The sequence below is a fragment of the Rossellomorea aquimaris genome (assembly GCF_020172085.1).
Taxonomy (GTDB): Bacteria; Bacillota; Bacilli; order Bacillales; family Bacillaceae_B; genus Rossellomorea; species Rossellomorea aquimaris_E.
The window spans coordinates 288357-339862 of record NZ_JAIVAT010000005.1 but is presented as its reverse complement, the minus strand read 5'-3'; the positions used below and the strand labels follow the sequence as shown (position 1 = coordinate 339862).

The following is a 51506-nucleotide window of genomic DNA, read 5'->3' as shown; positions in this document are numbered from 1 at the left end:
GCGAAACCTCAAAATTAACGGCGAAATCCAGATTATATCGGCGAAACCTCAAAATTAACGGCGAAATCCAGATTATATCGGCGAAACCTCAAAATTAACGGCGAAATCCAGATTATATCGGCGAAACCTCAAAATTAACGGCGAAATCCAGATTATATCGGTGAAATCCGTAATTTAACGGCGAAATCCAGATTATATCGGCGAAATCCGTAATTTAACGGCGAAATCCAGATTGTATCGGCGAAACCACAAATTTAACGGCGAAATTCAGATTATATCGGCGAAAACTCAAATTTAACGGCGAAAACGCTGCTCTCACTCGTGTCCTAAAGGATCGCAGTTACTATCCGACTCAAGGCGGAGGAAAAAACCACCAGTAGACCCTCATACTGTTCATCCGTCCCCTATATGATAAAGGTAGTTAATCATTAATGGGGGACGGAATGTATGAAAAAAATGATTGAAATCTTTAAGAATCCGATTTTTTTGAAGTTGTTTTTCGCTAATTTCACTTCGCATATTGGAAGTGTCATTGGATTGACAGCATTTATGTTTTATCTTCTGGATCGTTTTTCTGATCAACCGATGTATGCTTCTGTTACGGAAATGATGTATTCAATCCCGACTCTTGTTGTGTTCTTCCTTGTAGGGGTGTTCGCTGACAGGATGGACCGGCAAAAAATTGCGTTTCACTGTGATACGATCAGTGCGATTCTTACTCTATTATTATTCGGGGCTGTATTTATCGGCTGGCTCCCTCTTATCTTTGCTGTTCTATTCTTGAGAAGTGGTGTCCAGAAATTTTTCTTCCCGGCGGAACAGGGAATCCTGCAGGGAATACTTTCAAAAGATGATTATTCCACAGCAGCTGGACTCAATCAGATGGTGATGAGCTTGTTTATGCTTCTTGGAAATGCCGTAGCGATATTTGTTTATTGGACCACTGGGATCTACGGTGCCATCGCGGTGGATTTTGCTACATTTGTGGTATCGGCCATCTTGATTAAGAAATGTGTTATTCCTGAAGAAGTCAGGTTGCCGAATGGGAAGCATTCTCTGAAAGATTTAAATTTTGAATCAGTCACGAAAGACTTTACAGCCGGCATGAAGTATATTGTGAATCATAAGCTGCTCTTATCACTGATCGGAGGGTTTGTGGTCTTCGGGGTCGTAAACGGTGGCTTCGCGGTCATCCCTATCTTTATATTAAAATATAAGCTGGCTCCCGATTCTTATGAAGAATATTCAATCCTATTAGGTATCGCATTCGGGGCAGGAGTGCTGATTGGCAGTATTTTCTCCTCCATGTTGACACAGAAATTCAAGTTCCATGTATTAATTGTGGCAGGCCTTGTCATCTCAGGGACCTTTATCATCGCTGCATCCTTCGCACCGACCACCTGGATGTTCCTGATGATCATTTTTATCTCAGCCCTGGGGTTGCCGCTTGTTAACATTGCCATAGGAGGATGGATGCCGAGTATCATCGATCCTAAAATGATGGGACGGGTACAGGGGTGGATCAATCCCCTGATGATGCTGTCACAATCAATCACCCTGGGAGTCATCGCTTTGGCATTCCCTTCTGTTATAACAGTGGAAATGCTCTACTGGTTAGTTGGTGGATGCCTGATCATAGTAGCGGTATTCTACACCATCATCCTGCCTAAATACGTGAAAGAAGAAGAAACACAGTCTGCTGTCTTAAACGGATAATGAACCCTCCCTCTACTGGATGTGCAAGGTGATTCAGTAGAGGGATTTTTTCGTTCAAGCATGAATGTAAAATATTTTAATAAAGTATAATCAAATTATGAACGATTTTTCCTGTTGTACGTCTTATCAATGAACTCACCTGTTGGGGTGGATAGAAAGGACATTAGGGGATGGAAGAGAGAAAATGGATTAAGCAAGCAAAAAAAGGGGATCATGAAGCTTTTGCTAGACTTTTTAGAGAACATTATCCTTTTCTGGTGAAATACTTGATCAAAGTGACCATGAACCGGGATCAGGCTGAAGAACTTGCTCAGGAAACAATGGCTAAATGTGTGGAGAAGATCCATCAATACAATGGAAAATCCAAGTTCTCATCCTGGCTGATCTCGATTGCCACCAATCGGTATATTGATCTTCAGCGCAAAAAGAATAGAGAAAAAGACTGGCAAAAGGAAGAAATGAATGCGAGAAAGCTGAAGTGGGAATTAGAATCAAGAAATGAGGAGTGGAATGATGTGTTGTCCGCATTGTCAACATTATCTGAAGATATCAGGCTCCCTATCATCCTGAAACATTACTACGGGTATTCTTATGAGGAAATTGGCCATATGACGGATATACCGCCGGGAACGGTTAAATCGAGGGTTCATCACGGAATCAACAGGCTGAGAAAGGAGTTGAAAATAGATGAAAAATGATCATGAACAAGATGAACTAATGAAGTTATTGGATGAAGGCTTTCGGTCCATAGATGACGGGATAGACCAAAGTACCCCTTCCGAGCAGTGGTTTGAGAGATTTGCAAAGGACCAGCAAGAGCAGCTTAAGAAAAGGTTCAGAAGAGATCTTTCCGTCTTTATTCTTCTTGCCTGCTTCATCCTGGCAATGTTCTTTCTTACATTATTCCAAATGCCTGTTCTATTTCTTCTCCTTCAAGGCGCCGCATTTGTTGGAGCATCCATTTATACAGGGATCACCTATGTGAAAAAGGTGAAAGAGATATGATAAAAGAAGATCTCTTACTATTGTTTCTTGTCATTCCGATTCTTCTGATACAAAGCATATATTTGTTTATTGATGCCAGGAAAAATGGGCATCAGTACTGGTTCTGGGGAATCTGGGGATTGATTCAGTGCCCATTCCCCATCATCTTTTATTTATTATTTGCCAAGAAAATTTGGAGAAAATTGAAAGCAGGGGAGAGAGAATCATGATTATCGTAACAACAGATTTTGTACCAGGGAAGGAAATCAAAGAGCTAAAGGGGTTCGTCAGGGGAAGCACTGTACAGTCGAAGCATATCGGAAAGGATCTCATTGCAGGGCTCAAGACCATCATTGGCGGAGAAATCAGTGAATACAGTGAAATGATGGAGGAAGCCAGAAAGCAGGCGATCGATCGTATGATAACTGAAGCCTCCCAAAAGGGAGCGAACGCTGTGATAGCCGTTCGACTCGAGACATCCTCAGTCATGCAGAATGCATCTGAAATCATTGCTTACGGAACAGCGGTCACTGTAGAATGAAAATGCTCGTTCACTAAAAGAGTAAACGCTCATATAGTATATAGAAAATTATCAATAAAAATAATATTGACACAATTCAAGGCCTATAGTATGGTTATTAATGGAATAAAAAACGAAATGAATGGAGGGTTTGTGATGATGAAAATGTATAGAATTCAAGGAGCCTCAGCGGCTTTTCATATCAATTTCATATCATCACATGACCAGTAACTCCTTATCGATTTTTATCATAATCAATGAGCACAGGTTATGTATGTAATCTGTGCTTTTATATGTCCTAAGATAAAGACGGACGTTCATAAGGCGCAAGAGATCCGATTGGTCAAACCAATGACCATGATGAATCTGACCGCCTTTTGACGTCCGTCTTTTCTGTGTTGCCGGCAAACGGTGTATCCAAGGGAAATCCTTGATCACATAAATGATGAATTTTTTAAGGAGGAAATGATGATGGTATTGATTCAAATGAAGAAGATGATGTCTGCTGTGGAGACAGAAGGCGGATAGTAAAGGAAGTCAACATGAGGAGGTAGAGTGGAATGTTCAGTATTTTTAAGAAGTTGTCATGGTTTTTTATCGAAAATTGGAAGAGGTATACAGTGGCGATCGTTTTATTGACGATTGTCGGTATTCTTGATGTGATGCCCCCTAAGCTTGTGGGGAATGCCATCGATGACATACACCTGGGGGATATGACCTGGGATGTGGTGGGCAAGTATCTCTGGTTGATTGCAGGGATTGCCATCGTTTCGTACGGAATGACATATGTTTGGATGTATCAATTATTTGGCGGGGCTTTTCTCGTTGAACGAAAGCTTCGCAGCAGATTTATGGGTCATTTGTTAAAAATGACGCCCACGTTCTTCGAGAAGAATCGTACAGGAGATTTAATGGCCAGGGCGACGAATGATTTGAAAGCCATTTCGGTTACAGCAGGATTCGGGGTCCTGACGTTAATTGATTCCAGCGTATTCATGTTAACGATCCTGTTTACCATGGGATTTCTCATTAGCTGGAAACTGACAATCGCAGCCATCCTGCCGCTGCCGGTCATGGCGTTGTTAATGAAGGTATATGGGGCAAGGATTCATAAACGATTCACTGAAGCGCAGGATTCATTCGGGGACTTGAATGATAAAGTGCTCGAATCAATTGCAGGGGTACGTGTCATTCGGGCGTATGTGCAGGAAAGAGCAGATGAGAAGCGGTTCTCGGACATGACGGAAGATGTATACAACAAAAATATCGCTGTGGCCAGGATCGATTCACTCTTTGAACCGACAATCAAAGTCCTGGTCGGATTGAGTTATTTGATCGGTCTGGGTTATGGTGCTTACCTTGTGTTCCATCAGGCCATTACATTGGGAGAGCTGGTATCATTTAATGTGTACTTAGGAATGCTCATCTGGCCAATGTTTGCAATCGGTGAACTCATCAATGTGATGCAACGGGGGAATGCCTCACTTGACCGGGTACAAGAGACGCTTGATTATGAGCAGGATGTACGGGATCCTCAGCTTCCTAAATGGATCGATTCCCCTGAACAGATCGGATTCAAGGACGTGAATTTCAAGTACCCTTCCTCACAGGTACTAAATCTATCCGACATCAATGTAAATATCCATAAAGGCGGTACGCTTGGTATCGTCGGGAAGACAGGGAGCGGGAAGACGACTTTCGTAAAGCAGCTTCTCAGGGAATACCCAGCCGGGAAAGGAACGCTTTCCATCGGGGGAATACCGATCACTGAGTTGAGCATTCAACAAGTAAGGGATTGGATCGGCTACGTGCCACAGGATCATGTCCTATTCTCCAGGACTGTAAGAGAAAATATTCTATTCGGAAGACATGATGCAACGGAGGGTGATCTCGAAAGAGCCATTGAATTGGCGGATTTCAAGAAGGATCTTGAGATGCTTCCAGATGGATTGACCACTCTTGTCGGAGAGAAAGGTGTAGCCCTTTCAGGTGGACAAAAGCAGCGGATTTCCATTGCGAGGGCGCTGATCAAGAATCCGGAAATCCTGATCCTTGATGACTCATTATCAGCCGTTGATGCCAAAACCGAAGCAAAGATCATAGATAATATACGAACAGAACGTGTAGGAAAAACAACGATTATTACGACTCATCGCCTTTCTGCGGTCCAGCATGCTGATTGGATCATCGTATTCGAAGATGGGAAAGTAGTAGAAGAAGGAGTCCATGAACGGCTTCTTGAGAATGGTGGCTGGTATAAAGAACAATTCGACCGCCAACAAGTTGAAGATTCCTCACTTGAGGAGGTGGGCGCATGAAAGTCGGAAGAAAATTAACAGACTATGCCCTGAATTATAAAAATATTATCATCGCGGCCCTTTTGATGCTCAGTGTATCAGTGGCCGCAGAGCTTGCAGGTCCGTTCATTGCCAAAAAAATGATTGATGACCATATTCTTGGAATTGAATCCACCTGGTATGAGACAGTGGAAGGGAAAGAAGCTGTTCCTTATGAAGGGAAATGGTATAAGCGTGAACAGTATTTCATGGAAGGAGAGACCAAAGGGAAAGATATCCGCATCCTTCAGGTAGGCAGGGCGTTTTATTTCGTTCCAGCCCCTGTGTCCTTTGATGGTGAACGAACTGTTACATCAGGAAACATGACGATTACAAAAGGGAATGAGACAGCGACGTATCCCGCGGAAAAGTTATCGGGAGATGAGCTTCTGAAATTTTATAATCCTGAAATCCCGAAGATTATTAAATTGATCTCCTTTTATTTCGGGCTGCTTGTCATCTCTTCTTTCTTCCAATACGGTCAGCGGTTCTATTTACAGAAGGCCGCTAATCGGGTCATTCAGAAGATGCGTAATGACGTGTTTCAGCATATACAGAAACTTCCGATCCGCTATTTCGATAACCTGCCGGCAGGGAAGGTCGTCGCCAGGATCACGAATGACACAGAAGCAATCAGGGATCTGTATGTGACGGTCCTGTCGACTTTCTTCTCGAGTACGATCTATATTATCGGGATCTACATTGCGCTCTTTATCCTTGATGTGAAATTGGCAGCCATCTGCCTGATCCTGATCCCGATTCTGGTTGTGTGGACGTACCTGTACCGCATCTATGCTTCTAAATACAACCATATCATCAGGTCGAAAGTCAGTGATATCAATGCCATGATCAATGAATCAATTCAAGGCATGAACATCATTCAGGCTTTCAGCAGGGAAAAGAAAACAAATGAAGAATTTGAAGACTTGAATGAAACACACTTCAAATATCAAAATAAACTTCTCAGCCTGAATTCGATGACCTCGCATAACCTTGTAGGGGTTTTAAGGAATGTTACCTTTGTTGCATTCATATGGTACTTCGGAGGAGCATCGATCGGGGTCGGTTCTGTTGTCACCCTCGGCGTACTTTACGCCTTTGTCGATTACATCAACCGATTGTTCCAGCCGGTGACAGGGATCGTGAATCAGCTTGCCAACCTTGAACAGGCACTTGTGGCCGGTGAGAGGGTGTTCAAGCTTCTAGACGAGGGCGGGACGCCTGTAGAAGATGAGAAGATGGACAGATATGATGGAAATGTCCGCTTTGAGCATGTCTATTTTGGATATAAAGAAAATGAATATGTGTTGAAGGATATCACGTTTACGGCTAACAAAGGAGAAACGGTTGCTCTGGTCGGACATACAGGTTCAGGAAAAAGCTCAATCATGAATCTCTTGTTCCGTTTTTACGATAGCAATGAAGGAAAGATTCTCATTGACGGAAAGAACATTGTTGATATTCCATATCAGACAATACGTGAACATATGGGGATCGTGCTTCAGGATCCGTACTTGTTTACAGGAACGATTGCTTCCAATGTGAGTCTGGATGATCCACGCATTTCAAGGGAACAGGTAGAGGCGGCACTGAAAGCAGTTGGCGCAGAAAAAGTATTCAAGAACCTGGAGAATGGCTATGATGAACCGGTGATCGAGAAGGGGAGTACCCTGTCATCGGGTCAGCGTCAACTGATTTCCTTCGCACGGGCGCTTGCCTTTAATCCGGCAATCCTAATTCTGGACGAAGCGACTTCAAGCATCGATACAGAGACTGAAGCCGTCATTCAGGAAGCGATGGAAGTGTTGAAAAAAGGTAGAACGACCTTTATCATCGCTCACAGGTTATCGACCATCAAGGATGCCGATCAAATCCTGGTTCTGGATCGGGGAGAAATCGTTGAGCGCGGTAATCATGAAGAATTGATGAAAAGGTTAGGCCGTTATTATCAAATGTATCAGCTTCAACAAGGAACGAAAGATAATATGGCAGGATAGTAGGGAAGGGCATCTGGTTAATATAGCCAGATGCCCTTTCTTATTTTGGGTTTTGAAAATAAAATCTTGATATTGAAAATAAACTTCCCCGTATTGAAAATAAATCGGGATTATTGAAAATAAACCTCTCACTTTTGAAAATATCCTTTCGATTTGAGAGTGTTATCAACAAATACTCCCTTTCAATCAAGCAAAAATACAAAATCATGTTAAGAAAACAGGACTTTTGTGGGATTTTGTCGTTTTAAATCGAATTTCTTCCTTTATCAATGTATAATTTAATTGATAAAAAAGTTTCATAAAGGGAGGATCCTAAGATGGGATGGACAATCGCCATTTTATTTGGGACAGCAGTAGTGCTGCTCATTTTATCGTTTGTTAAAACGACACAATCCAACTCAAAGCTTGAGCAACAGATAGAGCATGTATCCATTTCTGTATTGAATGAGGTACACGGACTGGAGATGCAATTACGTAATATCCAATTGGATGCAGAAATCACTGCACAGCAGGCAGGTGCTGCACCGGCAGATTCCGAAGAGCGGGATTTGCTGCGTGAGATGCTTGATTTGTATAAAAGAGGCTATTCGATTGACAGCATTGCGGGTAAAACCAAGCTCAAGCCCAATGAAGTAGAGTCTTTACTCTCACCGTACATGACCCAGAAGACTGAAAGGGGCTTAGTGGCACAATGAAAGTGACATCGAATTCATTGCGGAGCTTTGCAGCAGGGATCTTGATCGCGACCTCCTTGATTGGGGCGGTGTATCTTTTCGGTCCTTCAGAAGCAAAGAGTACCGGGAAAGAAGAACCAGCGAAAGTAGAGAAGCTGTCTGAAGATGAAATGGTGAAGAAGCTGACATCGAAAGGTTATGTCATACATACAGAAGATCAGTGGGAGAAGCAGCTTCAAGCCATGAACGAAAATCAGCAAGATAAAGAAACAGAGAAAAAAGATGATAACGCTGATGGTGAAGTGATTTACAAAACGATGCTTACCGTTTCTACAGGCATGACGAGCATCGATGTCGGTAATGCACTGGAGAAAGCGAACATCATCGAAAGCGGGTTGGACTTCTATAAGGAAGTGGAAAACCGGGGTGTTGAAAACGACTTGCGTCCAGGTACATTCGAAGTCGAAAGTGGGATGACCACAGACGAAATCATAAGAACCATCTTTAAATGATGACGTTGAGGATGGGACATAACTAAATGAATCCAATTTAGATGTCAACGATCTGTAATCATGCCCTTTTGGGGATCACGTGTTACACCGCTGTTGATTTCCGTGCAAGACTTCGCTTTCCTCGGGCGGAAGGCGAGCCTCCTCACAGCTCACGCTCCTGTGGGGTCTCACCTATTCCGCTTTTCCCGTAGGAGTCTTCGTCTTACACTCCAATCAACAGCTAGAACAAGCTAAATACACAGTGTTTGCTTTATTTATAAACAAGAAAAAATCCGACCGAATTAGATTCTCATCCAATCACTCGTTCGGATTTTTCTTTGGTTGAAAGGCTTTTGTCCCAGCTCCTCATTTAATAACAAATACCAACCCGGCTCCTGAGATAGGTGTCGTCTTCAAGTTGTTTGAAAATAAAATCCCCGGTGTCATACATGGAAATGCTTTTTCCTCCTTCAGGGAGAACATCTCTTTCCGTCCTGTAATTCCCCACTCTCTCTCCGTCTGGTAAATAGGTAGGGCATACAACGGTCCAGTCCATTTCAGATGCCTGTAGCATGAAAAAGGCCCTTAAGTGGTCTTCTGCAGCTATTGTACTTCTTCTTTTCGTTTCACTAGACTGAAAGCGGTATAGACTTGCATCCTTCCGTGCCTGTAAGATCCCTGCCGTACCACATGTGATGATTCGTTTCACTCTATGTTCTCTCATGGCTTGCAATATGATGGGCATACTTCTTGAGAGGACATCATTTTTATCTGTATTCAGGCAGCTGATCACTGCCTTAGTTCCCTCAATGGTCTTCATCACGTCTTCTTCGTTCAGGACATCACCAATCATCTCCTTGCCGGAAGAAACACTTTCACTACTTCTCCGAACTAAACAATTGACTTCATACTCTGGCATGGCCTGTTGTAAGACGACTGAACCAACCCTGCCCGTACTTCCAAATAAGGCAACCTTCATTTTGACTTCCCCCTTCTTTATATAAAATAGTGTATCTCATACCAATCGTTTTTTACATGATTGTGTATTCAGGGATGCATACTAGAATGTATACAAGAAAAATTCTCGAATTAAAACATTTATGTTGACTTATTTCCTGTATCGTTTTATGATGACAATCGTAACAAATTAAATCCGATAAGAATAGTGGGGGTTTTACGATGAAAAAGTGGAAATTATCCATCATTATGCTAATCACCTTATCTATGGTATTAGCTGCATGTGGTCAATCTAAAGATAAAGAAGAATCTAATGGAGATTCGAAAGATGAAAAAACATCTCTTTACGATAAAGTGAAAGAAGATGGCGAATTACTAGTAGGGACGGAAGGTACATATCCTCCATTCACGTTCCATGATGAAGCTGGGAAACTAACAGGATTTGATGTGGAAATCGCCCGTGAAGTAGCAAAACGTTTAGGTGTTGAAGCGAAATTCCAGGAAACTCAGTGGGATGCAATGTTTGAAGGATTGAACTCCAAGCGTTTTGATATGATCGCCAACCAAGTGGGGATCCGCGAAGATCGCGAGAAGAAATATGATTTCTCTAAACCATATATTGAATCAAGTGCTGTAGTCGTTGTGTCCAAGGATAACAAGGATGTTACTTCGTTCGAAGACATCAAGGGATTAACTTCTGCACAGTCCCTGACAAGTAACTACCGTGACATCGCTGAGAAGAACGGAGCGAAAATCCAAGGCGTGGAAGGTCTAGCTCAGTCCATACAACTTCTGGAACAAGGCAGAGTGGATGTGACAGTCAACGATAAGATTTCGATTCTTGATTATTTAAAGAAACAGCCAAACGCAAACATCAAGATTGCGGCTGAAGCTGAAGATGCAGGTCAGAGTGGCCTGATGTTCCGTAAGGGGAACGACAAATTGGTGGAAGAAGTAAATAAAGCGTTAGAGGAAATGATGGAAGACGGTACGTACAAAGAAATCTCTGATAAGTGGTTCGGAGAAGATGTATCTCCTAAGTAGCATTTACCAGGATCCTCAAGCAATGATTGATATTTTACAAAGCTCCCTGCTTCCTATGTTAGAGGGGGCTTTGTATTATTCTATACCTCTAACGCTCATTTCATTTGCTTTAGGGATGATCCTGGCTGTTCTGACTGCTCTTGCCCGTCTGTCAAATATATCAATCTTACGGGGGATTGCCCGATTTTATGTGTCTGCGATAAGAGGGACCCCTTTACTTGTCCAGTTATTTATCATTTTCTACGGGTTGCCTACTCTGGGGATCAAGTTCGATCCGTTCCCTTCTGCCATCATCGCTTTCACATTGAATAAAGGTGCGTATTCTTCAGAAATCGTTCGTGCCGCGATTCAGTCGATCCCGAAAGGACAATGGGAAGCTGGATATTCGATCGGCATGACGTATTCTCAGGCATTAAAGAGAATCATCCTGCCTCAAGCGACACGGGTATCCATTCCGCCATTATCTAACTCCTTTATCAGCCTTGTAAAGGATACATCACTTGCTTCCTTGATTCTTGTGACGGAAATGTTCAGAAAAGCCCAGGAAATCGCTGCAACGAACTATGAGTTCCTTCTCATGTACATGGAAGCAGCGCTGCTTTACTGGATCATCTGCTTTATTTTATCCATCATACAAGGTCGCATCGAGAACCGTCTGGATCGGTATATTGCCAAGTAATAGTAAAGGAGATTGAATATGATTTCCATCAAAGGATTAACCAAACGTTTTGATCAGTTAGAAGTATTGAAGGGAATGAATATAGAGGTCGATAAAGGACAGGTCATTGTTCTGATTGGCCCATCTGGTTCAGGGAAGACGACGTTGCTCCGTTGCTTGAATGCTCTTGAGATCCCTAATGACGGTACTGTTTCCATAGAGGGGACAACCGTGGATTTCAATAAGAAAGTGTCAAAGCAGGAGCTGATTAAACTAAGAAGAAAAACGGGAATGGTATTCCAGAATTATAACTTGTTTCCCCACATGACAGCTCTGGAAAATGTTATGGAAGGACCTACAGTCGTCCAAAAACGAAATAAGGCAGAAACAAGGGAAAAAGCCATCAGGTTACTTAAAAAAGTGGGACTTGGTGACAAAGTGGACTACTATCCTTTCCAACTCTCAGGAGGACAGCAGCAAAGGGTGGGAATCGCAAGGGCACTTGCGATCGAGCCGGAAGTGATGCTCTTTGATGAACCGACTTCTGCCCTGGATCCTGAATTGGTAGGGGAGGTCCTCAAGGTGATGAAAGACCTTGCCGAAGAAGGAATGACCATGGTCGTGGTGACTCACGAAATGAGATTCGCGAAAGAAGCTGCCGATAAGGTCTTCTTCATGGATGGCGGCTATATTGTCGAAGAAGGTTCTCCAGTCGAAGTATTCGAGAACCCGAAGAATGAACGTACAAAACAATTCCTGAACTTAATACAATAGAATGAAAAAAGATGGATAAGTAGGATGCTTATCCATCTTTTTTTGCATTTGAAGGGAAGGCTAGAATAGTTTGGCACGAGTTAGTGTGGAAGTGGCACAAGTTTTGTCCAAAGTGGCACAAGTTCCCCCTCAAGTGGCACAAGTTTGACCCCAACTGGCATCAAACCATCATAACATACCTTCATTCCCTCCGAAATTTTTTGAATAAATCAAGAAGTCCCTAATAAACTTTTCAGAATAAGGTTAGATGGAACGATTTAGTGGAAATATGGAAGTAGATGAATGTTAAACAGGGAGGAATGAGAATGGAATATCGTATAGAACGCGATACAATAGGAGAAATGAAGGTGCCGAAAGAGAAATACTGGGGTGCCCAGACGCAGCGGAGTAAAGAAAATTTCCAGATTGGTACGGAGAAAATGCCCATTGAGGTTACATATGCCTTTGCTCAGCTTAAAAAAGCGGCGGCGGTAGTCAATCATTCACTTGGGAAGCTGTCGGAAGAGAAGATGAAGGCTATAGGTCAAGCTTGCGATGAAGTCCTTGAAGGAACTTGGGATGCCCATTTCCCCCTGGTCGTTTGGCAAACGGGGAGCGGTACTCAATCCAATATGAACGTCAATGAAGTGGTGGCTTATCGTGCCAATGAAATCCTTGCTGAGGGGGGTTCGGAGGAAAAGGTCCACCCCAATGATGATGTGAATATGTCCCAAAGTTCCAATGATACGTTTCCGACGGCCATGCATATTGCCGCTTTTCAACAAATTGAAGCAAAGCTGTTTCCTGTTGTCCAGGAGTTTATCGGAACCCTGACAGAAAAAGAAAAACAGTTCCAGGATATCATTAAAATAGGCCGTACTCATTTACAGGATGCTACTCCGTTAACGCTTGGACAGGAAATCAGCGGGTGGCGGTCCATGATGGAAAAGTCCTATAGTATGATGAGAGAAAGCCTACAGAGACTTGTCAATCTCGCCATTGGAGGAACAGCCGTGGGGACAGGTATCAATGCAGATCCGACATTCGGTGATAAGGTGGCACAACAACTCGAAGCGCAGACAGGGATCAAGTTTGTTTCATCCGATAATAAGTTTCACGCCCTGACATCCCATGATGAAATCGTGTATGTACATGGTGCTGTGAAAGCATTGGCTGCAGATTTAATGAAAATCGCCAACGATGTCAGATGGCTTTCGAGCGGTCCCCGAAGTGGCATTGGGGAATTGACGATTCCTGCTAATGAACCGGGAAGCTCCATCATGCCGGGGAAAGTGAATCCGACACAAAGTGAGGCGGTGACGATGGTCGCAACCCAGATCTTCGGAAATGATGCTGCCATCGGATTTGCCGCCAGTCAAGGAAATTTCGAATTGAATGTGTTTAAGCCGGTCATCATTTATAACTTCCTGCAATCCGTACGCCTTCTGACGGATGGTGTGAAATCCTTCAACGATAAATGTGTGAAAGGATTAGAAGCCAATACAGAAGTCATTGAGGACTTTGTGCAAAGGTCCCTCATGCTCGTGACGGCATTAAACCCGCATATCGGATATGAAAAGGCAGCCGAAATTGCCAAGAAGGCCCATCAAACGGGTTCCACATTAAAAGAAGCTGCAATCGAGTCTGGATACCTGACAGAGGAACAGTATGATAAATGGATCGATCCAGCGAGCATGGTCAATCCTAAATGACAGATCGATTCAACACTATTAAAGCCCCCGGTCATTTGACCGAGGGCTTGATCCAGTCATATGAAATTGCTAATTATTTTTGGTACCCGCCGCCGATTTGTTGTTCAGCCATTTGAACAAGGCGTTTCGTGATTTCTCCACCTACAGAACCGTTAGCACGAGCTGTTGCATCTGGTCCTAATTGTACGCCAAATTCAGAAGCGATTTCGTACTTCATTTGGTCGATTGCTTGTTGAGCTCCTGGAGCTACTAGTTGGTTAGATGAATTGCTGCGAGATTGTTGCTGTTGCATAATCTGTCATCTCCTTAAAATGTATAAGATTTTTTTGGTTGGGTCAGCTGGAATTGCACCAGCCCGCTATTCCATGAGCGGCCATCTATTTATGGCGTAACCCAGCGAGTAGGATGGGAGAAGGCTTGTGGCTGCCTTGTTACTAGGTATTATGGATTTTCTGGAGAATAATATTCAACACGATGACAGGGAATTTATTCCTGTAAAATCCCTGCAAGATTTCTACATAATTCATCAGAAATGTAATAAGGATAACACTATACAATGAATAAGATTGAAAGTATGGTGACACAGCATGAAAGCTTGCGCATTATGTAACGGGATCGTTGAATATAGGGGACTCTGTAAGAAATGCGGGGACTCCACAACCGATCAAGGAAGATATTATGATTTTTACGATGAGTACAGTGCGTATATGGATATACAACATGTACAATTAGCCGACGGTATTCCGAATAGCAGCTGCTCTGATACTTGCCTACATCTTTTTACATGTATCCGATGTGGAGATGAAGAGGGAAAGAGTATAGATTTGACGGAATTTTAACATAAAATGGCGCAGCCCTTTTTTAAGGCTGCGCCATTTTCTTATCTTTAACGAATTCTAGACTCAGATTCTGAATCAAAGAAATGTGCTTTATTCATATCGAATGCCAGTTCAATCGTCTGACCGGCAGAAATGTCTGTGCGGGAATCGACGCGGGCTACAAACTCCTGTCCTTCAAATTGCGAGTATAGCATCGTTTCAGCACCCGTCAATTCAGAAACTTCAATTTTTGCTGTGATTTTCGCACCTTCAGCAGTATCTAAGAAGAGTGGCTCATCATGGATATCTTCAGGACGCACACCGAGAATGATACTCTTGCCCACATGTCCTTGTTCGCGAAGGACCTTCATTTTTCCTTCAGGTACAGAAACTTCCGTCTTTCCGATAACGAACTTTCCATCCTCAAGTGATCCGTGGAAGAAGTTCATGGCAGGTGATCCAATGAATCCTCCTACGAAGACATTCTCAGGCTTATCGTAAACTTCTTTAGGGGAACCGACTTGCTGGATGACTCCATCTTTCATGACAACAATCCGTGTAGCCATTGTCATCGCTTCTGTCTGGTCATGTGTTACGTAAATGGTTGTTGTTTGTAGACGTTGGTGCAACTTGGCAATTTCTGCACGCATCTGTACACGAAGCTTTGCATCAAGGTTAGACAATGGCTCATCCATCAAGAATACTTTCGCATCACGTACGATCGCACGGCCAAGGGCCACACGCTGACGTTGACCACCAGATAATGCTTTAGGTTTACGGTCAAGTAACGCTTCTAGACCAAGAATCTTAGCCGCTTCCTGCACCCGGCGGTCGATTTCCTGTTTGTCGAACTTGCGTAATTTAAGGCCGAAAGCCATATTATCATATACGCTCATATGTGGGTATAGGGCATAGTTCTGGAACACCATGGCGATGTCACGATCTTTAGGTGCTACATCGTTCACACGTTTTCCATCAATGGAGAAATCGCCTTTTGAAATTTCTTCAAGTCCCGCAATCATGCGAAGGGTAGTGGATTTCCCGCAGCCTGAAGGTCCAACGAATACGATAAATTCTTTATCTTGAATGTGGAGGTTAAAGTCATTAACCGCCGTTACTTTACTATCATAAATTTTGTGGATATGTTCGAGTTTTAATTCTGCCATTATAGTTTCTCCTCCTTGATTTGCAATCGTTTTCATCTATGTATTCATTGTAGAGAAAGCGGATTCAAATCGATATGGTCAACCTGCACAAAGATACTTAATTCATTTTGGGCAGGTTGTCAGATTGGAAGCTTAAACAGGCAAAATAGGCAAGAATGCCACCTTGAAAACGTTTAATATCGATATTTGTTTTTTCAATAAATTTATCAATGCGGTACTGTACGCTGTTTCGATGCAGGAATAACTTCTTGGCCGTCTGACTGATATTGGATTGGTTTTCAAGGAAGACCTTGATGGTTTGAATCATTTCCGGATCTTCAGTAAAGACGTCTATCACCTTTTTGAACATATGCTCCTCCCATTTTTGAGGAAAGTGGTGAAGGATGAATTCTGGCAGAATCGTCACAGCCGTTTGGATAAACTCCTGCTTCTGAATGGTTTTGGAAAAAGAAAATAGCTCCCGCTCATGAGTAAAGAAAGCAGGATATTGAGCATTCAATTCGTGAAATTGCCCAATATAAAAAGAAGGGCTGACGAAAAAATCCGATTCAATAACATGGGAAATGGATTGTAATTGCTCTTCGTCCATTGTCCATTCGTTATTCTCTTCGATGAGCAGGCCCATGCGATCAGCTAGAAAAATAAGGATTGTCCCATGTGGCAATAAATGCTGAAATGCTTCTTTCAGTTGAAACTGATTCTGACCTTCCTTCAAACTGAACTGAATGACGCGGAATTCTTCTCCACTGGTGACGGGGGGAGCTCCATTTGCTAACAAATAATTGTACCACTCGACAGAAGCTGGAGAATCATTCACGTTTACAGGAGAGGGTTCAACTTGTTTAAATAAGCATGTTAATAATTCCAGTTCTCCCTGGGATAGTTCCGATTGGTCAATTCCGATATATTCATCTTCATGTTTAGTTGTAAACCATACCATCGTGGATTCAAGGTTTGTCGGGTAATGGTGCTGGATTACGGCATCGGGGTATTTTTTACGTAAATGTGTAAACATCTGATCCCTCTTTGTTCAATATTATAGTAAATAAGGTTATAATGACTATTGTACTGAAATCGTTCGAGTATTCAAAGAGCGCATGATTGCAAAAATACGCTTATTTTAATACTATTATAGAATGAATAAATTCTTATGGGGTGTCCAGAATGGAATATACTAAAGAAGTTACGAATCGAATGAAACGTCTTGAAGGTCAGGTTCGCGGAGTATTGAAAATGATGGAGGATGAGAAGCACTGTAAGGATGTTGTGACTCAATTATCAGCCGTTCGAACTGCCGTTGACCGTACAATCGGACTCATTGTAGCGAAAAACCTGGAAGCGTGCATACGCGAATCAGAAGAAGAGGGCTTGAAAGCGGAAGATGCGATTCAAGAAGCCGTCAATATGCTTGTCAGAAGCCGATAAATGGTAAAAAGCTGCCTTTGGGGAAGAAATCCCCAATGTGCAGCTTTTTTGTTTTATTGTGGCGGTTCTTCGTAATCTGTGATTTCAATGGCTTCTTCGATGTTTGTCGTGTTTTCCCTCATATGGACAGAACCTCCGGACATACCTTCGTTGATGAAACGGTCCACATCGAGGAATGCTTTTTCTCTTCCTTCATAATTCGTGTCTGGAAGGAATTGATCGTTTTTATTTTCTCTTTTCATGGTATACCAGCCTCCTTTCTATAGTGTTAGAAAGGAGGCTGAAGTTATGCACGTGTTATGCTGAAATTTTCGTGAGAGAAGAACTATGTAAGCTTTATCACTCATATACATGGAAGAGCATTAGTTCATGGAGCTGTTTCTTAAGAGTTTCTTCCACATCATCTGCAGGAATGTGACCGGTCCATTCGATTCTGCCGTCTTTGTGGTAAATCCCTGTGAATTTCGTCCCCCCGAAGTAAAAGGAGAATGTCCAGCCGGGCAGCTGTTTATTGTCAAACATGTTCTTATATTGAAAATGTTGGATCATCGTGCATCACCTCCAATCATATTGTAAACGTTTTAACCCCACCTGTGTAGGACCAGCTGTGAAATGTATCATAAATGCGTGTCTCCTCTAATAGAATTTACTGAAGAGATAGGGGAGGGACGGAGAATGAATTCGTTTATTCGTGATTTGCAAAAGGCAATAAGTGATGAATGGACAGGTTATTATTTCTATAAAGAGTTAAAAGCGAGGACCAATAATCCATTATACGTGGAGTTTATCGAACATGCCCAAAAGGATGAAAAAGAACACTATGAAATGTTTCAATATCTTCATTATTTATTAACAGGTGAGTATTATGAGCATAAGAAAGAAAAAGTGGGTTTCACCACCTTTAAAGAGGGGGTGCTTCGGGCCTTGAAGGATGAACTGGAAGCGGCAGACTTTTACAGGGATATGCTCCTCGAGATTCCGAATCAACAAGCGTATAAGCCTCTTTTTATTGCCATGACGGATGAACAGGAACATGCAACCAGATTCTCAACCATCTATAATTCATTACGATAAACGATTGAGAAAAGGTTGAACCTTCTCGAAGATTCAACCTTCCATGTTTTGGGAACTGAGTGTGAGGAACGTACGGACAAGCTGTATTCTCCGCTTAGTTTCAATTTCAACCTCATCAAAGCTCATAGGTTTAGAATTGATTTCAAATAAAACCAGACCACCTTGTTCCCTCGGTGCAAGGTCGATGGAAAACTCCCCGACATAGCCAAAGGATTTAGCCAGCTCCACCCCGCAAGCTTGAACAATCTTTGAAATTTCCTTTTTTATTTCCGCGTCAGCTGCCTCTTTCAAGGAAATGACCTTCCCCCCTGCAGGTACATGGGTGGTGACCTCCTGACGTTGAGACATGCGGACACCAATCCCAATCAATCGAAAATCTTCTCCTGTATGGAGAACTAAAATGCGAAAATCAAAGCGGTGATCATGGAGCGACTTACATGGAACGGCTTCCTGCATGATCCATTGACCGCCAGAGAACCATTCCTGATAGGTTTGTTGAAGGCGTGAGAGTGATGCGAATCTCTCTATTTTTTTTACACTTCTACACACTATCCCGCCATTCGGGTCCTTATCAATCAGCCTGATCCCTTTCCCTTGGGAAGAAAGGGAGGGCTTTACATATATTTTTTTATGAGTTGACAGAAAGCGTGTTAAGGAATCTTCATCCGTCACAAGTTCAGTCCGGGGCAAATATGATTTGAGCTCTGCGTTCTTCGATAGAAGTTCATAAATTTCCCATTTATTAAAAAAATGGGGGTTGAAAAAAGAAATGTTATGCTTCTTGATAAAGGCGAGAAGTTTTTCATACGATTGGTTTTGTTCCGCGTTCCGTGATGGAACCCGATTATAAATAACATTCGGAACCGGAAACAGGCACCTTACCCATTTGTGTAAAGTTTGGTTATAAACGATGCCCCAAATGGTATCTGCAAACACATCCTGCGGAGAAAAAACGAAACAGATTCCACCGGACTTTTCCACGTCCTGTTGAATCGAACGGAATAACTCAAAGTTCCCCTTGTATTTACTTCTGCCTTCTTTACTAGAGACAATACCGATTAGGGGGATGGCTTTAGAATTCTTTCCTGTTGACACATCGAATAGATAGCTTTGATTGGTGTCTTTAGTGGATAAAAGAAAGGAATTCTTTGCAAATCCGAAAGTCGTGATGGTCTCTTCAGAGTGAAAAAAGGTCCTCTTGGTTCGATCATAAAGGATATTCATGGAATCATTTCCTCAGGATGATGTAAGCTTTGCTGAGTAAGGAAGATTCCGAAAGATAAGGCGAGCTTTCTTGTTAATAAATCATAATCCTTTAATTCAGGATGCGAGAATATTGATCTGCCAGGCTTTGAATTGGCTTCAAACATCCATACTTGATGGTTGTCGTCCACACCGAAATCGAATCCGATTTCGCCAATATATCCTTCAAGATTCTCCTCGATCGCATATGAAAGCAACAAGGCAGCATCCTTTAAACGCTCTTCGATGTTTTGTCTTTCCGTATCATCAGGAAATAGTTCTGATAGCACTTTTACGATTCCACCGTTATTCGCATGAGTCGTCACACTTCCTGAACCGGCGACCTTCCCGGCCATTGCGCTGACCTGCCAGTTTCCTTCTTCGTCTTTATTCGTATGAACCCTGAAGTCGATGGGCCGGTTATTTTCTTTCAGTAAGGAAATCCCCTGCTGAACGATAAAAGTGTCCAGATTCCGGTTTTTGAAAACAGTATTTGTCAGTCTTTCCAAGCTATTAAATTTAAGTAACCGATTCTTCTGATCATGATCTCTGAAACGGCAATAATATTCATCAGAAGACCGGTTATACGTGATTTTGTGGATTCCGTTACCAAGACTTCCGTTTTTCGGTTTGAGATAAATATGGTGATAGGATGATAGCATCCGCTCCATGTCATCGAAAGATTGGAATGGTCGGGTTTCCGGCAGGAATCGCTGAACGGTCCCGTCGTTTTCCAACCTCTCAAAAAGGTCGAGCTTATTGAAAAATCCTGGATTATACCAAGGGATTCCGTATTCTCTCTGCAACCTCTCCTTCAGATTCTGATACGTTTTCCTCTTTTCGCTTCGCCGGTTTGGAAGTCTGTCATATATCACATTTGGAAAAGGGATCTTTTCCACTTCCCACCCTTCCCCAAAATGGAAAAAACCATTAATCAACCCATTTTCCCAATCGATATGTCGCTCCCCAAACACAAAGGGAATAACCCCAAGAGAAGATTGGACCGATAATAGTTTTTTAAAGAAATGAGAGCGTTGACCGATGGGGCTTAACCGGAAGCTAGTAAACCCCGCAGTGAATATGCCAATCAGTACTCCTGCATATAAACAATCATCCTTACAAAAAAGTGAGAGGGATTCGACCTTGCTAGGAAGATTCAGTTTTCTGGCCAAGCCAGTGCTGATCCCCAATACATTGCGACCATTCGGATGGCGTCTGCAAGAGGCAGTTTGTCGTTTGGTCCCAAGTATCACTGTCTGTGGGAGGCTGCTTTCCTCGAGCCTGAATCCGGAGGGGAGATAGAGTAAGCACTCTTCTTCTTGAAATGGTTCGACTTTATACGTGTGAAGCATTAAAAATCACCTCGCCTTAAGGATAGAAGAGATTGAGAGGATAGAAATTCACAATAATCCAAAGGTGCTTTGTATAATGGTGTAAGCTTACCAGGCTGTAATGAATGTACGACTTTGTGACCCGGTTTAGAGTTCATATCCAGAACCCAAAGGGAATTATCCTGTGCGATGATTAAATCGACACCTATTTCAAATAAGGGAGAAAATTGTTCCTCAAGAAGTAGGGGGATCTCCTCTAAAATGGTACGTAGTTCATGTTCGATAAAGTCCCACGAATCTGAATTATGGGTACTCTTCCAATCGGTGTAGGAAATATAGGATGCTCCACGGCTGATATTCGTCAAAATGCCATTCCTTTCACCTACACGGATTGCCCGTTGGAATTCTCTCCATTCTCCGCTCGCATCTTTATTCAGGAGGATGCGAATATCGAAAGGTGCTTCTTCTTTTGTCTGGTTCAATAACCGTTTTTGACAAATGAACGTGTGCTGCTTAAGGATGTGTTCGGCCCATTTTAGAAAAAATTCATCGCTTGGGAAAGATTGTTCAATGATCCCTTGTTTCTTAGTTGTACGTACCCTGATCTCCTGTTGGGTTGTTATGAGATGATAAACGGCAAATCCGTGAGCCCCATCCACTGGTTTGATGATGATATCTTTATGTTGGTTAAGGAGATGTAATAAATGATTTCTCTCCGTTACTAAATAGGTTTCAGGAATGTAGGGGGCAAGGGAGGTTTGGGTGAGCTTCTCATACAAATGCCATTTATTTGGTAATCCGTAACCAAGGAAACGGATATGCTTCTGGTTCTTTAACCACTGAACGACGGCCCTTGCCTGCCGGGACGTTAAATCATTCTGATAATACGTCCTGTCATAGATATACTCCGGTATTTCGAAGACGTCTTTTTCCCATTCTCCCTTGACCTTGTCGTAGTGAAGCCCCTCCACTGTTTCATTTAAAGGAGATATCCCTTGAGGAGAGAACAGGTAAAGGTCAATCGGATAAGAATTGGAGTGTCTGGCGATTTCAAGAAAGTAATCGTTCGTTGACTGTGGTGTGAGGGTCATGATGCCCAAAGAATGATTCATCGTAATAATCCTCCTTATTCAATCCATTTTGAGAAACTGTATTCATAAAGAGCTTTAACCGACGGGCGAATTCGATCGTTTTCTAAGTACGTTCGTTTAGAAGGCTTGGAGTTGATCTCGATCAGCCAAGGTTTTCCACTTTCATCTATACCCACATCAATGCCAAACTCTGCGAAATGCCCTTCAAGGCTATCGGCCAGTAACTTTGCGGAAACGATACATAATTCCTTCATCTCCTTCAGGATGGTTCTGCTTTGCTGAGGAGAAAAGAAAGACTGTAAGACGAGGAGGGGTTTTTCGATCCTGCCACCCTGATCGACATTTGCCACGAATTGATCACGTGCGGCAATGCGTGCTACGGAAGAAACCAACTCCCAATCCCCCTTCCGATTCTGGTGACAGAGGAAGCGAAAGTCTAATGGCTGATCTTCTATTGATAGGAAGGGAATTGTCTCCTGTACTATATATGAAGTGCTCTTACACCAGGACCGAATTTGTTTGTAGAGAGCGGAGTAAGACGGGAAGGTCAGCGGGTTTTCAGGCGAAAATGTGTTTTGACGCATGTGAAATCCAGAGTCTCTTTTCTGGATGCGCATGATGTAACGACCTTTGCTTCCGTTGATCCCTTTAATGAATACATCTTGGAAATCGGTCAGCATTTCTTCCAAGGAATCGAATCCCTGTACGGTTTCAGGCAGATGCTGTGAGATGACAGGGCTGTCTTTTAATGCATGGTAGACCTCATCTTTGGCCAGGAAGCCGGAATTGAATAGGCTAATGTCCTTTTCCCGTAAGCGGATAAGGGCCTTTTGAAAGGATGGGGATCTCTCCATCTTTCGAGAATGACATCGATTGTAAATCAGATGGGGAAGCGGGAGATCTTTGGTTTCCCAATCGCTTCCGTTGTGAACGACTCCTCCTGTTTCATTTCCGATAAAGGAGGAAAGTGGAAGCAGGTAGAAAAATCCACCTTTTCGTTGAAACCAGTCCTGACACTCTGTAAAATATTCTTTTAAAGAGTGTGTTTGTATGGACTGATTGATTAATAGCGCGACAACAGGTCCCAGATGGATGATGCCTTTTCTTTCATCGGTGGAAACCCATATACTCTCCAAATTTGGTAAAGACGCGAATAATGAATCCGTCGTATCCAACATAATCTGTAAGGAATCGGCTTTTGTTTCCATGCATATGACATCGAGAAGAGAATTCCCGCATTTCAACGTCATGTGCCGTTTAAATGTAAGGTTCTTCATTATTCTTGTTGGAACATACAAATGGTGATGATCATTTGTATTTAAATGCGAACGAAATGAACATTTTATCTTCATCAGGCATTCCCCGTTTGCATAACCCGTAATAATGACTCTATAATGATTTATTGGGCTAATGTTGATATAGCATTCTATGTAAACATGGGCAAAATGTTCAAACGAGAGAAGTAGAAAAGGAAGGTGCACTCATGCTGGATGCTTTCATCCTCATATTGTTTATGGTAATTGTAGGGGCCCTCATCGGAGGAGTCACCAATTCGTTAGCGATAAAAATGTTATTCAGACCTTATCGGGCATATTATATTGGAAAATTTAAAGTTCCATTCACGCCGGGTTTGATCCCGAAGCGCCGGGGGGAATTGGCGGAGCAACTCGGGAAGATGGTGGTGGATCATCTTATCACACCTGAAAGCCTTCAGAAAAAAGTCATGAACGAAGAATTTCAAAAAGATGTGACCGGTTGGCTCACAGAAGAATTAAAGCCGGTGTTCACATCCGATAAGTCAGTGAACGAATGGCTCAATATCCTGCAAGTCCCCGTGTCTTCGGAAAGACTGAATGAATGGCTGGAGGAGTGGGTTGCAGATAAGTTGAAGGATGCCAAAGCTTCGTATACATCTAGGACCTTGGAAGAGTCACTTCCTGAAAAATGGCAGGAAAAAGTGTCAGAAAGTATTCCGAAGCTTGTTGACTTCATCGCTGATCGGGCGGAAACCTATTTCACCAGCCCGGAAGGAAAGATGAAAGTGAAAGTCATGATCGATGATTTTCTGAAAGAACGCGGTATGCTGGGCAATATGCTTGGCATGTTCCTCGGTAACACATCGGTTGCGGATAAGGTACAGCCTGAAATCGTGAAGTTCATCAAGCATGAAGGAACACAGGAAATCCTCTTTAATCTGCTCACCAAAGAGTGGGCGAAACTGAAGCAAATGAAGCTGGAAGAATTCATCGATAGATTGCCGGAAGAAGACTTGATCAGGTCAGCTCAGACCTCCCTCGTCAAACTCGTCAACATTGAAGGACATCTATCCAAACCGCTCAGACAATGGCTCGAGCCGCATCAAGAAACCTTCTTTAACACAGAACTTCCTAAATGGGTGGATAAAGGGACGGACCTCTTATCCCAAAAAATTCCGAACCTGATGGAAAAGATGCATCTGCAGCATATTGTGCAGGAGCAGGTCGAATCTTTTTCCGTTGGCAGATTGGAAGAACTCGTACTTGGCATTTCACGAAGGGAGTTCAAAATGATCACATATCTCGGGGCATTGCTCGGGGGAGTGATCGGGATCGTACAAGGGATTATCGCCCTTTTGATCTCCTGATTTACGCTGTTTAAGGGTCCTTCCTAGAAATCCCCACTATTGTTTGTTATAGTGGGGGAGAGTGAAATTATAGGAGGTACGTATTTTGGCTATTAACTTATACGATCAAGCGAACGAATTAGAAAGTGCATTGCGTCAGAGCGATGAATTTTTACAACTGAAGAAAATGTATGATGAAGTAAACAATGATGAATCTGCAAGCAAGATGTTTGAAAACTTCAGAAACATTCAAATGACGCTTCAACAAAAACAAATGAGCGGTGAAGAAATCACCCAAGAAGAAGTAGAACAAGCGCAAAAAACGGCTCAACTTGTTCAACAACACGAAAAAATCGCTAAGCTAATGGAAGCTGAGCAACGCATGAGCATGGTCATCAATGACTTAAACAAAGTCATCATGAAGCCGCTTGAAGAACTATACGGTTCAATGCAGAAATAATAGTGGTGAATAGGGACCGACTTCCTGATGGGGAGTCGGTTTTTTTTGTTGTGCTAGTGGTGAGATAGTTAGTTGTGTGTATCTGTGTTTTTTTCATTTATTGTTAAATGAAGCGATTAGGGTCGGAAATGACGCAATAATTGAAAAAACGACGCAATTAAGTTCGGGAATGACGCAATAAATCCAAAAATGACGCATTCAAGCCCGAAAACGACGCAATCATTGTTTTATACCCTTCCCAGAAAGACTCATCCATACTCCAGACCTCCCATTTAAACGGATATCGTAAGGATCTTTTCACGTAACTCCACTATTAACACCCATTTCTAAGGTGTATAGCACTCAAATCCTTCCACACTTCATTCATGAGTCAACATTTCCTATCCCGCCCCTTGTCATATTTGTCTACCCTCCTTCATAAAAGTAAAGAAAGGGAGTAGACAACATATAGGGGGGACACCAACGATGATCTATAGAATGCTTGCTTTAAATATTGATGGCACCATCGTAAATGATAACGGAAAAATTGCGAAGGAAACGAGGGAAGCAATTGAGTACGTTCAAGATAAAGGGGTTCCGGTCACATTGGTTACAAGCAGGAGCTTTGCTTCAGCAAAGAAAGTGGCCAAAGCCCTGAAGCTTGATAGCCCGATTGTAACCCATAGCGGTGCATATATTGCTGCTGAACTTGAAAAACCGATGTATGTGAAAAAGATTGCTGAAGACATTACGTATGAAATTGTTCAATTTCTGGAAGGTTTCTCAAGCCAAGTACACCTCTCCCATGAAAGGAAGTCCATCGTGGGCAAAGCAAACACAGGGGCAAGGGAGATGGCGAAGGTTTCCTGGCAGCGTGAATCGAAATTAATTTATAGCAAACAGTTCGTGGATCGTGTAAGCGACCATCTTCTGGAGAATCCAATGTCTGTTCCGAAAATATCTGTGGTCATGGAGCACAGGGAGGATGTATGGGATGTCGTCGCCTCACTGAAAGGGATGTATGAAGAAGTGGACGCCGTTCCGACATCTGATTATAAACTGGATATCGTACCGAGGGGAGTTTCAAAGCTCCGTGGCCTAATGTATCTGTCTGAACGCCTGGGAGTGAAAAAGGAACAAATCGTGATGGTCGGATCGGGGATCGATGACATTGATTCCATGGAGTGCTGCGGCCTCGGGGTCGCAATGGGGGATGCACCAAAGCAGGTAAGGCAGGCGGCGAACTGGATCACCCGCAGCCAGGTTGAAAAAGGCATTCCATACTTTGTAACCGAATTGTTCCGAAAACAGCATCCCATCCCATTTTTGAAAAAGATGAATATCATTAAATCGTAAAAAATGAACGTCCCGCTTTCCATGTGAAGGCGGGGTTTTCTTTTATATAAGAGAAAATTCGGACCATTGACCATTCCCACCCCTTTTTTGTACACTTATAAAAGCTTAATTGTTTTTGTGAAAGGTGATTAAAACGTGAATGTTTTGATAAAAGGAATTGAGGATGAGCGTTTTGAACGCCCTCTAAGATTGATTGCAAATTTATTCTTTGAAGAGTCGGCTATTCACTTTGGTACGTATGACAGCCCAGACCTTCAAGTCCAATTAGAACTTTCTTCAGGAGAAAGAATCGAAGCGAAGGCCGTGTTATCCTCATTGTCTTCAAATCAGTTGTACGCTGCCCATTATGTACATGACTGGGCTCCGTATGAAAATGAGAAAGAACGTTTCAAACAGTTGAAAACGGCCATTTCCCATGTGTACCTAAATGTTCTCCAAGATTTGACCGGCATCAGGCAAAAATGGGGGATCTTAACGGGGATCCGCCCAACGAAGCTCTTACATAAAGAGACGCAGCTTGGAACACCAAAAGAAGAGATTCATGCGAAATTAAAGGAAGAATACCTGATTACTGATGAAAAGATTCAGTTGATGCAAAACATCGTGGATCGTCAGTTATCTGTTGTACCTGACCTCTATGATCTTCAGCATGAAGTGAGTATTTACATCGGTATCCCGTTCTGTCCAACGAAATGTGCCTATTGCACATTCCCTGCATATGCCATTCTCGGTAAGCAGGGAAGAGTGGATTCATTCCTGGCAGGCCTTCATTATGAAATTCAGGAAATGGGACGGTGGATGAAGGAAAATAACATCAAGATTACAACGATTTATTATGGTGGCGGTACACCGACGTCCATTACAGCAGAAGAGATGGATGCCCTGTATGAAGAGATGTACCGCTCTTTCCCTGATGTCGACAAGGTAAGGGAAGTGACAGTGGAGGCGGGGAGACCGGATACGATCTCACCGGATAAACTGTCTGTACTTAATAAATGGAATATCGACCGGATTTCCATCAATCCGCAATCGTATACACAGGAAACGCTGAAAGCGATCGGACGTCATCATACAGTGGAGGAAACGATTGAGAAGTTTCATTTATCCCGAGAGATGGGAATGAACAATATCAATATGGACTTGATCATCGGACTTCCAGGAGAAGAGCTTCCTGAACTTCAGCACTCTTTGGACGAGACGGAGAAGCTTATGCCTGAATCGTTGACGGTCCACACCCTGTCCTTTAAAAGGGCGTCTGAAATGACGAAGAACAAGGACAAGTACAAAGTGGCGGACCGGCTGGAGATCGAGAAGATGATGAATCTTGCAGAAGAGTGGACAAAGGGGCATGGCTATGAACCTTACTACTTATACCGTCAGAAGAACATTCTCGGTAATCTGGAGAATGTCGGGTATGCTCTTCCTGGACAGGATAGCATCTATAACATCATGATCATGGAAGAAGTCCAAACCATCATCGGAATCGGCTGCGGTGCGGCAAGCAAGTTCATCAATCCCAAGACCGGAAAGATTACGCATTTCGCCAACCCGAAGGAACCGAATGCCTATAATCTTGGATTCAAGGAATATACCGAAAAGAAAATCAAGATTCTAAATGATTTACTTTCATAATAGGAAACACGTCGCATTCCCTTTGCGACGTGTTTTTTTGTCTATCTTCCTCTCAATACCGGAATTTTTCATTCATGCTTAAAGGATAAACCACCTGTAAAGTAGAATTAGTGAATGAGACAGAGAAAATCAAACACCAATTGAAAACGCTTACTATTTTGAGGGGAGAGATCGAATATGATGCAAACACCTCTGCTTTTGACACAAATGATTGAACGGGCTGAAAAGTATTTTCCTAAGAAAGAAATCGTTTCACGGACCGAATCCGGAATCAACCGCTTCACATACAAGCAGTGGGGGGAACGGACGCGGAGGCTTGCCAGTGCCCTTCAGACACTGGGGGTTGAAGAAGGGGATAAAGTCGGTACACTCGCGTGGAACCACCATCGTCATTTGGAAGCATACTTTGCGATTCCATGCAGTGGGGCTGTATTACATACAATCAATATCCGATTATCCCCACAGCACATTGTTTATATAATCAATCATGCAAAAGATCAAGTATTGCTCATCGACCCTGATATTGTCCCACTCATTGAAAAGATCAAAGACCAGATCCCGACGGTCAAGGCATTTATCGTGATGACCGATGGAGAGCTGCCTGAGACGGTGTTAGAGCCCGTGTATCATTATGAACGCTTATTGGAGGAAGGGGATCCATCTTTTGAATTCAGTACGGACATAGATGAGAATGCACCTGCCGGAATGTGTTACACTTCCGCGACGACAGGCAATCCAAAAGGAGTGGTTTATTCACATAGAGGGATCGTACTGCATGCGATGGCTCTCGGCCTTGCAGATACGACTGGCGTCAGTGAGAGGGATGTGGCGCTACCGGTGGTGCCGATGTTTCATGTGAACGCATGGGGACTCCCATTTGCATCGGTGTGGTTCGGAACGAAGCAGGTTCTGCCTGGACCATATTTTACTCCAGGGTTACTGGCCCAGCTCATGCAGGATGAGAAAGTAACCATATCTGCCGGGGTGCCGACGATTTGGCTTGGATTACTCAATGAACTGGAGAAAAAGGAATATGATCTCACAAGTCTTCGGTCCGTTTTATGTGGAGGATCAGCTGCCCCTAAAGGAATGATTCGCACATTCGAAGAGAAATTCGGCATTCCGTTCATGCATGCATATGGCATGACTGAAACAAGTCCACTTGCCGTGATTGCAGCATCAAAAAGCTATCAGGATGACCTCTCTGCCGAAGAGAAGCTTGACCTGAAAGCGAAGCAAGGGATCCTCGTCCCTGGACTCGACATGAAGATCGTCGGGAAGGATGGCGAAGTGGCTTGGGACGGTATTGAGATGGGCGAGCTAGCCTTAAGGGGTCCCTGGATTGCTTCTGAGTATTATGACGATGAACGGACAAGTGATGCATTCCGTGATGGATGGCTGTATACGGGTGATGTCGTCACCATTGATGAAGAAGGCTACATCAAGATCGTCGACCGTACGAAGGACTTAATTAAATCAGGTGGGGAATGGATCTCCTCTGTCGATCTTGAAAATGCGCTCATGGCCCATGAACATATCTTTGAAGCTGCTGTGGTGGCAGTCCCTCATGAAGAGTGGCAGGAACGGCCTATCGCGTGTGTCGTATTAAAAGACTCGGGGAAAGGAAGTGTGACCAAAGAGGAGATCCTGGACTTCCTTAAGCCTCAGTTTGCTAAATGGTGGCTTCCAGATGAAATTCTATTCCTAGAGGAAATTCCTAAAACATCAGTTGGGAAATTTTTAAAAAGAGCCCTCCGTGACCAGGTACAGGACCAAATGAAGCAGGTTTAATTGGGAGGGGAGGTTGGCTTTATGTCGGTCTCCCTCTCGAATTATTTAACTTTTCTAAAAAATGATTCCTGAAAATTAAGTTTTACGCTATGCTAATAAAAAGGGGAGGGATTTTTTTGACAGTGTCAAATCAATATCAAACAGTAAATCTACATAAGGAAGGTAAGGTGGCGAGGCTTCGGCTGAACAGGCCACAATCGTTGAATGCATTGGATGCGGAGCTGATGGAAGAGCTTTTGGCAGCATTAAAAGAAGTGAAGAATGATCCAGCGATTTCTTTATTGATCCTGACAGGAGAAGGAAAGGGGTTCTCTTCTGGGGGAGATATTAAGTCCATGCTTTCATTAAGCGGAGAAGAGCAGTTCTCTAAAATCATGGATACGATCAGTGAGCTAGTGATGACGTTATATTCCATGCCGAAAGTGGTTTTGACAGGCATTCATGGGGCGGCAGCGGGTCTTGGATTAAGCCTTGCTCTGGCGTCTGATTATATATTATGTGAAGAAGACAGCAAGCTTGCCATGAACTTCATTGGAATCGCCTTGATCCCTGATGGGGGTAGTCATTTTCTGTTGCAGGAGCGCCTTGGTACGCATAAAGCGAAGCGGTTAATCTGGAACGGAAAAGTATTTGAAGGTCAGGAAGCACTTATGAAAGGACTTGTCGATGAAGCAATTCCTTCTGGAAAACTGGAGGAAGGGATCGAGCGATATACGAAACAGGTGTTGAGTGCGCCGACGAAAGCGATGTTGAAGACGAAAGAAGTTTATGTAGCACTTAATAAAGATAGATTGCAGCATGCACTCGACCTTGAGAAGGAAGGTCAATGGCTCATGCGCCAAACGTCCGATCACAAGGAAGGCATTCAAGCGTTCGTGGAAAAAAGAAGACCTGAATTCAAGGGCGAATAAGACAACGGGAACCAGCCTGATGGGGCTGGTTCTTTTTTGAATACATGTACATGAAAGAAAATGCATTACAGGCATGCCTGTAATGCAGAATCATTTATACATGGAAGAGTAATAACTTTCCAAGCGGAGAGGTACAGCGGTGAGTATGCTCAGCATACCCTTTCTCCTCGAGCATGGTTGCTCCCAAATTCTTTGCATCGCTGTCAGAAGAAGCCTCGAATGCTTCATCCAGGATTTTCTTACCGTCTTTTTCAAATACCGTCAATTTGTATACTTTCATTGTTTATACCCCTTTTTGTAGAAATGATGTACCCCTTTATTTTTTCATACTATCATTTTTTTGGGAAGTCAAAATAGTTTGATAATGAAAAAAGAATGGAAAATGAAACCTTTTATGGATAGAATCGTAGAGTACAAGAGAGAAAGAAGACTTTACTGGCGTTAATGGAGGGGGATGCTGAAGATGAGTTTGAAAATACAACAGGTAACCAAAAGGTTTGGGGATTTCACGGCGGTAGATGAGCTGTCACTTGAAATACCCCCGAGTGAAATGTTTGGATTTCTTGGAGCGAATGGTGCAGGTAAGACGACGACCTTTCGAATGGTGTTAGGATTATTGGATGCAACGGAAGGCTTGATCACGTGGAATGGTAAAAGGATTGATTATTCCACCAGTCCTGAAATCGGCTATCTGCCGGAGGAAAGAGGACTTTATCCGAAAATGAAGGTCAGCGATCAAATCGTCTATCTCGCTCGTCTTAGGGGGATGGAGAAAAGCGAGATCCTAAAGGAGTTGGATTATTGGCTGGAACGGTTCAATGTCCCTCAATATCTCCATAAAAAAGTCGAGGAACTATCAAAAGGAAATCAGCAAAAGATTCAATTCATTGCATCCGTCATTCATAAGCCGAAACTGTTAATCCTTGATGAGCCTTTCAGCGGCCTGGACCCTGTGAATGTCGAGCTGTTAAAGGATGCCGTCCGGGAAATCAAGAAGAACGGAACGACCATCGTATTCTCGAGTCATCGAATGGAGCATGTGGAGGAGCTTTGCGAAAGCTTGTGCATTATGCACAAAGGTCGTCCCGTCGTCCATGGGGGCCTGAAAGAAATCAAGCGTTCCTTTGGAAAGAAGAATGTCAGTATTCATGCCGACTTTGACCTTACCTATTTGAAAGACCAAGAAGGGGTGACGAAGCTTAAAGAAACAACGGAAGGTGTCCTTCTTCAGGTAGAATCCGAGACTGCTGCCCAAGGAGTATTTCATCATGTCGTGCAAAAAGGCTTCCTTCGAAAATTCGAATTAGAGGAACCTTCCCTGAACGATATTTTTATAGAAAAGGTGGGAACTTCTTATGAATAATTTCTTCTTGATCCTTGGTCATTCTTATATGTCAAAGCTCAAGGCCAAATCCTTTATCATCTCGACGGTCATCATTGCCGCTGCACTCGTATTACTGGCTAATTTCGACAGTGTGATATCGAGTTTCACGGGAGATGAACAGGAAAAAGTAGCCGTTCTGGATGAAACAGGAAAGTTGTATAATCCACTCGTCCAACAGCTGGACATCATGAATAGCGAGATTCAATTAGAACAGGCCACTCAGTCAATGGAAAAGATCGAAAAAGAAATTGAAACGGAAGAACTGAAAGGTTTGCTAGTATTAAGTGTCAACTCAGATGGGCTTCCGAAAGCACTATATAAATCGAATTCATTATCGGAATCGACCGTAACCGGAGAATTACAGATCGCCCTGCAAAATGTAAAATCCTCACAAGCGGCAAGTAAACTGGAGCTTTCTGGGGAAGAGCTTACCTTGTTAAGCGGTCCTGTTGAATTTGAAAAAGAAGCGCTTGTTGAAGGTGCAAAGTCTGAAGAAGAACTGAGTCAGGCCAGGGGCATTGTATATGTACTCTTATTCTTTATTTATTTCTCCGTCATTGCTTATGCCAATATGACAGCAATGGAAGTCGCGACAGAGAAAAGCTCAAGGGTAATGGAAATCCTTATTTCAAGTGTGTCACCTGTTAAACAAATGTTTGCCAAAATCATTGGGATCGGTCTAGCAGGATTGACTCAATTAGCTGTTATCCTTGGTGTAGGCTACTTTACGATGATCCGCAAGAAGGATGAGCTAGTAGGTGGGTTCTTTGATGGATTTGGATTTGAATCCTTATCCATCAGTGTCATCATTTACTCAATTGTTTTCTTCTTGCTCGGGTATTTCCTGTACGCAACCCTTGCTGCATTACTGGGCTCACTTGTGAGTCGGATTGAAGATGTCCAGCAGATGATCATGCCGATGACCTTTTTGATCATGATTGGATTTTTCATTTCCATGTTCGGTCTTGGAAATCCGGAATCGGGATTTGTCACGGTAACGTCCTACATTCCCTTTTTCACACCGATGGTCATGTTCCTGCGGGTGGGGATGCTGAATCTGCCTGCCTATGAACCTCTTATTGGGATCGTGCTGCTCCTTGTGACCATCATCCTGCTGGGAGTATTCGGGGCACGTGTCTATCGCGGTGGAGTCCTTCTATATGGGAAATCCAATTCGTATAAAGATATTAAGAAAGCAATTGATCTAACATCGAAAAAATAAGGAAAAGGCTGTCTCCAAAGTGGAGGCAGCTTTTTTACTTGAATCGGGTAATTTGTGATTACCTACTGAAATGTTCCCGGGTTTTAGGATATAATGAAAGAATATAAGAACGTATATTCGGCATGCAAGGAGGAGACTTCATGGAGAGAATAAAATTTTTTCATGTAGCGGATCTACATTTGGACAGTCCTTTCGTGGGACTGAAACATTTACCGAAAGAAGTATTTGAACGAATACATAATAGCACGTTTGCTTCTTTTGAAAGAGTGGTGAAAGAAGCCATTGAAAGGCAAATCGACTTTATGATCATCAGTGGGGATTTGTTCGACGAAGAAGACCGCAGTATCCGGGCTCAGGCGAAATTAGTGAAACAATTTCATCTCCTGCATTCAAGCGGTATCCCTGTGTACGTCGTTCACGGAAATCATGATCATCTGGGCAGTCATCGATTGGAGCTTGATATGCCGGAAAATGTACATATTTTTCTAAAGGATGCTGAAGTAAAACAGCTTACCACAAAAAATGGGGCTCTTGTTGATATAGTGGGTTTCAGTTATGGTACAAGGCATATCAGAGAACGAAAGATCGGGGAATATCCAAAAGGAAATGCGGGTCGTTATACGATCGGGATCCTGCATGGAAGTGAAGGAAGCATTCATTCATCTCATGAAACATACGCCCCTTTTACAATAGGTGAATTATTGGAGAAAAATTATCATTACTGGGCGCTCGGTCATATACACGAACGCCGGGTATTACATGAAGAGCCACATATCGTCTATCCGGGAAACATCCAGGGCAGACACCGGAAAGAAACCGGAGAAAAGGGTTGTTATGAAGTCATTTTGGATGAGCAGCATACAGAGTTGTCATTCATACCAACTCACGATCTGGTGTGGGAAACGTGCAGAGTTTCCCTTGAGGGCACTCAGCGGTTTGGTGAGGTCTATCAGCGTATAGAAAAGGCTTTGGAGTCATTACCCGATGACAGGCTGATTGAAGTCATCTTAACGGATGTGTCCTCACTACCCGAAGAGATGGAAGGAATGATCGAGAACGGTGATCTTCTGGAGGCTCTGCAATCTGAGCACGGGAGATATGGAAAAATGAAGTGGGTGCATTCTATTCGCTATACTCGTTCCAGCTCAGGCGTGGAACAAGACCCATTCAAGCAGGAAGTATTGGCCACCCTTGAAGGCATGGGGGATGGGGAGTGGAAGGCTGCCCTGTCGGAGCTGTACGAACACCCATCCATTTATCGCTTCCTGTCCCCGTTGGATGAAGAGGAAAGAAGATTGATCATTAATGAAGCGGAGAGTCTGATTCGAAGCAAGGGCTGATTCTGGAGGTGAGATAAGTGAAATTACTTGAACTTCATATTTACGGATATGGAAAAATAGAAAACAAGCAATATACATTGAAGGATCTTCAATTATTCTATGGAGAGAACGAGGCAGGTAAATCAACGATCATGTCATTCATTCACAGCATTCTGTTCGGTTTTCCAACGAAGCAGCAATCCCTTTTGAGGTATGTTCCGAAAACATCGACAGAATATGGCGGTAAGATTCTTTGTCAAATCGAAGGTGAGGGAATCGTAAGTATCCAACGAATCAAAGGGAAAGCTACAGGGGACGTAACAGTCCAATTCGAAGACGGCAGAATGGAAGGGGAAGACACCCTTCAGCGGTTACTCGGGAGAATGGATCGAGCGACATATCAGAATATATTCTCTTTCAACCTCGAAGGGATCCAAAACATTCAGCGCCTAAAAAAGGAAGAACTGAACCGCTATCTCTTCACTGCAGGTTCCACAGGGACGGATACCCTTTTAAGGCTGGAGCAGGATTGGCAGAAAGAAAGAGATCAGTTGTTTAAGAAATCAGGTAGAAAACCCAAAATCAATGAGGTAATAACTCAATTAAAATCCCTTGAAAAGCAGGTACGGGAAGGGAAAGAGAAAAATGAACGATATTTGCCCCTGGTAGACAAGCGCAGTTCCCTTGAGGAAAACATCTTATCATCTGAGACTGAAAAGGAGGCCCTATCCGAAAGAAAAGAGGACCTGATTGCTGCACAGGAGAATTGGGGGACACTGGTCCAATATAAAGAAGTGGAGGAGCGTCTTTCACAACTGAAAGACATTAAATTTCCCACAAAGGGTCTGGAGAGGCTGAATGAGCTGAAAATCGAAGAAAGACAAATATCATCCTATATTGAAACCCTGACCGCAAAGCAAGAAAAACTTCAACAAAAAATAGATGAGGAAAATGCCGGTATTTCACTTCTGAATGAAATTCCTTTCATGGAAAAGATACTTTCAAGACAAACCTATTATTTTAAGTGGAACGAGGAAAGAAGTGAACGTAACAGAGAGTTAATCGTGATTCAAAGAAAAATCAGTGACACGCTCAGAGAGCTGGGGCTTGATATCGAGATGGAATCCATTCCGACACTCAATACCAGCTTGATGATGTCAGATCAAATTCAGCAAAGCGTGGAGCAATATACGAAACTTCTCCATGACCGTGAAAGCCTGCAGAAGCAATATGAAGAGGGAATGGAAGAGCTTCATGCAATCGAAAGAAAATGTGAAATACTAGAAAACCGTTTGATGCCAGAGGATGAATATCAAGACTTGCAACGTGCAGTAAAAGCCCAGTCCAGACATCAAGCTTCACAAGATCAGATGCAGTGGATGAACATGCAATTGCAGGAGTCAGAAGAGAGTTATAGCAGGAAAAAGGCAACATTTTCTCAACAGCTGGTGTTAAGCAGCACAGCCCTTCTTCTTTTACTTGGAATCAGTGCATGGGGAATCTTTAAGGCGGATTGGTTCATTGCGGCGGTTTGCTTCATTCTGATGGCCGTAGTAGGAGTTACTGGCATGCAGTCAAGAAAAGCTCTTAGGGAAGAAGCCCGCTCCCTGCACAAAATCAGAACGAGAGTGAATGAATTAAAGCCAAGAGAAGAGAAGAACGATTACTCTCCTGAAAGAATAGAACAAAGCCTCAAGGAACAAATGGAGTTTCGAAACGAATGGAAGCAGCGCATCTTATCATTAGAAGAACAGGAAGGTAAAATCCATAAGCTGGATGAAAAAAAGAAATGGCTTGAGAAGGAAATCGTTGTCGTGGAGGAAAAAATCGCACAGCTTAAAGCGTCATTGAGACTGCCACCCGAGTTCAATTGGAAATCGCTCCGCGACGCGTTTGGCAAAATGAAAGAATTGGTATATGCCTATGAAACATTTACACATTTATCCGAACAAGTTGCCTCTATATCCCGTAACGTAAGTGATTACGTTGAAGAGTGTAAAATGTGGTTTCAACGACATTCCATGACATTCACTTCGGTAGAAGAAAGCTTCATACAAATAAAAAAAATCATGCAGGATCAAAAAAAGCAGCAGCTGACAATTGAAAATGCACAGTCAGAATTGGAGCCTCTTTCTCTTGAACTCGAAAAACGAACCATAGAAAACAGAAAGATTCGAGATGATATAAATGCCCTCTTTAAGGATTCAGGTTGCGTTGATGAAACGGCATTTCGGGAGAAGGCCATTCAGGTTGAGGAAAGAGATGGGCTTTGGTCACAATACAGTGGGATGAGGACAAGGCTTACAGGGCGAACCCTCAGTACGTTTGCTGAATTTGATGCAGAGGAAGAAATCATGAAAGCGATCACCCTCATCACTCAATCAATCGATCAGCTGTCACTTGAGGTATCCACTCAACAGAAAGAACTTGCCTCTGTTGTATATGAAATAAAGATGTTAGAAGAAGGGAAAAGTTATTCGTCCATCCTTCAGGAATTCCAAAGCAAAAAAGCGGAACTACAGGAACTGGCCAATGAGTGGTCAGGATACACGTTAGCACAAATATCCTTAAACAAGACTATCGAACTCTATCAGAAAACCAAAATGCCTAAAGTCCTGCAACAGGCAGAAGAAATCTTCCGAGAACTGACAGAAGGGCACTACCAACGCATTTTCTTACTAGAGGACGAAATGATCAAAGTTGAGAGAAAGGATGGTTCCGTCTTTCATGCAGTCGAACTCAGTCAAGGGACGAAAGAGCAACTTTACATCTCGATTCGATTTGCACTCATCCAGTCATTCCGAGATAAATATCCATTGCCTGTACTGATTGATGATGGAGTGGTCAACTTCGATCAAGACAGAACTCAAGCATTTTTGAAACTTCTAAGAAAAATGGCCGTAAGCCATCAGATGATATTTTTCACCTGTCATCCCCATGTTAAAGATACATTTGACGACGATGAAGTGATTAAGTTGTATCGAAATGAATCCATCCGTATTTCCTGATTTGGTCAGATACCAATGGTAATTAGTATCTGGATTGGTTACAATGTACTAGGAGTTTTATTGAAGTCCGTGCAGGATGAAAGCAGATGAATGCACGGGTGAGAAATGAGCGCAAGAAGGAAAGGAACACAAGCTATGACAAAAACAACAGGGTGGAAACGAAATCGTGGTCCACTGGCTTTACTGAGCTTTAACTTATTCATCGTCATGGTTGGAATCGGACTGGTCATCCCAATCCTTCCATTCTATGTAGAAAAATTCAACGCCAATGCCCAAACACTTGGGGCATTGGTGGCTGTATTTGCTTTTATGCAGTTTCTCTTTGCTCCTGTCTGGGGGCGTTTATCCGACCGGATCGGACGGAAGCCGTTGATCACTATCGGGCTGATTGGATTTGCCATCGCAGAATTCATTTTTGCCTTCGCAACAGGGCTTTGGATGCTGTTTCTGTCGAGGGTCCTGGCGGGGGTCTTTGGTTCGGCATTAATGCCAACAGCAATGGCCTATGTGTCGGATGTCACGGATGAAGAGAATCGTGGCCGGGGAATGGGCATCCTTGGAGCCGCCATGGGACTCGGCATCGTCATCGGACCCGGAATCGGGGGATGGCTGGCAGAAATCAATCTCTCTTATCCGTTCATCTTTGCCGGTATCGCCGCATCGATTGCCGCAGCCGTCTCGGTCATCATTCTACCTGAATCCTATCCGAAGGAAGAAAGAACTTATGATCCGGATGAAAAGAGGGAAAACCGTTTTGTTGTCATGAAGAATGCTGTGATAAGTCCGGTCGGATTCTTGCTTGTTCTGGTATTCATCATGAGCTTCGGACTTGCCAATTTCCAATCCATCTTCAGCTATTATGCGTTGGAACGATATGGTTATGGTCCACAGGAAGTAGGAATCATCATCCTGATCATCGGGATCATCGGTACCCTCGTCCAGGGTGTTGGAGTCGGAAGGGCGACAAAGAAATTCGGTGAGGAAAAAGTCGTGACTGCCTCGCTGCTTCTAAGCGCACTCGGGTTTGTCATCATGAACTTTGCCACTAATTTCACGGGTGTACTATTGACTACTGCAGTATTCTTTGTCGGGAACTCCATGCTGCGCCCTTCCCTGAACTCATTGATTTCAAAGCTGGCAGGTAATAGGCAGGGAACGGTGATGGGACTGAATAACTCATTCCTCAGCCTGGGAAACGTCGCCGGACCATTACTTGCCGGAACCTTGTTTGAATGGGATATCCACATCCCCTACTATTTTGGCGCATTCGTCATGCTGGTAGGACTCGTCTCAACGAAAGTCTGGATCAGTAAAAAACATAAAAGAGCATCAGTGAACTAAAATGGAACCGTCTCTCACATGAGACGGTTTTTATATTGAAGATACTGGAGGGACGGACCTTGAAGGGGGCTAAACAAAGCCTCATTCAGAGATAGATTTCTATGGAAGTGGGAGGCCACCCCAACCCTTTCCATCCTTGTTATTCATCAAAATATGATATACTGAAACTACTATTATAGTTGGACGGAGGAGAAGAGATGACAGGAATTACACATTTCAATGTCGGTGAGACCATTGATCTGCCCCTTTTAATCAAACAGATGACGAAAGGTACGACAAATACAGGGAAGCCGTTTTTAACGCTGATTCTTCAAGATAAGAGCGGAGACATGGAAGCGAAGCTTTGGGACGCTTCTGAGCAGGATGAGAAGGCTTTCCAGCCTGAAACGATCGTTAAGGTCGTAGGTGACATACATAGTTACCGTGGAAAAAACCAGCTTAAGATCAAGCAGATTCGCCCTACATCCCCTGCGGACGGATACGCTATTTCAGACTTCCTTGAAACGGCACCTGTCAGTATCGATGAAATGACAAGTAAGATTACACAATATATTTTTGAAATGAGGAACCCGAACATTCAGCGCATCACAAGGCACCTGATTAAAAAATATCAGAAGCCTTTCCTGGAATATCCGGCAGCGACAAAGAATCACCATGAATTTGTATCAGGTCTTGCGTATCACGTTGTATCCATGCTGGATCTTTCGAAAGCCATTGCTGGACTATATCCTTCTCTGGATACGGATCTTCTTTATGCAGGGGTGATCCTGCATGATCTCGGAAAAGTCATTGAGTTATCTGGTCCGACTTCGACATCCTATACGATTGAAGGGAATTTGATCGGACACATTTCGATCATGGTGAATGAAATTGGAAAAGCAGCAGAGGAACTCGGAATCGAAGGAGAGGAAACCATGATCCTTCAACATCTTGTCCTGAGTCATCACGGCAAGGCGGAATGGGGGAGTCCAAAACCGCCACTTATCCGTGAAGCGGAGATTCTCCATTATATCGATAATGTAGATGCGAAGATGAATATGCTGGATCGTGCACTATCACGGGTGAAACCTGGAGAGTATACGGAAAGAGTATTCGCCCTGGATAATCGTTCGTTCTACAAGCCGACGTTTCATAAATAAGACGAAGAGGACCCGGTCTGGCATCGGGTCCTTTTTTTGATGGGATGGTCATGATTTTGTCGTCGTCTTCATATAGTGTATAAAAGAGGACAAACCTATAAGGAGATGAAGCAATTGACACTGCCTATTTGGATGTACTTGGTTGTAGCAGGGATTTTCGGGAGCGCGTTTATGACAATTAAGTCTGCGAAGGAAGAAAAGACGTTGGAAGACGAGTGGATCGAAAAAGAAGGGGAAGTCTATATCAATCGGATGGAAGAGGAGAAAGAGAAGAGACGTCAATTAACATCTTAACCTATATAGAAAAAGGACTGAAGGCTAATAGTAGCCTTCAGTCCTTTTTAGATTACTCCTGTTTTTCCGTTGCAGGAGCTTCACCTTCAGGAGCAGGAGTTTCTCCGCCTTCAGGTGCTGCAGGTGGATTCAATACTTGATCGAATGATTTTTTCAGGTCTTTGTCTTTGATATTCAAATCAGCTTTTTCGATTTCAGCTTTCATGGCTTCCTGGATTTTTTGAGGATCCACTTTGGAAAGCTTCAATTCGTTTTCAATTTCCTTTTTCATGTCGTCAAAGGATTTCTTTTCTTTTTTATCTGTCACTTCGATGATGTGATAGCCATATTCTGTCTTGATCGGCTCGCTCACTTTGCCTTTTTCAAGAGTATCGAGTGCTTTGGAGAATTCAGGAACAAAGTTTTGACGACCAGCGTAGTCTACCCATCCTAAGCTTCCGCCGTTTTCAGCAGAACCGGGATCTGTGGAGTATTCCTTGGCAAGGTCTTCAAATTTCGCTCCATCAGCCAATTTCTGTTTGACTTCTTTAGCGGTTTTTTCATCTTCTACAAGGATATGGCGCACCTTGATGTCCGGCTTCCACTTCTCGTAGTACTCTTTTACTTCTTTATCCGTTACTTTCACATCGGAAATGGCGGCTTTTTCTTGAAGTAATTGAAGCTTTAAGTATTGTTTGAACGACTTTTCGTCCAGGTTATATTGTTGTAAGAACATATCGAATTGAGGTCCCAATTGATCTTTCGCTTCATTCAGCTTTTCATCAACTTCCTCTTTTGATACGTCATACTTCTCTTCAAGGACTTTAGTGTATACCAGCTCCTGAAGGGCTTGTTCCATTTGTGGAGTGAATTTCTGTTTCATCGATTTGTAAAGTTCATCTTTTGTTACATCTCCAGCTTTTGTTGTTGCAACAACGTCACTGTTCCCTTCAGCACCGTCACCGCTGCATCCTGCAAGTCCTACGACTCCGGCAGCCAATGATACTGAAATGATCCATTTTTTCATGGTGACCAACTCCTACAATATATTCGCTTGATGGCTTGTCAAATTTCTACAAAACATACTATAACACACTTTTTCCATGAAAAAAAATATTTTCCAAAGTTATCTTCAGAAAAATGGGCATTTTACACACCCATTTCCTAGGTTCCTTCATATGATAAGAGCGAAGAGAGAAAAGGAGGTAATAAATATGAGCTGTGGATACAATTCCGGATTCGCGTTAATCGTAGTGCTGTTCATCTTATTAATCATCGTTGGTGCCGCATATCTATACTAAAAAAATTTAAATTTATGACATTAGCCTAAAACAAATGGCAGCTAACTTGAATAAGATAAATTAGCGCTTCAAAGGAGGTGGAAAGTTATGGGTAATGCATACGGCGGAGGGTTCGCGTTAATCGTAGTACTGTTCATCCTGTTAATCATTGTGGGTGCAGCATGGCTATAATTTTAGCCTCAGGGTTCAGATGTATCGGATAAAGACTGTAAGAGGGGGCGATATCTTAAGATAGGAAGCCCCTTTTGCTTCATATCATATGTTTATGCTTTTCGTACATGAAAGGAGGAAGCGCATATGTCAGGTGCTTACGGCGGAGGTTTCGCGTTAATCGTAGTTTTATTCATTTTGTTAATCATCATTGGTGCAGCATACGTTTGCTAATTTGAATAGAAAAAAGCAGATCCGGTTTTTCCGGGTCTGCTTTTTTAGTAGGAGAAGTCGAGGGCGGCATCGTTTTGTCGTTGAAGATTCTTAAGGGTTGCATCAAGGTCGATAATAAAAGGCTTAAAGTCAATAATATATTTGAGAAGTCGATAATAAAATGGGTGAAGTCGATAATATATTTGAAAAGTCGATAATAAGTGTGTCAAAGTCGATAATATCAGGTGAATATTGAAGGCGTCAGCCCCTTGGGTCCATAAGAAAAAGCTACCGGATAGGTGTTTATTTCCTATCGGGTAGCATTTCTTATGCTTGTCGGGGCTTACCAAGCCGCCTCCGCATTTCTTCTATGTAAATAAGATTTCTATATATGAAGAGACCAGTAGTATGGTGATTAGGATATTGATGGTTCTAAACACCTTAGGTTGGCGTTCTTCAGGTATTTCTTTTTGTAAACATAATGCATTTGTCATTTTATTTATATAAAATAAGATGAAAACTGCAAGCACTAAAAACATGGAGATCATCCAAACCCCTCCCCGTTATCTCCTATAGACTATACATTACCAAATTCTTTCCCTAATTGGTAGCAAGAGTATTACCCGGTTCATGTAAATGAAGCTTTTTTCGTATAAACAACCAGGAAAATGGTGAATGAGCCGTAAAAATATGAGAAGGATGACTTCTTCCATCGAGTAAATACATCAATGGCCATCCATCATCCTTACTGATATATCAATATTTCATATCCGTCTTCATTTTCTTCGATCAAGGCATTCTTTGGTGAGTTCATCAACTGTCTTGCGTAGATAAAGTCAATGGCACAGATTCCTGAATGAAACGCAAGCAGCATTGTAAAGTAATGCGAGTAGTGAGGAAAATGAAAGCACCCATACAACAAAATACTGTTCAAAACGAAAAATGGAGCCACAAGGGCGACCAAATAGCGGTATTTTGAGATCGGTTGATCGACTCTTAACGAGAGAATCGGCAATAAATACATTTTTCTGTTGCATTTGCATTTTATCTTTTTCACAAAGGGCAGTATCGGCACGATGTGAAAAAATTTATGCAATGGATATATGCTCACTAATCCCACGAAGAATCCAAGGAAGTGATTATCGTAGAACGAACTTGGAAATAGTAAATTAATAGGTACGTATATTAATGAGAATACCATCATCATGATGATCGATGAAAGTAAAAAGACTCGGTAAAACCCAAATTGTTTTTCCAGATTGATTGTTTTCCAGCAATGCATAAAAAAATCGCCTCCATTAGACGAATAGTGGTTAATAAGATGCTTTACATACTTTATTACGATTGCCGGAAAAAATCAATACATTTTGGAAGGATTTTTTCTTATTTTTTGAGGGATGTTTGAGGCGACAGGTATGTGATAGTTTTGTACAATGAGAGTATGAGTATGTTGGCAGGTGATGAATATGAACGAACTAATAAAGCGAATAGAGAAACTGGAGTATCATCAGAGGCTAATGGCGGAGATGATACCTGATAATGGATTTCCTTTTTACCGTTTGATTATCCGTAATGGATTGTCCAAGAAGGAAGTGGAAGAGTTCCTTGTCATATGTGATAGATTGAGCATGAAGCTTAAAAAACAAAAAGCGGAAGGATTCGTGTACAATACTCCGCTTTTTAAAGAATTTGAAGAAGGTCTTCATGCAAAGCTTGATGTGCATGAAGTCGTGAATAGCTGCCTTGTACAAAACATTTACCCTGTTTTGATGAAACAATTGCAGAAGAGCTTGTAGTTTAAGCCAATTCTTCCTCATCTTCAAATAGTTCACCGAGCTTACCGTTATCATCAGAAAAATCATTCTCAATATTGTGGAAGGATTTTTCGAATATTTCCATAAAGTCATTTCCATAAATATTTCGGACAACAGTCATCATTTCAATCATTTCAGGGAATTTTCCATATAATTCGCGTAATGGAGATACTCCCTGGAAGATGGAGTGACTTTCAGGCTGATAGTTCTTCATTAGATCGAGAAGAATGTTTTCACCCTTGTCTGTCAATTGAATATACGTGTTCCGCTTATCATTCTCCCTCTTGGAAAACTCAAGGAGTTCTCGTTCTTCTAATTTCTTCGAGAAATTAAATGCTGTGGATACATGCATAACACCAAATTTGGCTACGTCCGAAATGGAAGCACCCTTTAAATGATACGCAATCCAGAGAATATGATGTTCATTGATATTCAAGTCATATGGCTTGATCCACTGCTGCCAGTCCTTTTCTATGGCCTTCCACAAAGCTTTACTAAGCTGGGCCATCCTTTGGCTGAAGAGCATAGCCTCTTTTAAAGTAAATTCTCTTTCCTTCATCTCATTCACCCACTTTGCTAGAAAATCTTTTTTTAATATAAGCTGTTCTGAATTTGTTCCGTTGTAAGCAGTTCCAAAGAATAAGCTTCACGATTATCAAAAAAAGAAAGCGCTTATATTTTATTATGCCAATAAAGTAATAATTAATAAAGGCTAAATTGACAAAATTTTTCGAAGTATATAATTTTTGGTTGGTGCATCTGCTTCAAAATAGAAAAAACAGAAGGATTGAATGCTGTAATGACGGGATTTTCCGGGGTGATCACTATACTGAAAGAAATCGGAGAGAAAATAAATATATTTTTTAAAAAGGTTGTTTTTTAACATTGTTGCTTTTGTACAAGCGAGAGGTGGTTGATTTCCGCTCCAGGTGCTCGCTTTCCGCGGGGCTGGCGGTGAGCCTCCTCGGGCTAAAGCCCTGTGGGGTCTCAAGATCCAGCTACGGCGGCTAGCCCCTCGAGGTCATAAGCTAAATGATCCAAGAAGGTAAAAAACGCCTTCTTAGGCCCATTCATCTTATGCTTGTCGGGGCTGAACGAGCCGCCTCCGCTTTTCATCCTGTCCAGCGTTTCCCGCAGGAGTCGAGCACCTGCAGCGAGAATCAACTGCTAAGCCTAAATGTCTTTGTATAACAATGTAAATTTCATTCTATAATGATTTTAATAACCATTTAGCTCTGTCAATAATTGCATCACCCTTTGGCTCATACTCATTGACAGAGCATTTGCAAATCATAGTCTGTGTAAAATAACAACAATCTTTGTGAAAAGAGCGTTAATAAAAGAGAATCCCCACGAGCCTGTATCCGTGAAAATGGATGAGAAGCTCGCGGGGATTTCATTATTGATTCGTTGTATTGGCTGAGTTAATGGACTTTTCCAGCTCTTCGATGGTTCGTTGGATGGATTGGATTTCTTCCTGAAGTCGCTGGTTGTTGGGTTCCGTTGAAGCCTGCCATTGCTTGAAGGATGCTTGAAGATCCTTGGAGAGCTGAAGGACGGTTTCTTTTCCTTCCTGGGATAAGGTACCGATGGATTCTTTCAATTCACCGATATGGCCTTTCATTTCCTCGACGACGCTAGTCCAATCGTCTTTTTTGTCTTTGATTTGTGCTCGGATTTCTTTTCCGGATGAAGGAGATGTAAGAAGGGATGCGACTCCTCCGACCACTCCACCGATTAAAAGTCCGTAGGCTAAGGATTTTTTATTCATAATGTTATCACCTCGTTCTTCTATTTCTATAATACTATATTTCTACAATCAATATGTATTCTCCTTTTCCCTTTTAGGACAGATTAAAACAAGTCCGTTCATATCTGTCTTCTTGACAGCATAAAAATAAAGGTAAGAGGTGGTGGAGAGGGGGAGGTTCAAAAAGGATGGACGGAATAATTTTTGGTTTCTTTGCACTCAGTGTCGTTTTATTTTTAAGCATGGTGTATAACTTCGTTAGTATTCAAAAACCTGGTATGTACCCTCCTAAGAATGTATTGAAAAAGCGTGCTACCATTTTGGGCTCCGGTGGATTGATCACCTTTCTGATAGGAATCCTGTTCTGGTTTGCGGCAGGTTAATTGAAAAAGCCCTGGAGGTTATGACGATGGCATAACCTCCAGGGCTTTTCTATTTCGTTATTCAGGATAGCTGTTCTGTCGTGACAGCCTCCCGAATGGATGAACGCTTTAAAATACCGTTGATGATCGGATACACGACGAACATCGCTCCGGCGTTTACAATTGTTGCCGGAAGTACGACTGCAGCAAATAGAGCGAAGAAAGCTCCAGGCAATCCTACGATTACATATGCAGAAAGTAAGAAGATACTTCCCGATACGAGTGTACCGACAGCGGTAAGAACAGAAGCGCCTACTAAAGAACGAGTGATTTTCTTTGTCGCAAGAAACAATCCGTAAAAAACGAATGCGGTTATGGGCTTATCAATCAGATTTGGTAAGAACCCACCAGGGAACTGAGTCGTCAATCCTGAGATGACTCCTGTCAATAAACCTAAAAGCAAGACGTTTTTCTTGGCTGGGAACAGGATGATGCCCAAGAACATCATGGTCAGCATCATATCCGGTTTCATACCCAGGAAAATTCCCGGTATCACTGTGTGCAGGACAGCTCCGATCCCTACTAATAAAGATAGGGATACAAGTGTTTTTGTATTCATTTCTCATCTCTCCTCAACTAAACTGAACTTTTGTATTTCTGCTTCTCCTAATGTGCACTATTGCCATTAGCGAAAAGATAGGTACATTATAACATATAGTGTTCTTGTGTCAAAGATTAAATTTTCTGAAAAAAGTCCACTCCTATACATGTATAGGGGCGGACTCCCGTTGTTAAGATAGATGCTGAGCGATGGAATCGGCAATTCCTTTTAAGTCTTCTTGACTATAATCGTCATTGTGGGTTTTCCAAACGGCCCCAAAGCCATCCCCATTGCCGTAGCGTGGAATGAAGTGCATATGGAAATGGAAGACGGATTGTCCTGCTTCTTCACCTGCATTGCTTAACAGGTTCATTCCTATAGGGCTAAACTCAGCCTTAATACTATTTGCGATTTTAGGTGCTACAGAGAAGAGGTGACTCGCCATGTCCGGTGTCAGCTCATACACGTTTTCTTTATGTACTTTAGGAATAAGAAGCGTATGACCTTTCGTCACCTGACTGATGTCAAGAAAAGCAAGGACATGATCATCTTCGTAGACTTTCATTGCCGGGATTTCCCCATCGATGATTTTACAAAAAATACAGTCACTCATATTCATTTCCACCTTTCAGTAATGGTGTATGTATTTTACCATTATTAGCACAATAAATGAAGAAGAGACAGGAACGGGTTTCCTGCCTCTCTTCTATCGAAGGGGTAATACTTTAAGGTTTATATGTCAGGCTTCATTCTCTTTGATAAACACCTCATTCGTTAGTAGCTTCGAAAGTGTACCATTCTTGGGTAGAATGAACTTTGTTCAATGCAACCATCCCCTTATCTTTTCGCTATTTAAGCAATTAAGACAATAGAAACAGTAAGCTGTCTTGGACAAACACCTCATTTGCTATAAGGATGATATGTGTAAATCGTTAGGAACATGAATGACTCTGTGCAAACTGACCATCCCCTTATCTTGTAGGCTAAAAAAGCTTAGTAAGAAAGTTGATTTAGTCAAAATGTGCTTTAACAAACACCTCATTTATCAATTTTTGATTAAATGAATTGGGTGAGTGTGTCATTCACTATAGAAGACGACGAATCCTTCAAGTCGCAAACAATAGTGAAATCGGTTAGCTGGTCTTTAACAACCATCCCCTTTTTCTTATTGCTGGCCCCTTCTGATATTATGTTGTGCAGAAGGCATGGTGGTTATGAATTCTAAAATATGGAAAGGTGTTTATTCAAAACATGCCATTCCCAAGGAATTTTGATAAAATAGAAACAATACGTGAAAAGAGAAAGGACGTTGCTGCTCGTGTCATTATTAGAAATCAAGCACCTTGTCGGCGGGTATACAAGGAAGCCGGTCTTAAAGGATATTTCCTTTTCCATTGATTCTAACGAAATTGTTGGATTAATCGGATTGAATGGAGCGGGTAAAAGTACCACCATCAAGCACATCATCGGTCTGATGGAGGCTAAACAAGGAGAGGTTTCCATCAACGGCCATACGTTGAAGAAGGATGCCGACCAATATCGCAAGCAATTCTCATACATACCTGAAACACCGATTTTATATGATGAACTCACCCTTGAGGAACATCTGAAGCTAACAGCCATGGCGTATGGACTTTCAGAATCTGAATATAAAGGGAGAATCGACAAGCTGTTAAAGGCATTTAGGATGGAGAAGAAGATGAGCTGGTTCCCTGCCCACTTCTCCAAGGGGATGAAGCAAAAGGTCATGATCATGTGTGCCTTTCTAATCCAGCCAAGCCTTTATATCATTGACGAACCATTTGTAGGTTTGGATCCACTCGGTATCCAGTCTTTACTTGATTGGATGCAGGAAATGAAAGAAGACGGTGCTGGCATCCTTATGTCTACCCATATATTGGCTACTGCAGAAAGATACTGTGATTCATTCGTCATCCTTCATGAAGGGAAGATCAGGGCGAAAGGTACCCTTGATGAGCTTCGGGCGGAGTTCTCCATGCCGGAAGCAACGTTGGATGATATATATATCCAGCTGACAAAGGAAGAATCAGATGATGAATAATGTAGAAAGCATCTGGAAGAAACGGATAGTAGAGTATAACCAGGAGCTTCAAAAGTATTTGAAATACATGTTCAACGATCATTTATTATTTGTCCTGATCTTTGCTTTGGGAGGAGCAGCCTTTACCTATAATCAGTGGGTGAAGACACTTCAGCCAACTTTTCCCGCACCATTAATCATGGCTCTCATCCTGGGTCTCTTATTGGCATGGAGCCCGGTGTACACATTTCTCCGGGAAGCGGATGCAGTGTTTCTTTTACCTTTAGAGGGGCGTTTATCAAGTTATTTCACCAAATGCATCTGGATCAGCTTTATGTTCCAATCATACATACAGCTCCTGGTGCTCGCGGCCCTTATGCCCATGTATGTAGCGGTATCTGGCAATAGCTTCGGCAGCTTCTTCCCGCTGCTTGCATTTGTACTCGCCATTAAGGTTTGGAATCTTTATGTTCGCTGGTTCATGCTGAGGTTTCAGGAGAGGGAAGCTCATTGGATTGACAGTCTGGTAAGGTTTCTATTGAGCGCGGTACTCGTATTCCTTGTTTTATCAGAAGCAGACCTGTGGATGACTGCCGCCATCAGCGTGCTGATGCTCGGATACGCCCTTTATTTTTACCAAGCGACAAAAGGGAAGAATCTCAAATGGGATTTATTGATCAATCTCGAAGAACAGCGAATGCTGATTTTTTATCGGATTGCCAATATGTTCACGGATGTTCCAAAATTGAAAGGGAAAGTACACAGGAGAAAATGGCTGGATTGGCTTGTGAAGGCACCTTTCTCACAAGCATCGACCTATCGCTATTTATATCTTCGTTCACTGGTGAGAACGAGTGAATATTCAGGTCTCTATATTCGATTGACCCTCATCGGTGTGATACTGATTTATTCAAATTCATCCTTCATTTTCAGTATTTTGACGGCGCTGGTGTTTCTTTATTTGACAGCTTTTCAAATGATTCCATTATTCAAACGTTTTGACTATAAGATCTGGGTGCTCATTTACCCTGTGTCAAGGGAATTGAAAAAATCATCTTTCCAAAAAATCATGAGTCAGTCGATGATGATTCAGGCAATTGTATTTTCCCTGCCTCTCTTTGTAAGAGGAGAATGGCTTCCCGGGCTGATCACACTGCTTGCAGGCATGACTTTTTCCATCTTCTTCAGTCAGTTCTATTTAGTGCAGCGGTTAAAGAAAATGGAGGAAACACTTTTTTAGTGAAACGACCCGGATTAGATGAACGTATAATGAGTCAAGGCTGATAAAAAGGATGGTGCTTTTAAAGTGAACCATGAAAGAGAAGAACTCGAGTCTTGGAAAAGGAAATTCACCAGGAAATCGTCCATTATCCAAAGGGTTTCCAAGCAGGCACAAACGAAAGTGAACCAATGGATACCGGAGAAAGCACATAAGGTCGTAACGGAAAGTATTAAGAAAATGGTGGAGGTCACTCTAAAGGGGAGCGAATGGGTGTCCCTTCAGGATATCCCATGTGTGCATGGACTCCAAGAACGGGAAGTACTGATGAAGGAACGCATGGAGTTTTACCGGAAAGCTGCGACCATTGAAGGTGCTGGTACCGGTGCCGGAGGGATCTTCCTTGGTCTGGCGGATTTCCCGCTGCTCTTGTCCATTAAGATGAAGTTTTTAAGTGAATGCTCATTAATACATGGATATGATCCTAAACAATATGAGGAGCGCTTATTTCTTCTGTATGTGTTCCAGCTCGCTTTTTCCAGTGATTCTCATAAGAAGGAAGTCCTTTATATCATCGAAAACTGGGAAAAAGAAAGAGAAAAGTTGAAGGAGCTCGATTGGCGAACCTTTCAGCAGGAATATCGGGATTACATCGATTTTATGAAAATGTTGCAGCTCATCCCCGGCGTCGGGGCAGTGGTAGGGGCGTACGCGAATTATCAACTGCTGGATCAACTTGGTGAAGTGGCAAAATTTGCTTATCGGATTCGCTTCTTTAATGAATTAGAATAGATATGATGGGGAGGTCGATCTGTATGATCGATCTTCTTTTTTGTAAGGTCATCCTGGATGAAAACACTTCTTTTTATTTTCAGTATGACTTCAGGTATAGTAACAAGTAATAGCGAGGTGTGTAATAGATGAATAAAAGGAAAAAGGCATGGAAGATTGTAGGACTTATTTTATTTTCCTTCTTCTTCTTTTTAGCAGGCGTATTTCATTTTATGGAAGCTCGAGGATTTGCAGAAATGATTCCCCCATTCATTCCATTAAGGGAAGAGCTTGTTTATATTACGGGAATCATTGAATTTATATTGTCTGTATTATTGTTGATCCCTAAGACCCGTGAAAAAACCGGGTTTGTAACGGCGGTGTATTTAGTCCTTGTGTTCCCTGCAAACATATATGCAGCCATTAAAGGAATACCTGCACCTGGACAGGAAGAAGCGAATCAGCTGCTGCTTTGGATCAGATTATTGTTCCAGCCGCTCTTGATCTGGTGGGTATTGGTGGTCAGTAAAATGGAGCAGAACCATCGTTTTTACTAAGAAGAAAGGATCGGGTACGAAATTCGTACCCGATCCTTTTTGGTTAATTTTGAACTGTTTCTGAAGCTGAATGTTTTTCTTGATAGGAAAGTGTAGCACTTGCCAGTGATTTTGCAGCAGTCAAAAGGGCTTTTTCGTTAATGTCAAATTTAGGATGGTGATGAGGGAAAGCAATATCCACATTATCCGGTTTGGCTCCTGTAAAGAAGAAAGTCCCCTTCACTTGTTCTAAATAGTAGGCAAAATCTTCGCCGCCCATCTGCATCTCGATTTCTTCCACGGTATGGACTTCATCTACAGAATCGGTGCTTTCTATAAGAA

At 42.5% G+C, this 51506-nt stretch carries 56 protein-coding genes (1 of these 56 only partly in view); 37 read left to right on the top strand and 19 right to left on the bottom strand.

All coding sequences use genetic code 11. From position 1 onward, the window contains the following. The first annotated feature begins 447 nt into the window (after window positions 1-447). From LCL96_RS11940 to LCL96_RS11900, 9 genes are all read left to right on the top strand, one after another. Window positions 448-1716 (top strand): MFS transporter, encoded by a 1269-nt coding sequence (locus LCL96_RS11940; RefSeq protein WP_224941691.1) that lies wholly within the window; start codon window positions 448-450, stop codon window positions 1714-1716. A gap of 170 nt (window positions 1717-1886) precedes the next feature. Beyond that, a complete protein-coding gene (gene sigY / locus LCL96_RS11935; protein ID WP_224941690.1) occupies window positions 1887-2414 on the top strand; it encodes an RNA polymerase sigma factor SigY in 528 nt (175 codons plus the stop codon). Beyond that, window positions 2404-2721, top strand: coding sequence for a YxlC family protein (locus LCL96_RS11930; RefSeq protein ID WP_224941689.1), 318 nt, complete (start codon window positions 2404-2406; stop codon window positions 2719-2721). The genes sigY and LCL96_RS11930 overlap by 11 nt, the downstream gene beginning before the upstream one ends. Beyond that, window positions 2718-2930, top strand: a complete 213-nt coding sequence (locus LCL96_RS11925; RefSeq protein ID WP_224941688.1) for a sigmaY antisigma factor component — start codon at window positions 2718-2720, stop codon at window positions 2928-2930. Before LCL96_RS11930 ends, LCL96_RS11925 begins: the two co-directional genes overlap by 4 nt. Then, window positions 2927-3241: a YbjQ family protein gene (locus LCL96_RS11920; RefSeq protein WP_224941687.1), complete on the top strand. Its 315-nt coding sequence runs from the start codon at window positions 2927-2929 to the stop codon at window positions 3239-3241. Before LCL96_RS11925 ends, LCL96_RS11920 begins: the two co-directional genes overlap by 4 nt. A gap of 539 nt (window positions 3242-3780) precedes the next feature. Continuing rightward, window positions 3781-5538, top strand: a complete 1758-nt coding sequence (locus LCL96_RS11915) for an ABC transporter ATP-binding protein (RefSeq protein ID WP_224941686.1) — start codon at window positions 3781-3783, stop codon at window positions 5536-5538. Continuing rightward, window positions 5535-7553: an ABC transporter ATP-binding protein gene (locus LCL96_RS11910; RefSeq protein ID WP_224941685.1), complete on the top strand. Its 2019-nt coding sequence runs from the start codon at window positions 5535-5537 to the stop codon at window positions 7551-7553. The genes LCL96_RS11915 and LCL96_RS11910 overlap by 4 nt, the downstream gene beginning before the upstream one ends. A 317-nt stretch (window positions 7554-7870) precedes the next feature. Further along, on the top strand, window positions 7871-8248 hold the full coding sequence (locus LCL96_RS11905) for a hypothetical protein (RefSeq protein ID WP_224941684.1): 378 nt from the start codon (window positions 7871-7873) through the stop codon (window positions 8246-8248). After that, window positions 8245-8739, top strand: coding sequence for an endolytic transglycosylase MltG (locus LCL96_RS11900; protein WP_224941683.1), 495 nt, complete (start codon window positions 8245-8247; stop codon window positions 8737-8739). Before LCL96_RS11905 ends, LCL96_RS11900 begins: the two co-directional genes overlap by 4 nt. A gap of 349 nt (window positions 8740-9088) precedes the next feature. Here the strand turns inward: LCL96_RS11900 and LCL96_RS11895 are convergent, their stop codons facing one another. Next, window positions 9089-9697 carry an NAD(P)-dependent oxidoreductase gene (locus LCL96_RS11895; protein WP_224941682.1) on the bottom strand — a complete coding sequence of 203 codons (609 nt, stop codon included), beginning with the start codon at window positions 9695-9697 and terminating at the stop codon, window positions 9089-9091. Between the two features lie 200 nt (window positions 9698-9897). Here LCL96_RS11895 and LCL96_RS11890 point away from each other — a divergent pair, with 200 nt between their 5' ends. From LCL96_RS11890 to fumC, 4 genes are all read left to right on the top strand, one after another. Then, a complete protein-coding gene (locus LCL96_RS11890; protein ID WP_224941681.1) occupies window positions 9898-10719 on the top strand; it encodes an amino acid ABC transporter substrate-binding protein in 822 nt (273 codons plus the stop codon). Further along, window positions 10703-11398 carry an amino acid ABC transporter permease gene (locus LCL96_RS11885; RefSeq protein ID WP_224941680.1) on the top strand — a complete coding sequence of 232 codons (696 nt, stop codon included), beginning with the start codon at window positions 10703-10705 and terminating at the stop codon, window positions 11396-11398. Before LCL96_RS11890 ends, LCL96_RS11885 begins: the two co-directional genes overlap by 17 nt. A gap of 18 nt (window positions 11399-11416) precedes the next feature. Continuing rightward, window positions 11417-12151 (top strand): amino acid ABC transporter ATP-binding protein, encoded by a 735-nt coding sequence (locus LCL96_RS11880; RefSeq protein ID WP_224941679.1) that lies wholly within the window; start codon window positions 11417-11419, stop codon window positions 12149-12151. A gap of 305 nt (window positions 12152-12456) precedes the next feature. Then, the gene (gene fumC, locus LCL96_RS11875) at window positions 12457-13842 is read left to right on the top strand and encodes a class II fumarate hydratase (RefSeq protein ID WP_224941678.1); all 1386 of its coding nucleotides are present in this window, start codon (window positions 12457-12459) and stop codon (window positions 13840-13842) included. 73 nt (window positions 13843-13915) lie between these two features. Here fumC and LCL96_RS11870 read toward each other — a convergent pair whose 3' ends face one another. From LCL96_RS11870 to LCL96_RS11860, 3 genes are all read right to left on the bottom strand, one after another. After that, the gene (locus tag LCL96_RS11870; protein ID WP_034763234.1) at window positions 13916-14134 is read right to left on the bottom strand and encodes an alpha/beta-type small acid-soluble spore protein; all 219 of its coding nucleotides are present in this window, start codon (window positions 14132-14134) and stop codon (window positions 13916-13918) included. Window positions 14135-14728: 594 nt separating this feature from the next. Further along, window positions 14729-15826, bottom strand: coding sequence for an ABC transporter ATP-binding protein (locus LCL96_RS11865; protein ID WP_224941677.1), 1098 nt, complete (start codon window positions 15824-15826; stop codon window positions 14729-14731). A 97-nt stretch (window positions 15827-15923) separates the two neighbouring features. Then, window positions 15924-16841 (bottom strand): PucR family transcriptional regulator, encoded by a 918-nt coding sequence (locus LCL96_RS11860; protein ID WP_224941676.1) that lies wholly within the window; start codon window positions 16839-16841, stop codon window positions 15924-15926. Between the two features lie 149 nt (window positions 16842-16990). On the opposite strand from LCL96_RS11860, the gene LCL96_RS11855 reads away from it, so the two are divergent. Beyond that, complete coding sequence (locus LCL96_RS11855) at window positions 16991-17251, top strand: metal-sensitive transcriptional regulator (protein WP_224941675.1); 261 nt, start codon at window positions 16991-16993, stop codon at window positions 17249-17251. Between the two features lie 53 nt (window positions 17252-17304). Here LCL96_RS11855 and LCL96_RS11850 read toward each other — a convergent pair whose 3' ends face one another. Next, window positions 17305-17493, bottom strand: coding sequence for a hypothetical protein (locus LCL96_RS11850; protein ID WP_224941674.1), 189 nt, complete (start codon window positions 17491-17493; stop codon window positions 17305-17307). Window positions 17494-17590: 97 nt separating this feature from the next. Next, a complete protein-coding gene (locus LCL96_RS11845) occupies window positions 17591-17800 on the bottom strand; it encodes a YheE family protein (protein ID WP_224941673.1) in 210 nt (69 codons plus the stop codon). Between the two features lie 126 nt (window positions 17801-17926). Here LCL96_RS11845 and LCL96_RS11840 point away from each other — a divergent pair, with 126 nt between their 5' ends. Next, window positions 17927-18325: a ferritin family protein gene (locus LCL96_RS11840; RefSeq protein ID WP_224941672.1), complete on the top strand. Its 399-nt coding sequence runs from the start codon at window positions 17927-17929 to the stop codon at window positions 18323-18325. A 33-nt stretch (window positions 18326-18358) separates the two neighbouring features. Here the strand turns inward: LCL96_RS11840 and LCL96_RS11835 are convergent, their stop codons facing one another. Genes LCL96_RS11835 through LCL96_RS11820 form a run of 4 tightly spaced genes read right to left on the bottom strand, consistent with a single transcriptional unit; the run spans window position 18359 to window position 23341 of the window. Beyond that, window positions 18359-19549 carry a YheC/YheD family protein gene (locus tag LCL96_RS11835; protein WP_224941671.1) on the bottom strand — a complete coding sequence of 397 codons (1191 nt, stop codon included), beginning with the start codon at window positions 19547-19549 and terminating at the stop codon, window positions 18359-18361. Next, a complete protein-coding gene (locus tag LCL96_RS11830; protein WP_224941670.1) occupies window positions 19546-20919 on the bottom strand; it encodes a YheC/YheD family protein in 1374 nt (457 codons plus the stop codon). The genes LCL96_RS11835 and LCL96_RS11830 overlap by 4 nt, the downstream gene beginning before the upstream one ends. After that, window positions 20919-22010, bottom strand: coding sequence for a YheC/YheD family protein (locus LCL96_RS11825; RefSeq protein WP_224941669.1), 1092 nt, complete (start codon window positions 22008-22010; stop codon window positions 20919-20921). The genes LCL96_RS11830 and LCL96_RS11825 overlap by 1 nt, the downstream gene beginning before the upstream one ends. A gap of 14 nt (window positions 22011-22024) precedes the next feature. After that, window positions 22025-23341 (bottom strand): YheC/YheD family protein, encoded by a 1317-nt coding sequence (locus tag LCL96_RS11820; RefSeq protein WP_224941668.1) that lies wholly within the window; start codon window positions 23339-23341, stop codon window positions 22025-22027. Window positions 23342-23472: 131 nt separating this feature from the next. Here LCL96_RS11820 and LCL96_RS11815 point away from each other — a divergent pair, with 131 nt between their 5' ends. The 6 genes from LCL96_RS11815 to LCL96_RS11790 all read left to right on the top strand — a co-directional run bounded on the left by LCL96_RS11815 (window position 23473) and on the right by LCL96_RS11790 (window position 30720). Further along, complete coding sequence (locus LCL96_RS11815; protein WP_224941667.1) at window positions 23473-24612, top strand: DUF445 domain-containing protein; 1140 nt, start codon at window positions 23473-23475, stop codon at window positions 24610-24612. Window positions 24613-24697: 85 nt separating this feature from the next. Further along, window positions 24698-25051, top strand: coding sequence for a YlbF family regulator (locus LCL96_RS11810; protein WP_224941666.1), 354 nt, complete (start codon window positions 24698-24700; stop codon window positions 25049-25051). A 465-nt stretch (window positions 25052-25516) separates the two neighbouring features. Beyond that, complete coding sequence (locus LCL96_RS11805; protein WP_224941665.1) at window positions 25517-26386, top strand: Cof-type HAD-IIB family hydrolase; 870 nt, start codon at window positions 25517-25519, stop codon at window positions 26384-26386. A 135-nt stretch (window positions 26387-26521) separates the two neighbouring features. Beyond that, window positions 26522-28018 (top strand): coproporphyrinogen III oxidase, encoded by a 1497-nt coding sequence (locus LCL96_RS11800; protein ID WP_224941664.1) that lies wholly within the window; start codon window positions 26522-26524, stop codon window positions 28016-28018. 177 nt (window positions 28019-28195) lie between these two features. Continuing rightward, window positions 28196-29809 carry a long-chain fatty acid--CoA ligase gene (locus LCL96_RS11795; RefSeq protein WP_224941663.1) on the top strand — a complete coding sequence of 538 codons (1614 nt, stop codon included), beginning with the start codon at window positions 28196-28198 and terminating at the stop codon, window positions 29807-29809. Window positions 29810-29925: 116 nt separating this feature from the next. Continuing rightward, window positions 29926-30720 carry an enoyl-CoA hydratase gene (locus LCL96_RS11790; protein ID WP_224941662.1) on the top strand — a complete coding sequence of 265 codons (795 nt, stop codon included), beginning with the start codon at window positions 29926-29928 and terminating at the stop codon, window positions 30718-30720. Between the two features lie 94 nt (window positions 30721-30814). Here the strand turns inward: LCL96_RS11790 and LCL96_RS11785 are convergent, their stop codons facing one another. Next, window positions 30815-31000: a YhzD family protein gene (locus tag LCL96_RS11785; RefSeq protein WP_224941661.1), complete on the bottom strand. Its 186-nt coding sequence runs from the start codon at window positions 30998-31000 to the stop codon at window positions 30815-30817. Between the two features lie 183 nt (window positions 31001-31183). Here LCL96_RS11785 and LCL96_RS11780 point away from each other — a divergent pair, with 183 nt between their 5' ends. The 7 genes from LCL96_RS11780 to LCL96_RS11750 all read left to right on the top strand — a co-directional run bounded on the left by LCL96_RS11780 (window position 31184) and on the right by LCL96_RS11750 (window position 40427). Continuing rightward, window positions 31184-32083 carry an ABC transporter ATP-binding protein gene (locus LCL96_RS11780; RefSeq protein WP_224941660.1) on the top strand — a complete coding sequence of 300 codons (900 nt, stop codon included), beginning with the start codon at window positions 31184-31186 and terminating at the stop codon, window positions 32081-32083. Further along, the gene (locus tag LCL96_RS11775) at window positions 32076-33326 is read left to right on the top strand and encodes an ABC transporter permease (RefSeq protein WP_224941659.1); all 1251 of its coding nucleotides are present in this window, start codon (window positions 32076-32078) and stop codon (window positions 33324-33326) included. The genes LCL96_RS11780 and LCL96_RS11775 overlap by 8 nt, the downstream gene beginning before the upstream one ends. 140 nt (window positions 33327-33466) lie before the next feature. Beyond that, window positions 33467-34666: a metallophosphoesterase family protein gene (locus LCL96_RS11770; RefSeq protein WP_224941658.1), complete on the top strand. Its 1200-nt coding sequence runs from the start codon at window positions 33467-33469 to the stop codon at window positions 34664-34666. 17 nt (window positions 34667-34683) lie between these two features. After that, complete coding sequence (locus tag LCL96_RS11765; RefSeq protein ID WP_224941657.1) at window positions 34684-37653, top strand: AAA family ATPase; 2970 nt, start codon at window positions 34684-34686, stop codon at window positions 37651-37653. A 135-nt stretch (window positions 37654-37788) separates the two neighbouring features. Beyond that, window positions 37789-38994, top strand: coding sequence for an MFS transporter (locus tag LCL96_RS11760; RefSeq protein WP_224941656.1), 1206 nt, complete (start codon window positions 37789-37791; stop codon window positions 38992-38994). 197 nt (window positions 38995-39191) lie between these two features. Beyond that, the gene (gene yhaM, locus LCL96_RS11755; protein ID WP_224941655.1) at window positions 39192-40133 is read left to right on the top strand and encodes a 3'-5' exoribonuclease YhaM; all 942 of its coding nucleotides are present in this window, start codon (window positions 39192-39194) and stop codon (window positions 40131-40133) included. 114 nt (window positions 40134-40247) lie between these two features. Next, complete coding sequence (locus tag LCL96_RS11750; protein WP_412103573.1) at window positions 40248-40427, top strand: sporulation YhaL family protein; 180 nt, start codon at window positions 40248-40250, stop codon at window positions 40425-40427. Window positions 40428-40479: 52 nt separating this feature from the next. Here the strand turns inward: LCL96_RS11750 and LCL96_RS11745 are convergent, their stop codons facing one another. Beyond that, window positions 40480-41433, bottom strand: a complete 954-nt coding sequence (locus tag LCL96_RS11745) for a peptidylprolyl isomerase (RefSeq protein WP_224941653.1) — start codon at window positions 41431-41433, stop codon at window positions 40480-40482. Window positions 41434-41620: 187 nt separating this feature from the next. Between LCL96_RS11745 and LCL96_RS11740 the strand changes: the two genes are divergently transcribed. From LCL96_RS11740 to LCL96_RS11730, 3 genes are all read left to right on the top strand, one after another. After that, window positions 41621-41707, top strand: a complete 87-nt coding sequence (locus LCL96_RS11740; RefSeq protein ID WP_032089275.1) for a YjcZ family sporulation protein — start codon at window positions 41621-41623, stop codon at window positions 41705-41707. Between the two features lie 87 nt (window positions 41708-41794). Continuing rightward, on the top strand, window positions 41795-41878 hold the full coding sequence (locus tag LCL96_RS11735) for a YjcZ family sporulation protein (RefSeq protein ID WP_032089274.1): 84 nt from the start codon (window positions 41795-41797) through the stop codon (window positions 41876-41878). Window positions 41879-42004: 126 nt separating this feature from the next. Continuing rightward, the gene (locus LCL96_RS11730) at window positions 42005-42091 is read left to right on the top strand and encodes a YjcZ family sporulation protein (protein WP_082051156.1); all 87 of its coding nucleotides are present in this window, start codon (window positions 42005-42007) and stop codon (window positions 42089-42091) included. 347 nt (window positions 42092-42438) lie between these two features. Here the strand turns inward: LCL96_RS11730 and LCL96_RS11725 are convergent, their stop codons facing one another. Beyond that, on the bottom strand, window positions 42439-42618 hold the full coding sequence (locus LCL96_RS11725) for a hypothetical protein (RefSeq protein ID WP_224941652.1): 180 nt from the start codon (window positions 42616-42618) through the stop codon (window positions 42439-42441). Window positions 42619-42815: 197 nt separating this feature from the next. Further along, on the bottom strand, window positions 42816-43352 hold the full coding sequence (locus LCL96_RS11720) for a DUF3267 domain-containing protein (protein WP_224941651.1): 537 nt from the start codon (window positions 43350-43352) through the stop codon (window positions 42816-42818). Between the two features lie 184 nt (window positions 43353-43536). Here LCL96_RS11720 and LCL96_RS11715 point away from each other — a divergent pair, with 184 nt between their 5' ends. Beyond that, complete coding sequence (locus LCL96_RS11715; protein ID WP_224941650.1) at window positions 43537-43866, top strand: DUF1878 family protein; 330 nt, start codon at window positions 43537-43539, stop codon at window positions 43864-43866. Between the two features lies 1 nt (window position 43867). On the opposite strand, the gene LCL96_RS11710 is transcribed toward LCL96_RS11715, so the two are convergent. After that, complete coding sequence (locus LCL96_RS11710) at window positions 43868-44443, bottom strand: HTH-type transcriptional regulator Hpr (RefSeq protein WP_224941649.1); 576 nt, start codon at window positions 44441-44443, stop codon at window positions 43868-43870. A gap of 840 nt (window positions 44444-45283) precedes the next feature. Beyond that, window positions 45284-45655: a YtxH domain-containing protein gene (locus LCL96_RS11705; RefSeq protein WP_224941648.1), complete on the bottom strand. Its 372-nt coding sequence runs from the start codon at window positions 45653-45655 to the stop codon at window positions 45284-45286. 167 nt (window positions 45656-45822) lie between these two features. On the opposite strand from LCL96_RS11705, the gene LCL96_RS11700 reads away from it, so the two are divergent. Beyond that, on the top strand, window positions 45823-46017 hold the full coding sequence (locus LCL96_RS11700; RefSeq protein WP_224941647.1) for a hypothetical protein: 195 nt from the start codon (window positions 45823-45825) through the stop codon (window positions 46015-46017). Between the two features lie 61 nt (window positions 46018-46078). Here the strand turns inward: LCL96_RS11700 and LCL96_RS11695 are convergent, their stop codons facing one another. Both LCL96_RS11695 and LCL96_RS11690 read right to left on the bottom strand, forming a co-directional pair. Then, on the bottom strand, window positions 46079-46615 hold the full coding sequence (locus LCL96_RS11695) for a tryptophan transporter (protein ID WP_224941646.1): 537 nt from the start codon (window positions 46613-46615) through the stop codon (window positions 46079-46081). Window positions 46616-46787: 172 nt separating this feature from the next. Further along, window positions 46788-47210: an HIT family protein gene (locus LCL96_RS11690; RefSeq protein ID WP_224941645.1), complete on the bottom strand. Its 423-nt coding sequence runs from the start codon at window positions 47208-47210 to the stop codon at window positions 46788-46790. Between the two features lie 705 nt (window positions 47211-47915). On the opposite strand from LCL96_RS11690, the gene LCL96_RS11685 reads away from it, so the two are divergent. The 4 genes from LCL96_RS11685 (at window position 47916) to LCL96_RS11670 (ending at window position 51185) form a co-directional block, all read left to right on the top strand. Further along, the gene (locus LCL96_RS11685; protein WP_224941644.1) at window positions 47916-48659 is read left to right on the top strand and encodes an ABC transporter ATP-binding protein; all 744 of its coding nucleotides are present in this window, start codon (window positions 47916-47918) and stop codon (window positions 48657-48659) included. Next, window positions 48649-49878, top strand: coding sequence for an ABC transporter permease (locus LCL96_RS11680; RefSeq protein WP_224941643.1), 1230 nt, complete (start codon window positions 48649-48651; stop codon window positions 49876-49878). Before LCL96_RS11685 ends, LCL96_RS11680 begins: the two co-directional genes overlap by 11 nt. Before the next feature lie 66 nt (window positions 49879-49944). Continuing rightward, window positions 49945-50649, top strand: a complete 705-nt coding sequence (locus LCL96_RS11675) for an EcsC family protein (protein WP_224941642.1) — start codon at window positions 49945-49947, stop codon at window positions 50647-50649. A gap of 128 nt (window positions 50650-50777) precedes the next feature. Then, window positions 50778-51185, top strand: a complete 408-nt coding sequence (locus LCL96_RS11670; RefSeq protein ID WP_224941641.1) for a DoxX family protein — start codon at window positions 50778-50780, stop codon at window positions 51183-51185. Between the two features lie 43 nt (window positions 51186-51228). Here the strand turns inward: LCL96_RS11670 and LCL96_RS11665 are convergent, their stop codons facing one another. Further along, a protein-coding gene (locus LCL96_RS11665; RefSeq protein WP_318246423.1) for a M20 family metallopeptidase crosses the window boundary here: on the bottom strand, window positions 51229-51506 show its end. The gene runs 925 nt beyond the window's last position; 278 of the gene's 1203 nt are visible here — the last part of the coding sequence; its start codon lies off the right edge, out of view; the stop codon is at window positions 51229-51231.

Bases quoted from the DNA above. Each gene is read 5' to 3' on its own strand.
- LCL96_RS11695 (WP_224941646.1), bottom strand. From the start codon at position 46,615: ATGAATACAAAAACACTTGTATCCCTATCTTTATTAGTAGGGATCGGA.
- LCL96_RS11775 (WP_224941659.1), top strand. From the start codon at position 32,076: ATGAATAATTTCTTCTTGATCCTTGGTCATTCTTATATGTCAAAGCTC.
- LCL96_RS11910 (WP_224941685.1), top strand. From the start codon at position 5,535: ATGAAAGTCGGAAGAAAATTAACAGACTATGCCCTGAATTATAAAAAT.
- LCL96_RS11780 (WP_224941660.1), top strand. From the start codon at position 31,184: ATGAGTTTGAAAATACAACAGGTAACCAAAAGGTTTGGGGATTTCACG.
- LCL96_RS11840 (WP_224941672.1), top strand. From the start codon at position 17,927: ATGAATTCGTTTATTCGTGATTTGCAAAAGGCAATAAGTGATGAATGG.
- LCL96_RS11700 (WP_224941647.1), top strand. From the start codon at position 45,823: ATGGACGGAATAATTTTTGGTTTCTTTGCACTCAGTGTCGTTTTATTT.
- LCL96_RS11690 (WP_224941645.1), bottom strand. From the start codon at position 47,210: ATGAGTGACTGTATTTTTTGTAAAATCATCGATGGGGAAATCCCGGCA.
- LCL96_RS11830 (WP_224941670.1), bottom strand. From the start codon at position 20,919: ATGCTTCACACGTATAAAGTCGAACCATTTCAAGAAGAAGAGTGCTTA.
- LCL96_RS11805 (WP_224941665.1), top strand. From the start codon at position 25,517: ATGATCTATAGAATGCTTGCTTTAAATATTGATGGCACCATCGTAAAT.
- LCL96_RS11825 (WP_224941669.1), bottom strand. From the start codon at position 22,010: ATGAATCATTCTTTGGGCATCATGACCCTCACACCACAGTCAACGAAC.
- LCL96_RS11710 (WP_224941649.1), bottom strand. From the start codon at position 44,443: ATGAAGGAAAGAGAATTTACTTTAAAAGAGGCTATGCTCTTCAGCCAA.
- LCL96_RS11925 (WP_224941688.1), top strand. From the start codon at position 2,718: ATGATAAAAGAAGATCTCTTACTATTGTTTCTTGTCATTCCGATTCTT.
- LCL96_RS11745 (WP_224941653.1), bottom strand. From the start codon at position 41,433: ATGAAAAAATGGATCATTTCAGTATCATTGGCTGCCGGAGTCGTAGGA.
- LCL96_RS11940 (WP_224941691.1), top strand. From the start codon at position 448: ATGAAAAAAATGATTGAAATCTTTAAGAATCCGATTTTTTTGAAGTTG.
- LCL96_RS11715 (WP_224941650.1), top strand. From the start codon at position 43,537: ATGAACGAACTAATAAAGCGAATAGAGAAACTGGAGTATCATCAGAGG.
- LCL96_RS11850 (WP_224941674.1), bottom strand. From the start codon at position 17,493: ATGAAAAGAGAAAATAAAAACGATCAATTCCTTCCAGACACGAATTAT.
- LCL96_RS11795 (WP_224941663.1), top strand. From the start codon at position 28,196: ATGATGCAAACACCTCTGCTTTTGACACAAATGATTGAACGGGCTGAA.
- LCL96_RS11720 (WP_224941651.1), bottom strand. From the start codon at position 43,352: ATGCATTGCTGGAAAACAATCAATCTGGAAAAACAATTTGGGTTTTAC.
- LCL96_RS11855 (WP_224941675.1), top strand. From the start codon at position 16,991: ATGGAATATACTAAAGAAGTTACGAATCGAATGAAACGTCTTGAAGGT.
- LCL96_RS11820 (WP_224941668.1), bottom strand. From the start codon at position 23,341: ATGAAGATAAAATGTTCATTTCGTTCGCATTTAAATACAAATGATCAT.
- LCL96_RS11740 (WP_032089275.1), top strand. From the start codon at position 41,621: ATGAGCTGTGGATACAATTCCGGATTCGCGTTAATCGTAGTGCTGTTC.
- LCL96_RS11885 (WP_224941680.1), top strand. From the start codon at position 10,703: ATGTATCTCCTAAGTAGCATTTACCAGGATCCTCAAGCAATGATTGAT.
- LCL96_RS11920 (WP_224941687.1), top strand. From the start codon at position 2,927: ATGATTATCGTAACAACAGATTTTGTACCAGGGAAGGAAATCAAAGAG.
- fumC (WP_224941678.1), top strand. From the start codon at position 12,457: ATGGAATATCGTATAGAACGCGATACAATAGGAGAAATGAAGGTGCCG.
- LCL96_RS11705 (WP_224941648.1), bottom strand. From the start codon at position 45,655: ATGAATAAAAAATCCTTAGCCTACGGACTTTTAATCGGTGGAGTGGTC.
- LCL96_RS11730 (WP_082051156.1), top strand. From the start codon at position 42,005: ATGTCAGGTGCTTACGGCGGAGGTTTCGCGTTAATCGTAGTTTTATTC.
- LCL96_RS11900 (WP_224941683.1), top strand. From the start codon at position 8,245: ATGAAAGTGACATCGAATTCATTGCGGAGCTTTGCAGCAGGGATCTTG.
- LCL96_RS11860 (WP_224941676.1), bottom strand. From the start codon at position 16,841: ATGTTTACACATTTACGTAAAAAATACCCCGATGCCGTAATCCAGCAC.
- LCL96_RS11725 (WP_224941652.1), bottom strand. From the start codon at position 42,618: ATGATCTCCATGTTTTTAGTGCTTGCAGTTTTCATCTTATTTTATATA.
- LCL96_RS11735 (WP_032089274.1), top strand. From the start codon at position 41,795: ATGGGTAATGCATACGGCGGAGGGTTCGCGTTAATCGTAGTACTGTTC.
- LCL96_RS11835 (WP_224941671.1), bottom strand. From the start codon at position 19,549: ATGAATATCCTTTATGATCGAACCAAGAGGACCTTTTTTCACTCTGAA.
- LCL96_RS11890 (WP_224941681.1), top strand. From the start codon at position 9,898: ATGAAAAAGTGGAAATTATCCATCATTATGCTAATCACCTTATCTATG.
- yhaM (WP_224941655.1), top strand. From the start codon at position 39,192: ATGACAGGAATTACACATTTCAATGTCGGTGAGACCATTGATCTGCCC.
- LCL96_RS11770 (WP_224941658.1), top strand. From the start codon at position 33,467: ATGGAGAGAATAAAATTTTTTCATGTAGCGGATCTACATTTGGACAGT.
- LCL96_RS11880 (WP_224941679.1), top strand. From the start codon at position 11,417: ATGATTTCCATCAAAGGATTAACCAAACGTTTTGATCAGTTAGAAGTA.
- LCL96_RS11785 (WP_224941661.1), bottom strand. From the start codon at position 31,000: ATGAAAGTATACAAATTGACGGTATTTGAAAAAGACGGTAAGAAAATC.
- LCL96_RS11680 (WP_224941643.1), top strand. From the start codon at position 48,649: ATGATGAATAATGTAGAAAGCATCTGGAAGAAACGGATAGTAGAGTAT.
- LCL96_RS11915 (WP_224941686.1), top strand. From the start codon at position 3,781: ATGTTCAGTATTTTTAAGAAGTTGTCATGGTTTTTTATCGAAAATTGG.
- LCL96_RS11870 (WP_034763234.1), bottom strand. From the start codon at position 14,134: ATGCAACAGCAACAATCTCGCAGCAATTCATCTAACCAACTAGTAGCT.
- LCL96_RS11895 (WP_224941682.1), bottom strand. From the start codon at position 9,697: ATGAAGGTTGCCTTATTTGGAAGTACGGGCAGGGTTGGTTCAGTCGTC.
- LCL96_RS11845 (WP_224941673.1), bottom strand. From the start codon at position 17,800: ATGATCCAACATTTTCAATATAAGAACATGTTTGACAATAAACAGCTG.
- LCL96_RS11865 (WP_224941677.1), bottom strand. From the start codon at position 15,826: ATGGCAGAATTAAAACTCGAACATATCCACAAAATTTATGATAGTAAA.
- LCL96_RS11760 (WP_224941656.1), top strand. From the start codon at position 37,789: ATGACAAAAACAACAGGGTGGAAACGAAATCGTGGTCCACTGGCTTTA.
- LCL96_RS11670 (WP_224941641.1), top strand. From the start codon at position 50,778: ATGAATAAAAGGAAAAAGGCATGGAAGATTGTAGGACTTATTTTATTT.
- LCL96_RS11930 (WP_224941689.1), top strand. From the start codon at position 2,404: ATGAAAAATGATCATGAACAAGATGAACTAATGAAGTTATTGGATGAA.
- LCL96_RS11815 (WP_224941667.1), top strand. From the start codon at position 23,473: ATGCTGGATGCTTTCATCCTCATATTGTTTATGGTAATTGTAGGGGCC.
- LCL96_RS11905 (WP_224941684.1), top strand. From the start codon at position 7,871: ATGGGATGGACAATCGCCATTTTATTTGGGACAGCAGTAGTGCTGCTC.
- sigY (WP_224941690.1), top strand. From the start codon at position 1,887: ATGGAAGAGAGAAAATGGATTAAGCAAGCAAAAAAAGGGGATCATGAA.